Source organism: Streptomyces sp. NPDC005266 (assembly GCF_040607655.1).
Lineage (GTDB): Bacteria > Actinomycetota > Actinomycetes > Streptomycetales > Streptomycetaceae > Streptomyces.
Map to the genome: position 1 here is coordinate 2267 of NZ_JBEXHC010000020.1, position 56125 is coordinate 58391.

At 70.8% G+C, this 56125-nt stretch carries 64 protein-coding genes and 3 pseudogenes (1 of these 67 only partly in view); 45 read left to right on the forward strand and 22 right to left on the reverse strand.

Going from position 1 to position 56125, the window contains the following annotated elements; all coding sequences use genetic code 11:
- From ABZU99_RS27435 to ABZU99_RS27465, 7 genes and pseudogenes are all read left to right on the forward strand, one after another.
- Window positions 1–498: pseudogene (locus ABZU99_RS27435) on the forward strand (hypothetical protein); the annotation flags it as partial.
- The gene (locus ABZU99_RS27440) at window positions 495–686 is read left to right on the forward strand and encodes a hypothetical protein (RefSeq protein ID WP_205033462.1); all 192 of its coding nucleotides are present in this window, start codon (window positions 495–497) and stop codon (window positions 684–686) included. The pseudogene ABZU99_RS27435 and the gene ABZU99_RS27440, both read left to right, overlap by 4 nt.
- 88 nt (window positions 687–774) lie before the next feature.
- Window positions 775–1008, forward strand: a complete 234-nt coding sequence (locus ABZU99_RS27445) for a hypothetical protein (RefSeq protein ID WP_356047149.1) — start codon at window positions 775–777, stop codon at window positions 1006–1008.
- The gene (locus ABZU99_RS27450) at window positions 1008–1634 is read left to right on the forward strand and encodes a hypothetical protein (protein ID WP_356047151.1); all 627 of its coding nucleotides are present in this window, start codon (window positions 1008–1010) and stop codon (window positions 1632–1634) included. Before ABZU99_RS27445 ends, ABZU99_RS27450 begins: the two co-directional genes overlap by 1 nt.
- Window positions 1631–3349: a relaxase/mobilization nuclease domain-containing protein gene (locus ABZU99_RS27455; protein ID WP_356047153.1), complete on the forward strand. Its 1719-nt coding sequence runs from the start codon at window positions 1631–1633 to the stop codon at window positions 3347–3349. Before ABZU99_RS27450 ends, ABZU99_RS27455 begins: the two co-directional genes overlap by 4 nt.
- Before the next feature lie 39 nt (window positions 3350–3388).
- Complete coding sequence (locus ABZU99_RS27460; protein WP_356228024.1) at window positions 3389–3868, forward strand: hypothetical protein; 480 nt, start codon at window positions 3389–3391, stop codon at window positions 3866–3868.
- Window positions 3869–3947: 79 nt separating this feature from the next.
- The gene (locus ABZU99_RS27465) at window positions 3948–4637 is read left to right on the forward strand and encodes a hypothetical protein (RefSeq protein WP_356047157.1); all 690 of its coding nucleotides are present in this window, start codon (window positions 3948–3950) and stop codon (window positions 4635–4637) included.
- A 153-nt stretch (window positions 4638–4790) separates the two neighbouring features.
- Here ABZU99_RS27465 and ABZU99_RS27470 read toward each other — a convergent pair whose 3' ends face one another.
- The 3 genes from ABZU99_RS27470 to ABZU99_RS27480 form a co-directional block, all read right to left on the reverse strand.
- Window positions 4791–5612 carry a DUF317 domain-containing protein gene (locus tag ABZU99_RS27470; protein WP_356047159.1) on the reverse strand — a complete coding sequence of 274 codons (822 nt, stop codon included), beginning with the start codon at window positions 5610–5612 and terminating at the stop codon, window positions 4791–4793.
- A 15-nt stretch (window positions 5613–5627) separates the two neighbouring features.
- Entirely contained in the window at window positions 5628–5918 is a 291-nt protein-coding gene (locus ABZU99_RS27475) for a hypothetical protein (RefSeq protein ID WP_356047161.1), read from the reverse strand.
- Window positions 5919–6021: 103 nt separating this feature from the next.
- Window positions 6022–6375, reverse strand: a complete 354-nt coding sequence (locus ABZU99_RS27480; protein ID WP_356047163.1) for a DUF317 domain-containing protein — start codon at window positions 6373–6375, stop codon at window positions 6022–6024.
- A gap of 498 nt (window positions 6376–6873) precedes the next feature.
- Between ABZU99_RS27480 and ABZU99_RS27485 the strand changes: the two genes are divergently transcribed.
- The 3 genes from ABZU99_RS27485 to ABZU99_RS27495 all read left to right on the forward strand — a co-directional run bounded on the left by ABZU99_RS27485 (window position 6874) and on the right by ABZU99_RS27495 (window position 12724).
- Window positions 6874–9444: a GIY-YIG nuclease family protein gene (locus ABZU99_RS27485; RefSeq protein ID WP_356228026.1), complete on the forward strand. Its 2571-nt coding sequence runs from the start codon at window positions 6874–6876 to the stop codon at window positions 9442–9444.
- 279 nt (window positions 9445–9723) lie between these two features.
- Window positions 9724–11037, forward strand: coding sequence for a hypothetical protein (locus ABZU99_RS27490; RefSeq protein ID WP_356047167.1), 1314 nt, complete (start codon window positions 9724–9726; stop codon window positions 11035–11037).
- Window positions 11038–11188: 151 nt separating this feature from the next.
- The gene (locus ABZU99_RS27495; protein ID WP_356047169.1) at window positions 11189–12724 is read left to right on the forward strand and encodes a gamma-glutamyltransferase; all 1536 of its coding nucleotides are present in this window, start codon (window positions 11189–11191) and stop codon (window positions 12722–12724) included.
- Window positions 12725–13469: 745 nt separating this feature from the next.
- Here the strand turns inward: ABZU99_RS27495 and ABZU99_RS27500 are convergent.
- Entirely contained in the window at window positions 13470–14321 is an 852-nt protein-coding gene (locus tag ABZU99_RS27500; RefSeq protein ID WP_356228028.1) for a helix-turn-helix domain-containing protein, read from the reverse strand.
- Window positions 14322–14353: 32 nt separating this feature from the next.
- The gene (locus ABZU99_RS27505; protein WP_356047173.1) at window positions 14354–14662 is read right to left on the reverse strand and encodes a hypothetical protein; all 309 of its coding nucleotides are present in this window, start codon (window positions 14660–14662) and stop codon (window positions 14354–14356) included.
- A gap of 475 nt (window positions 14663–15137) precedes the next feature.
- Between ABZU99_RS27505 and ABZU99_RS27510 the strand changes: the two genes are divergently transcribed.
- Window positions 15138–15437, forward strand: a complete 300-nt coding sequence (locus tag ABZU99_RS27510) for a hypothetical protein (protein WP_356047175.1) — start codon at window positions 15138–15140, stop codon at window positions 15435–15437.
- Between the two features lie 287 nt (window positions 15438–15724).
- Here ABZU99_RS27510 and ABZU99_RS27515 read toward each other — a convergent pair whose 3' ends face one another.
- The 14 genes and pseudogenes from ABZU99_RS27515 to ABZU99_RS27580 form a co-directional block, all read right to left on the reverse strand.
- Window positions 15725–16771, reverse strand: a complete 1047-nt coding sequence (locus tag ABZU99_RS27515; protein WP_356047177.1) for a SpaA isopeptide-forming pilin-related protein — start codon at window positions 16769–16771, stop codon at window positions 15725–15727.
- A gap of 96 nt (window positions 16772–16867) precedes the next feature.
- Entirely contained in the window at window positions 16868–17356 is a 489-nt protein-coding gene (locus tag ABZU99_RS27520) for a hypothetical protein (protein WP_356047179.1), read from the reverse strand.
- Window positions 17357–17386: 30 nt separating this feature from the next.
- Complete coding sequence (locus tag ABZU99_RS27525; RefSeq protein ID WP_356047181.1) at window positions 17387–18259, reverse strand: DUF317 domain-containing protein; 873 nt, start codon at window positions 18257–18259, stop codon at window positions 17387–17389.
- Window positions 18256–19485 (reverse strand): ATP-grasp domain-containing protein, encoded by a 1230-nt coding sequence (locus ABZU99_RS27530; RefSeq protein WP_356047183.1) that lies wholly within the window; start codon window positions 19483–19485, stop codon window positions 18256–18258. Before ABZU99_RS27530 ends, ABZU99_RS27525 begins: the two co-directional genes overlap by 4 nt.
- Before the next feature lie 47 nt (window positions 19486–19532).
- Window positions 19533–19835: a hypothetical protein gene (locus ABZU99_RS27535; protein WP_356047184.1), complete on the reverse strand. Its 303-nt coding sequence runs from the start codon at window positions 19833–19835 to the stop codon at window positions 19533–19535.
- A 36-nt stretch (window positions 19836–19871) separates the two neighbouring features.
- Window positions 19872–21107, reverse strand: coding sequence for an MFS transporter (locus tag ABZU99_RS27540; RefSeq protein ID WP_356047186.1), 1236 nt, complete (start codon window positions 21105–21107; stop codon window positions 19872–19874).
- The gene (locus tag ABZU99_RS27545; protein WP_356047188.1) at window positions 21104–21622 is read right to left on the reverse strand and encodes a regulator; all 519 of its coding nucleotides are present in this window, start codon (window positions 21620–21622) and stop codon (window positions 21104–21106) included. The genes ABZU99_RS27540 and ABZU99_RS27545 overlap by 4 nt, the downstream gene beginning before the upstream one ends.
- Window positions 21619–22464, reverse strand: coding sequence for a winged helix-turn-helix transcriptional regulator (locus ABZU99_RS27550; protein WP_356047190.1), 846 nt, complete (start codon window positions 22462–22464; stop codon window positions 21619–21621). Before ABZU99_RS27550 ends, ABZU99_RS27545 begins: the two co-directional genes overlap by 4 nt.
- A 41-nt stretch (window positions 22465–22505) precedes the next feature.
- A complete protein-coding gene (locus ABZU99_RS27555; protein WP_356047192.1) occupies window positions 22506–22919 on the reverse strand; it encodes a hypothetical protein in 414 nt (137 codons plus the stop codon).
- A gap of 16 nt (window positions 22920–22935) precedes the next feature.
- Window positions 22936–23379, reverse strand: coding sequence for a hypothetical protein (locus ABZU99_RS27560; RefSeq protein WP_356047194.1), 444 nt, complete (start codon window positions 23377–23379; stop codon window positions 22936–22938).
- Entirely contained in the window at window positions 23376–23858 is a 483-nt protein-coding gene (locus ABZU99_RS27565; RefSeq protein WP_356047196.1) for a hypothetical protein, read from the reverse strand. The genes ABZU99_RS27560 and ABZU99_RS27565 overlap by 4 nt, the downstream gene beginning before the upstream one ends.
- Before the next feature lie 105 nt (window positions 23859–23963).
- Window positions 23964–24317, reverse strand: a complete 354-nt coding sequence (locus ABZU99_RS27570; RefSeq protein WP_356047198.1) for an SH3 domain-containing protein — start codon at window positions 24315–24317, stop codon at window positions 23964–23966.
- 145 nt (window positions 24318–24462) lie between these two features.
- Window positions 24463–25212: a hypothetical protein gene (locus ABZU99_RS27575; protein WP_356047200.1), complete on the reverse strand. Its 750-nt coding sequence runs from the start codon at window positions 25210–25212 to the stop codon at window positions 24463–24465.
- 15 nt (window positions 25213–25227) lie between these two features.
- Window positions 25228–25835: pseudogene (locus ABZU99_RS27580) on the reverse strand (hypothetical protein).
- Between ABZU99_RS27580 and ABZU99_RS27585 the strand changes: the two are divergent.
- Complete coding sequence (locus tag ABZU99_RS27585) at window positions 25719–25958, forward strand: hypothetical protein (protein ID WP_356047364.1); 240 nt, start codon at window positions 25719–25721, stop codon at window positions 25956–25958. The pseudogene ABZU99_RS27580 and the gene ABZU99_RS27585 sit on opposite strands and share 117 nt — an antisense overlap.
- Here ABZU99_RS27585 and ABZU99_RS27590 read toward each other — a convergent pair.
- From ABZU99_RS27590 to ABZU99_RS27600, 3 genes are all read right to left on the reverse strand, one after another.
- Window positions 25946–26428, reverse strand: coding sequence for a hypothetical protein (locus tag ABZU99_RS27590; RefSeq protein WP_356047202.1), 483 nt, complete (start codon window positions 26426–26428; stop codon window positions 25946–25948). The two genes, ABZU99_RS27585 and ABZU99_RS27590, sit on opposite strands and share 13 nt — an antisense overlap.
- Window positions 26425–26982 (reverse strand): DUF4913 domain-containing protein, encoded by a 558-nt coding sequence (locus ABZU99_RS27595; RefSeq protein WP_185923689.1) that lies wholly within the window; start codon window positions 26980–26982, stop codon window positions 26425–26427. The genes ABZU99_RS27590 and ABZU99_RS27595 overlap by 4 nt, the downstream gene beginning before the upstream one ends.
- Before the next feature lie 243 nt (window positions 26983–27225).
- Window positions 27226–27981 carry a site-specific DNA-methyltransferase gene (locus ABZU99_RS27600; protein WP_126887818.1) on the reverse strand — a complete coding sequence of 252 codons (756 nt, stop codon included), beginning with the start codon at window positions 27979–27981 and terminating at the stop codon, window positions 27226–27228.
- A 510-nt stretch (window positions 27982–28491) separates the two neighbouring features.
- Here ABZU99_RS27600 and ABZU99_RS27605 point away from each other — a divergent pair.
- From ABZU99_RS27605 to ABZU99_RS27765, 33 genes and pseudogenes are all read left to right on the forward strand, one after another.
- On the forward strand, window positions 28492–29625 hold the full coding sequence (locus tag ABZU99_RS27605; RefSeq protein ID WP_356047204.1) for an NlpC/P60 family protein: 1134 nt from the start codon (window positions 28492–28494) through the stop codon (window positions 29623–29625).
- Between the two features lie 144 nt (window positions 29626–29769).
- A complete protein-coding gene (locus ABZU99_RS27610; protein ID WP_030958031.1) occupies window positions 29770–30084 on the forward strand; it encodes a DUF6112 family protein in 315 nt (104 codons plus the stop codon).
- A complete protein-coding gene (locus ABZU99_RS27615; RefSeq protein WP_356047207.1) occupies window positions 30084–30776 on the forward strand; it encodes a hypothetical protein in 693 nt (230 codons plus the stop codon). The genes ABZU99_RS27610 and ABZU99_RS27615 overlap by 1 nt, the downstream gene beginning before the upstream one ends.
- 36 nt (window positions 30777–30812) lie before the next feature.
- A complete protein-coding gene (locus ABZU99_RS27620) occupies window positions 30813–32189 on the forward strand; it encodes a type IV secretion system protein (protein ID WP_215176156.1) in 1377 nt (458 codons plus the stop codon).
- An 80-nt stretch (window positions 32190–32269) separates the two neighbouring features.
- On the forward strand, window positions 32270–33742 hold the full coding sequence (locus ABZU99_RS27625) for an SCO6880 family protein (protein WP_356047209.1): 1473 nt from the start codon (window positions 32270–32272) through the stop codon (window positions 33740–33742).
- An 84-nt stretch (window positions 33743–33826) separates the two neighbouring features.
- Window positions 33827–34284 (forward strand): annotated as a pseudogene (locus ABZU99_RS27630) (DUF6238 family protein).
- 28 nt (window positions 34285–34312) lie between these two features.
- Complete coding sequence (locus tag ABZU99_RS27635; RefSeq protein ID WP_356047211.1) at window positions 34313–35827, forward strand: ATP-binding protein; 1515 nt, start codon at window positions 34313–34315, stop codon at window positions 35825–35827.
- A 338-nt stretch (window positions 35828–36165) separates the two neighbouring features.
- Window positions 36166–36507 carry a hypothetical protein gene (locus ABZU99_RS27640; RefSeq protein WP_356047213.1) on the forward strand — a complete coding sequence of 114 codons (342 nt, stop codon included), beginning with the start codon at window positions 36166–36168 and terminating at the stop codon, window positions 36505–36507.
- A 26-nt stretch (window positions 36508–36533) separates the two neighbouring features.
- A complete protein-coding gene (locus tag ABZU99_RS27645; protein WP_356047215.1) occupies window positions 36534–37313 on the forward strand; it encodes a hypothetical protein in 780 nt (259 codons plus the stop codon).
- 93 nt (window positions 37314–37406) lie between these two features.
- Window positions 37407–38426, forward strand: coding sequence for a hypothetical protein (locus tag ABZU99_RS27650; RefSeq protein WP_356047217.1), 1020 nt, complete (start codon window positions 37407–37409; stop codon window positions 38424–38426).
- 303 nt (window positions 38427–38729) lie between these two features.
- Window positions 38730–39119 carry a hypothetical protein gene (locus ABZU99_RS27655; protein ID WP_356047219.1) on the forward strand — a complete coding sequence of 130 codons (390 nt, stop codon included), beginning with the start codon at window positions 38730–38732 and terminating at the stop codon, window positions 39117–39119.
- A 52-nt stretch (window positions 39120–39171) separates the two neighbouring features.
- Window positions 39172–39978, forward strand: coding sequence for a glycosyltransferase (locus tag ABZU99_RS27660; protein ID WP_356047354.1), 807 nt, complete (start codon window positions 39172–39174; stop codon window positions 39976–39978).
- Window positions 39888–40820 (forward strand): hypothetical protein, encoded by a 933-nt coding sequence (locus ABZU99_RS27665; protein WP_356047221.1) that lies wholly within the window; start codon window positions 39888–39890, stop codon window positions 40818–40820. The genes ABZU99_RS27660 and ABZU99_RS27665 overlap by 91 nt, the downstream gene beginning before the upstream one ends.
- A gap of 123 nt (window positions 40821–40943) precedes the next feature.
- Window positions 40944–41402 carry a hypothetical protein gene (locus ABZU99_RS27670; RefSeq protein ID WP_356047223.1) on the forward strand — a complete coding sequence of 153 codons (459 nt, stop codon included), beginning with the start codon at window positions 40944–40946 and terminating at the stop codon, window positions 41400–41402.
- Window positions 41399–42586 (forward strand): hypothetical protein, encoded by a 1188-nt coding sequence (locus ABZU99_RS27675; protein ID WP_356047225.1) that lies wholly within the window; start codon window positions 41399–41401, stop codon window positions 42584–42586. Before ABZU99_RS27670 ends, ABZU99_RS27675 begins: the two co-directional genes overlap by 4 nt.
- Window positions 42587–42614: 28 nt before the next feature.
- The gene (locus ABZU99_RS27680) at window positions 42615–43886 is read left to right on the forward strand and encodes an MFS transporter (RefSeq protein WP_356047226.1); all 1272 of its coding nucleotides are present in this window, start codon (window positions 42615–42617) and stop codon (window positions 43884–43886) included.
- 38 nt (window positions 43887–43924) lie between these two features.
- A complete protein-coding gene (locus tag ABZU99_RS27685; RefSeq protein WP_356047228.1) occupies window positions 43925–44422 on the forward strand; it encodes a hypothetical protein in 498 nt (165 codons plus the stop codon).
- 100 nt (window positions 44423–44522) lie between these two features.
- Complete coding sequence (locus tag ABZU99_RS27690) at window positions 44523–44948, forward strand: hypothetical protein (RefSeq protein WP_356047230.1); 426 nt, start codon at window positions 44523–44525, stop codon at window positions 44946–44948.
- Complete coding sequence (locus ABZU99_RS27695) at window positions 44945–45721, forward strand: hypothetical protein (RefSeq protein WP_356047232.1); 777 nt, start codon at window positions 44945–44947, stop codon at window positions 45719–45721. Before ABZU99_RS27690 ends, ABZU99_RS27695 begins: the two co-directional genes overlap by 4 nt.
- A complete protein-coding gene (locus ABZU99_RS27700) occupies window positions 45718–46575 on the forward strand; it encodes a relaxase/mobilization nuclease (protein WP_356047234.1) in 858 nt (285 codons plus the stop codon). Before ABZU99_RS27695 ends, ABZU99_RS27700 begins: the two co-directional genes overlap by 4 nt.
- Before the next feature lie 12 nt (window positions 46576–46587).
- Window positions 46588–47286 carry a hypothetical protein gene (locus tag ABZU99_RS27705; RefSeq protein ID WP_356047236.1) on the forward strand — a complete coding sequence of 233 codons (699 nt, stop codon included), beginning with the start codon at window positions 46588–46590 and terminating at the stop codon, window positions 47284–47286.
- A 22-nt stretch (window positions 47287–47308) separates the two neighbouring features.
- Entirely contained in the window at window positions 47309–48058 is a 750-nt protein-coding gene (locus tag ABZU99_RS27710) for a hypothetical protein (RefSeq protein ID WP_356047238.1), read from the forward strand.
- Window positions 48055–48711, forward strand: coding sequence for a hypothetical protein (locus ABZU99_RS27715; RefSeq protein ID WP_356047240.1), 657 nt, complete (start codon window positions 48055–48057; stop codon window positions 48709–48711). The genes ABZU99_RS27710 and ABZU99_RS27715 overlap by 4 nt, the downstream gene beginning before the upstream one ends.
- A 15-nt stretch (window positions 48712–48726) precedes the next feature.
- On the forward strand, window positions 48727–49134 hold the full coding sequence (locus ABZU99_RS27720) for a hypothetical protein (RefSeq protein WP_356047242.1): 408 nt from the start codon (window positions 48727–48729) through the stop codon (window positions 49132–49134).
- A 283-nt stretch (window positions 49135–49417) separates the two neighbouring features.
- Entirely contained in the window at window positions 49418–49801 is a 384-nt protein-coding gene (locus ABZU99_RS27725; RefSeq protein WP_356047244.1) for a hypothetical protein, read from the forward strand.
- The gene (locus ABZU99_RS27730) at window positions 49798–50601 is read left to right on the forward strand and encodes a DUF317 domain-containing protein (protein ID WP_356047246.1); all 804 of its coding nucleotides are present in this window, start codon (window positions 49798–49800) and stop codon (window positions 50599–50601) included. Before ABZU99_RS27725 ends, ABZU99_RS27730 begins: the two co-directional genes overlap by 4 nt.
- Window positions 50602–50631: 30 nt before the next feature.
- A complete protein-coding gene (locus tag ABZU99_RS27735) occupies window positions 50632–50988 on the forward strand; it encodes a hypothetical protein (RefSeq protein ID WP_356047248.1) in 357 nt (118 codons plus the stop codon).
- Window positions 50979–51818, forward strand: a complete 840-nt coding sequence (locus ABZU99_RS27740; RefSeq protein ID WP_356047250.1) for a DUF317 domain-containing protein — start codon at window positions 50979–50981, stop codon at window positions 51816–51818. The genes ABZU99_RS27735 and ABZU99_RS27740 overlap by 10 nt, the downstream gene beginning before the upstream one ends.
- A gap of 50 nt (window positions 51819–51868) precedes the next feature.
- Window positions 51869–52417, forward strand: a complete 549-nt coding sequence (locus ABZU99_RS27745; protein ID WP_356047252.1) for a hypothetical protein — start codon at window positions 51869–51871, stop codon at window positions 52415–52417.
- 2 nt (window positions 52418–52419) lie between these two features.
- Entirely contained in the window at window positions 52420–53193 is a 774-nt protein-coding gene (locus ABZU99_RS27750; RefSeq protein WP_356047253.1) for a DUF317 domain-containing protein, read from the forward strand.
- A 33-nt stretch (window positions 53194–53226) separates the two neighbouring features.
- A complete protein-coding gene (locus ABZU99_RS27755) occupies window positions 53227–55014 on the forward strand; it encodes a TraM recognition domain-containing protein (RefSeq protein WP_356047255.1) in 1788 nt (595 codons plus the stop codon).
- Window positions 55011–55940, forward strand: a complete 930-nt coding sequence (locus tag ABZU99_RS27760; protein WP_356047257.1) for an alpha/beta hydrolase — start codon at window positions 55011–55013, stop codon at window positions 55938–55940. The genes ABZU99_RS27755 and ABZU99_RS27760 overlap by 4 nt, the downstream gene beginning before the upstream one ends.
- On the forward strand, window positions 55897–56125 hold the beginning of the coding sequence (locus ABZU99_RS27765; protein WP_356047259.1) for a hypothetical protein. 344 nt of this gene lie beyond the right edge of the window; only the first 229 of its 573 coding nucleotides appear in the window; it begins with the start codon at window positions 55897–55899; its stop codon lies off the right edge, out of view. Before ABZU99_RS27760 ends, ABZU99_RS27765 begins: the two co-directional genes overlap by 44 nt.

The following is a 56125-nucleotide window of genomic DNA, read 5'->3' on the forward strand; positions in this document are numbered from 1 at the left end:
GGACCGAGCACCCCCGACGCGAGGACCGAGCCCACCGGGGACCGGGGACCGAGCACCCCCGACGCGAGGACCGAGCCCACCGGGGACCGGGGACCGAGCACCCCCGACGCGAGGACCGAGCCCACCGGGGACCGGGGACCGAGCGACACCGACACGGGGACCGAGCCCACTGGGGACCGGGGACACAAGGTTCCCCTCCGCCGGAAGCCGACTACGAAGGCCAAGGGCAAGGGGAAGCGAAGTGGCCGGTCTGGAGGCCCACAAACGCAGCGTCCGCCGCGCGAGCCGGAGCAGTCGGTGGACCAGCTCGTCCAGCAGGTCCGCCCTCACGTCCCCGAGCTGCTCGCACGGGACGGCAACGAGTCCGTCACCCGGGTTCAGCTGCGGGAGATCCTGCGGCGCGAGGGCCTCCGCGGCGGCCGGAACGACCGGCTGAGCCTCGTCCTCCAGCAGCTGCGGAGCGACGACACCACGAAGACAAGGAGCACCGCCCGATGAAGACCTGCCACCAGTTCAACACCGTCCGTGCGGAGTACCAGCGGGAGATCGGCTACATGATCGCCCACTCCGAACGGCACGAGGGCAGGCCGGCGGCAAAGTCCAGCGCTAAGCAGGCTGCATCGACGAAGCAGCGGATGGCCCGGGCGCTCAACAGCCACGTCGCGCGCTGCCCCGAGTGCGGCTGAACCGGCAAAACCCCAGCTCAACGCCCTACCCGCAAACAGGTGGTCCGGCTCCCTCGCCGGGCCACCGCCCCGCTCCAGGAGACAGACCGTGATACCGCGTCCCCCTCGCTCGTCGAAGCCCACGATCGCCGAGGCCGGCGCCTGGGCGGACGTCCTGGTCCGCCGGCGCCTCCTGCACGCCGCGGTCCTCGGCCCGACCGGCCAGTGGCTCGTCCAGTTCCAGCCCGACGAGCCCGTCCACGTCCTCAACGGGCCGGCCGACATCGTCGAGCTGGCCGCCACCATCCAGCACGGCATCCGCTCCACGAGGTCCGAATCCTGATGACGAACCCGACCCAGAACGGCAACACCCCGGAACCTGCTCTTGACCCGAACTCGGTCTCGGAGCGAGCAAGTTGGGGCGGAAGCGTAGCTTCCGCCAAACCCGCCCCCGAGGGGGCGGGAAAGGACCTGCACCGGGGGGCGCAGGTCCTTCGGGCTTCGACCGAGGGCGGGTCGAAGCCGGGGCAGGAGGAAGATCAGACCGATGGCCGCGCCCGCCGAGAGCGCGCCGTTCGCGCCCGCCAGCGTCCGCGCCAGCCGCCCGAGAAGAAGCGTCTGCACCAGCCCAACACACGTTTCAATGAAGAAGAGTTCGCTCTGATCAAGTCCGCCGCCGCCCGGTGCAGCCTGTCCGTCGCCGGATTCCTCGCCCGTTCCGCGCTCGCCGCCGCCCGCGACCTCGACCGCTCCAGCGCCGAGATCGCCGACGAGCGCGAAGTGATCACAGCCCTATTCGAGAGCCGGCGGCGGCTCGGCTGGGCCGGCAGCAACCTCAACCAGGCAGTCAAGGCGCTCAACTCCGGTGCGGACGCTCCCCAGCTCGAGGCGGCCGTCGCCGCTGTACGGCGGGCCGCCGACACCGCGCACAATGCCGCCGCGCGACTGATCGAGCGCCGCGGCTCATGATCCCCAGCGTCAACTCCTCGGGCTCCCGGACCATCGGGCTCCTGGCCTACCTCTACGGCCCAGGCAAGCACGAAGAACATACCGACCCTCACCTCGTGGCCTCCTTCGACGGCATGTCCCCCGACCCCGGCCGCGACCCGAACGCCACCCTCAAGGACCTCCAGCAGCTCCTCGACCAGCCCGTGATGGCCCTCGCCGAGCACGCCCGACCGGCCAAGCACGTGTGGCACACCTCCGTCCGCGCCGACCCGCGCGACCGGATCCTGTCCGACGAGGAGTGGGCCGACATCGCCCGCCGCATCGTCGCCGCCACCGGCATCGACCCCGGCGACGGACAGTCCGGCTGCCGCTGGGCCGCCGTACGGCACGCGGACAACCACATCCACATCGTCGCCACCCTCGTGACCGAGGACGGCCATCGCCCAGACGACTACCGCTCCGGCGCCCGCGCCCAGGCCGAAGCCCGGCTCATCGAGCAGGAACTCGGACTCCACGAGGTCGCGCCCGGGGACGGCACAGCTGCTCAACGGCCCACGAGCGCCGAACGCCACAAGGCCGAACGGCAGGGCCGCGAGCGCACTGCCCGCGAAGAACTGCGCGAGACGGTACGGCGCGCGGTGGCCGGCGCGACCAGTGAGGAGGAGTTCTTCAACCGGCTCGCCGGTGACGGCCTACTGATCCGTAAGCGCGTCGCGCCGTCCGGGGACCTCCTCGGATACAAGGTCGCCCTGCCCGACGACCGGAACAAGGACGGCGAGCCGGTGTTCTACCCCGGCGCGCGACTCGCCCCCGACCTCTCGCTGCCCCGCATCCGGGAGCGCTGGTCCGGCGACGCCCAGAACAACCCCGCTCCTCGACAGGAGGATGCGGTCCCGGCGGGTCCCGACACTCCGGCCGCTGCCCGCCGCATGACGGCTTCGGTCGCGTGGCAGGCTGTGCTCGTGGTCGAGCAGGGCGACGACGCGGTCGCCGCCGCTCACATCGCCGCGGCCGGCGAGGTCCTGGACGCCCTCGCGAAGACGTCCGCCGCCCACACTCGCCGCGAACTGCGAGACGCGGCAACGGCCTTCGAACGGGCCTCGCGCTCCCACGTCCGCGCCGTACGCGGACACGACCGGGCACTGCGGCAGGCGGCCCGCGACCTCGTCCACGGCGGCCCGGCCCTCGGCCGCGGCGAGGACGGCGCGACCACCGCGATGGCGATCGACATGCTGTTCTTCCTGATCACCGCCGCCGTGCACTGGCACGCGAGGAAGGGTCACGCGCAGCAGGCCGCCGCCGCCCGCCAGGCCGCCGAGCATCTGCGCTCCGCCTACCAGCAGGCCGCGGCCCAGCCTCTCGGCGTGCTCTACCAGCGAGGCCGGCGCCTGAACCGGGCGCTGCTCCAGCGGCAGACGGTGGTGCTGCGCGAGGCGCTGCCCGGGCTGGCCGAGCAAATCCTCGCCGAGCCCGGCTGGTACGCCTTGGCCGCGACGATCGCGGACGCCGAAGCCGCCGGTCACGACCCGGCCACCCTCCTGACCGACGCGGTCGAACGTCGCGAACTCGGCACCGCGGACTCGGTGAGCGATGTGCTGGTGTGGCGGATGCGGCGGATGGCCGACCTGCCCGCCGACGCATCGGAGGTGCCCGCGAACGGCACGACGGGTGGCCAGTCCGCATCACGCAGGGCGGCATTCCGGCCCTCTGCACATGGCCGCCGTCGCGGCTGTTGACTTTGTGAATTGAGGCCGCCCCGGCCATAAGGCACGATCATGACGCGAGCAGGAGAGGCAAGGGAGGACGTCAGGGTGTTTCACCGGATACGCCGCCGGGCGGCGGAGCCCAGCGAGGCGCAGCGCCGATTCTTCGAGCTGTCGGCGCGGCTGCAGGACCAGGTCCCACCAGGGATCGGGGGGCCGCCGACCGAACCGGATCGCAGCGAGCCGGCCGCCGTGGTGGACGACTTCCTTCCGCCGGAACTACGGGTGCCCAGCCACGACCAGCTCGACGGCCGCATGATGCCCTGGGCGCAGCCGCTCGTCCTCGACGGCGAGATGGTCGCCTGCGCCGCGTGCGGCGCGTACCGGGACTGGCTCATCCTCTCTGCCCACGACCAGATCTGGCTGCGCTGCCGGGCCGGCCACCAGCAGCAGGAGATGCGCCTCGACACCGCCTGGTACAACCGGAGCGCCGGGCCGGCGGATGCGACGCACGCCACGTTCGAGGACTGCCTGCGCCACCTCGGGCGCTGACCCCCACACCTACAACCCCACCGGGCCCGCGGGTCCGCACTGACCACCCGTCGCCTAGCACCAAGGGGTCAGTTCCGTCATGCGCGTTCGCGTCACCACCACCGCCCTCGGTATCACCGCCGCTCTCCTCGCCGTGCCCGCCTGCTCCACCGGCACGAAGCCCGACACCGCGCCCTCCGCCCGTACCGGGACGCCGGCCGCCGCCGCCCAGAGGGCTGCCATGCTCTCTTCGGCCGCGCTGGAGACGCGCCTGCTCGACGAGAGCGACCTCGGCAGCGGCTACCTGCGCAAGCCGTCGCGTCCCGCCCAGCACGACGACGTCACCGTCATCGGCTGCCCGGCCCTGAGCGAGCTGGGCGGCGGCGCGGCCACCGGCGGCGCGCTCACCTTCCCGCGCAAGGCGAAGGCCAGCTTCACCTACGCCGGCAGCAGCAGCTCCGAGATCTCCGAGGAGCTGTACAGCGACAGCGCGAACAAGCTGTCCGACGGCATCGGCCGGATCTTCGACGCCATGACCGGCTGCCCCACCTATCAGGTCGTCACGGGCGGCACCGCGATCGACATGGCCTCGCAGAAGCTGCCCGCGCCTCACCAGCTCGGGGACGAGCAGTGGAGTCAACTCCTGACGTTCTCCGCTGGAGGGCGAAGCACCGTGGTGAAGCAGACCGCGATCCGCGACGGCAGTCTGCTGCTGATCGTCTCGGGCTCCCCGGCCCTCGTCGATCGGCACCTTGAGAGGGCTCTCGCCAAGGCGGAACGAGTCGGCTGACCGGCCTGGACATCCTGCTGTCCCCGACCGCGCCGGTCGGGGACAGCAGCGCGTTGCGCGTACGAGCGTTCCCTACCCGAGAAGCAAGAAGCCCGGCCTCCTATTCGGGAGAGGCCGGGCTGGTGCACGTCGGGGGAAGGGGACCGCAGAGCGCTAGATGGCCGGCGCGCGCAGGAGCCGCTCTCGAGTGGCCTCGGGCAGCACCCGGCGCAGGACCGGCGCGGTCGAGCTGAGGGAGGCAGCGAAGGCCGCGACGAGATCGTGCGGGACGCTGGCGCCGAAGGACACCGCCCACAGGCACGGTGCGCCGAGCGCGGGCTCGGCCCACGCCTGCCACCCAGCCGGTCCCACTTCGTCGGCCTCGGTGGTCAGGGCGCGCGGATCGGCGTCCTGGATGAGGGGCGGCACCTCGCCGAGGCTGATGTGCGAGGTGAACGTCGGGTCCGTCGCCGCCGCCTGGGGCTGGTCGATGTCGCGGAGCCAGCCGTGCGCGGCGACGGCGTCGAGGACCAGCTCGGGGCCAGCGATCGGCACGGCGGGCTGGTCGCGAGCATCCAGCGCGACGAGGAAGTCGGCCACGGCCTCGCCGGGGACGTCGGGCGTGAAGTACGCCGACCACTGAGCGAGCGGGCTGCTTGTGTCCGCGCGGGCAGAGATCTGCCAGGCGATCGGCAGATCCCCCAGGTGGAACGGCTCGTCCGCCAGGCTCCACTGGGCCCACCGGAGAGTGTCGGGGCTGATGTGCAGGACGGTGCTGCGCAGGACCTGGCGGTCCTCGTCCGCTTCGTCCGGCTCGTGGCGACCGCGGACGATCGTCAGACTCGTCCAGCCCAGGCCGGCGAGCGTGTCGGCGACGGTGTCGTAGAGGCGCTTGTCGTCGCCGGCCAGGTGTCGGGGACCGACCCAGAACGCGGGCTGGCCGCCGGGCGGGGTGGACGGGTCGAGCGGGAAGTCGGGGTACAGGGGCGCCTCCAAAGGCTCGGTGCGGTTCTACTTGCCGCCAGCAGTTCGGCGGGGGCGGCGCGGTGGTGCCTGGACGGGGCCCTGCCAGGAAAGGGCGACGGCGACCTCGGGCGGCAGATGGCCGAGCTGTGTGTCCTGGTCCCGCCCCTCTGCGAGGTAGACAACGGTCCGGCCGGTTTCGTCCACGGACTGCACGACCTGCGCGAGGCGATGCGCCATGGCGAAGAACGGGTTCATGGCCTGGCGGACCGGAGCGCTCCGGTCACAGGCGGACAGCAGGTCGATGAGCTCGTCAACGGTCATCTCGGGATGCGTCACGAACAGCCTCCTTGTGTGGGGAAAAGGTGAGTGGTGGTTACGGCCTGCCATCGGGAGTCGGCGAGCCGCCCTCGGGTGAGGTCTTCGGCCGCCCCCTGCGGTGTCACACCCGCCGTGAGGTCTCCAGGACGCGTGCCACTGCAGCGGCGACGATGTCGGCCGGCGTCTCCGTGTCGAAGGACACGTGGTAGCCGCGCACCTTGGCTGTGCCGGTGACGGCGATCTTCCATCCTTCGCCGTCGGTGCCGGGGCGACCGAGCGGGAACCAGCCGAGGTAGAAGCGGCCGTCCTTACTGCTGACGTGCACGTCCGCTCGGTCGTCCACGATGAGGTTGAAGTCCTCCGCGGAGAACTGGTCCATGACGAGCGTGGGCTGGCCAGGACCGAGCTGCCACGCGCGTAGCCGCAGGGCTTCGATGGTGGTGGAGAAACCGGGTCCAACGGGAGCCATGGTCACGGGCAATCACCTCTTTGACCTGGGGTTTCTTGCAAGGTCATCTACGTTGACATGGTCTCCCACGCGTTGGCCAGTCTTTCCGTGCGCTTTCCCGTCTGCCCCCGGCGAACTTGTCCTTGGACAGTGAAGCCAGTCGCCCTGTCATCCGATCCAGGCGTTTGACAGCGAACCCAGTCGTGCGGGCTTCCCACACCGCCCCGCCCCCGGAGGTCAGCGGGAATGTCGCGATGTCCTGCCGGAGCGGGGCACTTGTCAGTGGCGCCTCATACACTCCGCAGATGCGACAGGCCAGGATGATGAACTGCCTGGCCGTGGCCCTCCAGGCCACCAGGGCTCATGGGCATGGCGTCTGCCAGGCGCCTGCGTGTCCCGCAGGTCGCCGACACCACGCGGCAGAGCTTCCACGAGGTGTGACGGTCTCCGTGCGGATGTCGGGAGAGGGTTCCATTGCCGTCCTTGTCCAACAGGGGGATTAGAGCTGTGCCTTCCGCTACTGGCTTGACCGATCTGCGCGAGCAGTGGATCCAGAAGATCTGCGCGGGGATTGCCACCTCTGTCGGTCGCCACCACCCCTTGCTGGATCCGGCGCGGATCGTCGGTAACCCGAGTGATCTGGATCTATTGCGTGCCCTCCTGATCCTGCGGATCGCCGTCTTGGACGCGCGTGGCCGGCCCACCGCGCACATCACTGGACTGCTGGCAAAGCACCCGGTCTTCGCCGATCCCAAGCCTGACACGGACCAACTCACCAGCCTGGTCGAGCATGTCCGCCGGCACGTAGAGCGCGACGGCCTTGTCGGTTCCGTCCTGCTGTTCGGCCTCGGACTGCGTGCTGAGGATCCAGAGAGCACGTATGCCCTGCTCCTGGACCACTGGTCACGTCGGTTGGCCCGCGCCGCGACCGCCGCCCAGGTGGCCAGGGAACTGGCCCGGCACTGGGGCGTGGAGGCTCGCACCGGAGAGGCTCCGGTGCCTCTCTCAGCCATATCTCTTGATGCGTACTCCGACACCATCTGGTCCAGAATGGAAGCGGAACGCGACGCTCGTGTACGGCATGCCGCCTCAGTTGCCTTAATCAGGAAGGGCAACGAAGCTCAACGTCTGTGGCTGGCGCAGTTTCCCGCCGACGAGGCCAGGCATCTATGGAAGTTGGGCGCAGATGTGGCCTACTGCACCGCGGCCAAGGGGCACCTTCGAGAGGTAAGCCAACAGCTCCGGAAGAATCACGCTCTGCGGCCAGTGATCGCCCAAGCCTTGGAGCTGGTCAACGAGCAGCTAGAAACACTCGGCGAGGCGATCGGGTGTCTGAGCGACACTGAGCGCGACATGCTGCGGGCGCGCACCCATCAGGAGCGCTTCCAGGACGCCTGCATTCTGACCTTCCTGAACCACTCCCTCGACTTCCGGCAGTCGTACCCAGGCAGTTCCTGTGTTCCCGATGCCGAGGCGGTACACGGCACCTTCGGCCCTCTGCCCTGGTGGAACATCATCGTCCGAACCGCAGCAGAGGCGGAGGCTGCCCTCGCCGCATTCACAGAGGGGGTGCTGCCCCTCGGTTTCGAGCGGGATCCCGAACATCGGAACCGCCTTCTACTCATCTGCCGTAAGCCCAGGACGGAGTCCCTGGGCATGCACGCCCACTTCGTCTTCGACCTGGACAACCCAGGCCACGCCTGCGAGCTGCTCCTCATCGCGAAGCGTGCCGGCGTCCCTATCGACCTCTACGCCCAAGCACACAACGAGTACGACGAAATCGAGTCCACCCACCTGGGCACTGTGTACGCACACATCGGCCCGGAGCTCGCCAGTCTGATCACGGAAGCCGCCACCAATGCACTGGCCCGATCCCTGCCAGACTTCCGTAGTCGCGACCACGACGAACATGAGGGTATCGAACCGCTCGAAGAAGCGTTGCGCTGTCTGTCCCGCGCTCAGGTGGAGCACTTCTCCTCGGGACGCCGCATCACCGCCTCATCCCACCACAACCTCGAAGGTGGGATCGAAGTACTGTCGTCCGACCCGCCAGTCACGCTCTCCGGCTTCTCCAGGGGCATCAAGAGGCACCAGAAATCCGGCAGCTCCCAGAAGACAGGCACCGGGACTCCTCTGCCTCCTCCTCGGACCACTGGGTTCGTGTACGTCCAGCGGAACCCTGCCTTCCGGGACATGCTCAAGATCGGCTACACAGACCTGCTCGCGGAGGACCGAGCTAAAGACCTGTCAGGGACATCGGTCCCCTTCCCCTTCGACGTGCTCTTCAGCGCCCACACGTCCCGGCCAAAAGACGTGGAACAGGCTGTCCACCGCCTCCTCACCACCCAACGCGTCAACGCAAGCAAGGAGTTTTTTCGCGTCTCCCTGGACACGGCCATCGAGGCGATCCGCCGATGCCAGAGGGAGGTAACCGGTATCAACAGCTGGGAGCCGATCCCTGCAATTCATCGCCTGCCCGCGAATGACCGAGTCGTCCTGCCCCTAAGGGCAGGGCAGCTGTTCGCGCTCACCGCGTACCCACATCTGCTCAGCTCGTCCGCTGAGGTTCTCGACATCTGGATGGCCCACGCGGACGGCGACCTCCTGGAGATCCACTCCACTCATGATCCTGGGCACGTGGCCGGAATTAGCGACAACGATCCCGGCGCATACGAGGACCCCGTTCCCTTCCTGGACAGAGACGGAACCGTGCGGAACGACATGCTCCATGGCAGGGAGCGCCTGGTAGCTGGCGACCGGCTGATCTGGTTCTCGGACGAGGAGGGGCCGGCCCACGCCCGCGGCGTCGTCTTTGAAGCGAACGCCTCCTGCCAGGTCACCTACCGGACATCAGCCCCCCGACGGGGCCCGCTGGGTATTCCTCTCCTGCTGAACGACCCTGACCGGGACCTTCCTGATGCTATGGGGGCACTCGTCAAGGATGTCCTCGCACTGCGCCCACCGCGCACCTGGGCTCCCCGGAACCCTCAAGAAGAGGACGGCTGGGCGGTAGCAGCCACCGATCCCCAGCCGCCCGAGCACTGGCTCCCTCAACTCGAACGACGTCGCAAGGACGTGCGCCGGGACCGACCCTGAGTATCGTGCGGTATAGGGGCCAGCTCGACGAGTCCATGTCCAGCGCCAGGACTGAACCACCAGTCAGATCGCAAGCGGGCCCAGAAAGATCCTTCGTCAACCGACCCCAGTCGGTGCAGGCCAACGCGACTTCAGCGACCAACTTCGCTGTCCAAGGACAGAGCTGTTGCCTTCCGCTCCCATTTCACGTCGATCTCACGAAGTCACCTGAAGGAAAGGGGTGGCCAACCAGGGGCCCGGGGTGCATGCTGGCCCGTTTCCCATCGTGAGGAGAAGTACATGGAGATCCGGCCGCTTGAGGAGTTGCGCGCCGCGGACGATCTGGCACTGGCGTTCAACCCCCACGGACTTGGCGGCCGTATGAGGCCCGAGGACGCCGCAGAGTTCCAGCAGCGGCAGATCGCCGACTGCGACCTGGCGGAGGGTGTCGCGGCAGGAACGCGCGACTCCTTCGAGCGGCTGCGCACCGTCTTCGCCTACGGCGTGCTGTGCTACGACGTGTACACCATGGTCGGCGACCAGGCGCTCCTCATCTACGAGCAGGCGTTGCGCGACCGCTTCATGGAGTGGTGCGCCGGCACCGTCACCTTCCGTCTCCCCCAAGCCCCGGACGTCTCCTACACCGTCACGTCGTACGACGACGTCAAGAAGCGCGCGGACAGAATGACGCGGCAACGTGCGAAGCTGGTCGTCGCCACCCACGCCATCGAGTTCAACGGGATGCTGCACGGGCTCCGCCTGTGGGCGCGTACGGCGGGTCTGCTCCGCGGGCGGCGCAGCCGCGCGGTCGAAGACGCGCTGGCCAAGCTGCGTAACTACGTTGCCCATCCCTCCGGCCATCATGTCGATACCCCCGTCGGGGCGGCCCGAACGGTGCGGGACCTGGCGGAGCTGATCAACCAGTTGTGGGGGCAGGCCACTCCCGACGGGCGCCTGTACCCGGCACCTCTCCACCGGGAGATCGCCGTACTGAGCTGGAACGGTTCCGGGCGGGCGCGGATGGAGCCCGCCGACGCGCTCACCGCCCCCGACCCCACGGAAGATCAGGAGAGCGACGAGTATCAGCACGTCGTGGTACGGGCCATCCCCTTCATTCCACAGAGCCGCTGGAACGACGATCACTGGGCGGAGTTCGACACCCGCTACGAAACCACACGGTTCCCCACGGAATACCTGTGGGGACCGGGCACCCGAGAGGAGGCCCGGGCGTGGCTGGAGCAGGGGCGCCCCGAGGGGGACAGCGTCGACTTCACCGACCGGGTGTTCCTCGTCCAGGACCACGAACGCCTGCTGCCGCCGATGCGGCCGGCGGTAGCGGCCGGGCTGCCCGACGACGAACGCGCCGGGGTCTGGCATGCCGTGCGGGCCGACTTCCCCGACGACGCCTTCGCGCACGTCCGAGGCTCCAGGGATAGCAGCGCTGGTCACGCCCGACGCCCCGGAGACTGTCCTGCCTGTTCCGCCGAAGTCCTTGGCTTCGGCTCCTACAACGAAGCCCTTCGCGCCGCGGCAGCCGTTCTCGGACCGATCGAGGCGGTACAGCTGCGCTCCATCCGACTCCCCTTGTCGATCTTCTGGCCCGACCGACCGTGAGTGGTACAACACGAGGAGACGGGTGGCAGGCCAACAACACCAGTCGCCATCGGACATGGCCGCGACTGCGCCCTGACGACAGGAGCCATGCAAGATCGGCAGCCCGCCGCCCGGCCCCGGGAGGGCCCAGGCCCGTGCCAGGGTAATCCCCATGAACCCCATGATCCCCGCACACGTCCCCGACGAGCCGCCGCTCACCTTCGCCGACAGCTTCGACATACCGGTCCTGTTCCGTAATGGACCCGCGGACAAGCCCAAGAGGCAGTGGCGGACCCACAAGCACAAGGCGTGGACCGGGTCGGACGGGTTCCCGGCAGCGGACGGCTGGTACGCCCCGACCACCACGTGGCGCGAGATCATCAAGGCCGCCACCGAGGTCGGCCGCGATATCACCCCGCACCTGCAGAACCAGCCGCGGTACGCGCACGGGGAACTCGTCGCCCGGGTTTCCCCGCTGTACGCCTACCTCGGCGCTCACCCCGTTAAGCCGCGGCACCCCGTGCCGGGCGCCAAGGGCCGGCGCCTGACCCTGAACCCGGTCTACGCGCACGGGACAGAGCGCACGGCGAAGAACGCCGCCGCCTACCGGCTGGGCATGACGATGACCGAGTGGGCCTGCCGTTCGCTGCTGGGCCTCGGGCAGACCGAACATCTCGAACTCGGCGGTCCCATCCCCGCCCTGAGCGAAACGTTCAAGGACCCGAAGAAGAAGCTGCCCGACCTGTGGGGACGGCACGAGGCGGAGGAGATGTACTGGCTGATCGAGGCCAAGGGCGGCAACGTCGGCGTCAGCACGCTCCGCAAGGGGTGGGCACAACTGGAGGCTGGCAGCAAGATACTCGGCTCGTACGCGCACCGCGCCGTCCTGGTCGGAGCGTCCGTGCGGCCCGGAGACGACCTCTTCCTCACCATCGACCACGACCTGCACCCCGGCCAGCCGCCGCTCCACCCGGACGGATCCGGCACCGACGACGAGGCAGCGGCGAGCCCGGGCAACCTCGAAGATCACCTCGGCGACAGCGACGACGCGCTCATCGGCGCGGCCCGCGCCCAGATGCTCGCCTACCTGGCGCTGCGCTCGGCTCCCGCCTCTCATCTGCGCACGGTACCGGTGCCGGCCGACCGCGCTTCCCGTCGCCGGCGCTCCGGGCTGACCACCCCCCTGGAGGACGACGGCCTCACCCTCGCCTTGCGGGCCGACGCCCGCGGAGCAGCGCCACACGTCGAGCAGCACACCCTGCGCGCCGGCATCCGCACCATGGGGCTCGACGACTTCCTCACCTGTCGAATCCCAGGAACCGAGGTCCACCTCGGCATGTCCCGGAAGCTGTTCGCCGCCTGCGAGCGCCTCCACGAGGAAGATCTCGCCATCGCCCGGCGCACCCCGGGGCTGCGCGCCGAGGACCAGCTGGCCGTCGACCAGGGGCTCAGCGAGGATGCTCAGGAAGAACAGCGCCTCACCCAGCGGCGGATCTTCCGCGAGCAGCAGGAGGAAGCCCGTCCACGGCTGCGCCCCCTTCTCCGTGACGCCTACGAGCGGGGTGCGACAAGCGACTGGAGCGACCTGCTGCGCCGTCCCCAGGAGCCGGAGCTCGACCTGGAGGGCGACGAGGGTCTTCTCGAAGCGGCGACCCCGGAGACGTACCTGGCCGTCAGCCGCTACGACCTGCCCCCGATCCACGCCTAGCCAGCGGCGATGTGACTGAGCCGCGCATCACGAGTCACAGCCGATCCCTGCGCCTGCTACCTGCACAGATGCGACGGAAATCGAACACGTGATGCAATATCGGTATGCGATGCTCTGCTTTCCCCGAGGACCTGATCGCCGCGCAGTCTGCCTGGGAGCGGACCTATCGGAGCCTCGCCGACCCGGTCCACCCTGGGCGGACGACGGTACTGCGTCGGCGCCTGTTGGAACTGTCGGTGCAGGTGTGGTGGCACGCCTCCTGGCATGAAGCCGGCACCGGGCAGCGGGTGGCGCTGCGCACGGCGGCGCGGGAACTGGGATCCGGGGCAGGATTGGTGGACGGCCCGAGCGGTGGCCAGCGGACGGCCGGATCCCTTCCGGCCCAGATAGCGCTGACCTTGCCCGAGGAGAAGCCGAAGCTCGCCAGGCGAACGCCCGGACGCGCCAACTGGAGGCGCAGGCGCGGCAGATGGAAGCACACGCTGACCTTGTGCAGTGGGCCGTTGACCAGACTCGCGGTGGACCCGTTTCTCCCGGGGACCTATTCGCTGTCATCACCTCGGAGCAGCTCCAGACACTCAGCCGTCTGGCCGAGACACCGACGGAGCTACACCTTCCGCCGGAGGTCTCTCGCGGAGAGTAGGGATGCCGTTAACGAGCGGCCCCCTTGTGCCATGGCTCACCGTGATGTCCGGGGCGGATTGGAAGGCGTCCTTGGAGGTGCGCCTCATCTCCGGCGGCAGGCTCAGCCAGCTCGCGCCATTTGCTCCGCGCGGGTCCGATGCCAGGCATCCAGCCACCGGGTGCGCGCCTCGGGCTTCACCCTGCATGCGTCCAGGAAGGCCGTGAACGCCCTGATATCGGGTGGCATGTGACCGGCCAGAATACGCCGGGCCGTTCTGGGGTCCAGCCTGCTCCCTGTGCGCATCTTCATCTCCAGCGAAGCCGGTGAGCCGACTGACTCGTACAGCCTGATCAGGAAGTTCGGTATCTGGCTCGCGGTGAAGATCGAATTAGGCGACCAGGAGCGCGGGTCCGGCAGCGGAGCCGGCCCACTGTTTTGTACCCGGTGCCAGGCTTGCACCCAGAGGCCCCGTCGAGCGGGCTTCCGTACTTCGACCGCGTCGAGGTACGCCACGAACTGGGCCAGGGTGGCCGGCACGGTCTCCCCGTTGGCGATGCGGTGCGCCGTGGAGGGCGGGAGCTTGCCATGACGTCCCCCCGCACGTTCATGCATCTCCGCCATGGTGGGCGCGCCATCCAACTCGTACAGCTCGACCAGCGCGGCTCTCATGCCGAACTTATCGCGCACCAGATCGGCCCGGCGGGGCCCCGGCTTGCGTGGCTTATCCACCAAGCGTTGGTGGTACCGGGCGTGCTTCCACAAGTAGATGGCGCGCTCGGTCGGCCCGCCGCACCCGGTGATCGCGGCGAGCAACACCTTCCGGGGAGGTACGCATGTGCCCGAGGCAGCCCTGCGCAGCGTGGCTGCCGACTCGCCGGTGGCCTTGGCGAGTCGGTCATACGACAGCCCCGCCTTGTGCTTCCACTCTCGCTGGAAGTCGGCCAGCGTGCCGACCTCCGCGATGTCCCACACGACCGGGTTCTCTCGCCGTCCCACGGCCGTGCTCACTCGTCCTCGACCAGCTTGCTGACCTTCTTGGCCAGCCTGCCCGCGGAAACCCTTCCGGTGTCCACCGCCACCACGAATGAGGCGATCAGCCCCGTGACGGCCAGCAGTACGAGCTCCTCGTCCAGGGGCGTGCCGGCAAGGCGCAGAAGTACCGCCGCGGCGAAGACGACCGTGACGATGGCCACGGGCCCCCGGCCGGACACCTTCGGGACGGAGGACGGCAGCGTGGCACAGGCCGGGGAGGTGGTGTGGGGTGGCTGCGTATCGCGCGGGTACGACAAGGCATTCTGACGATGCTGACTCATGGTCACCTCGATGAGTGCGCGGTCGGCCAGGAAGGTGCCGACCGGCCGGTGTTCTGGCTCCAACCAGTTCCGAGCACAGGCGCTTGGCGTCGCCCTGACGTGTCCGGAGGCTGTCGCCATCTTGTCAGCTATCTGGCCCATCGCCCCCGCTGGCGGACGCCGCAGACGCCGATTCCGCTATGGGTGTCCAAGGTTCCGGGTTGACAACTTGCGCTGGGACCGGCGGCTGTTGGTCACCTCGGCCCGTCACGCCACGAGAGATGATCGTGCCGTTCAGCCGACCGGTGTCCGCGATCATGGAGCTGATTCCGCCACGCTTCACCCAATTTCGTGCGACCACCCCGGCCTGCCTTGCTACTCACCTGCGCGGGCGGTAATCCTGGGCATGAATGCAAAGAGGCACCGCCACGGTGTCCCTCGGCGTCACCCTGACTGCTGGCTCCAACCACAGGACTGGGACGCACCATGCAGGCCCGTGTTGGCGCACGGCCTGCGGAACAAGCCGGTGCCGCCCTCTGCGGTCACCGGCTTTCCGCGTCTCAGGACCGCCGCACCTCACCCCGCTGTTCTGGATCCACATCCGGCCCCTTCACTCGGCCGCGAACCCCTCGACCCGATCCTCGTCATCCCCGACCTGGTCGCGGAAGTCAGCGCGGACACCGCCATCGACCGAGGCGCGTGGAGACACCCGGTGCGCTTCGTCCGGCCGCGCCTGGACGTCACCGTGGCCGACGTGCCGATGTTCGGGGAAGGCATGCAGCCCTCCAGCGGCTGACCCTGCCGTCGCCCGCGATGGCTGCGCAAAGCGGTGCAGCGGACCGTTGACTGGACACTGCTTTCAGCCGGGGACCGGGACCAGCACCGGAGGTACTGCCCCCCAATCGGCCATTCGCTCGTTTCCCCAGGTCAGCCGCAATGGGCAAGCTTCGGCGGAGTTTAGGGGCTCCGCTGGGCGGTGTGGCGGTCTTAGCGAAGGTGGACCCAGTGGGCACGCGGCGGTAGACGAGAGAAGGCCCCCGGGATGACGTCCCGGGGGCCTGCTGGTGGCGGGGTGATCTTCGGCTAGTTGGTCTGGCTGGTGTCGTCCGGCTCGGGCTCGGCCGGCGTACGACGGCGGGTGACGATCAGGGCGGCGGCGCCTGCGGCGACGAGGAGACCCGCGCCGCTGGCAATCCACGGGGTGGCGTCGGCGCCGGTGTGGGCGAGGGCGCCGGCCGGAGCCTTCGGCGTCGTGTTGTCGTTCGGCCCGGCCGCTGCGGTGGGCGAGGAGACGGCGTCCGGCGTGCTGGTGCCCGTAGGGGAAGGCTTTGTCCCGCCGGTCCCGCTGTCGCTCGGCTTGTCCGCAGGTGTGGACGGGGTGCCGGTGGGCTCGTGCGTCGGCTTATCTGACGGGTCAGGCTTCGGAGTGGTGGCGGTCTTGGCGTTGGTGACGGTCACGGTGACCGGCGCGCCGGGGCCTGCGGTGAACGTCTTCGACGGCTTGTAGAGGTCGTAGCCGGCGGGGGCTTCGATCTGCTTGACCCAGAATTCGGTCTTCCGGCTGGTCACGGGCAGTTCTCCGGTGGCTGTGCCCTGCGACCCGGTGGTGAGGGTGAGCAGGGTCTCGCTGCCCGTTCCGATGTTCACGGTGGATCCGGGGAGCAGCTTTCCGGTCTTGTCGTCCTTGGCCTGGAGGAGGACCTTGGCGGCCTTGAACGGGTCGGTGATCGTCAGCGGTGTGGTCGCGCCGGGGGTGACGATGACGTCCTGGTCGGCGACGACCTCGTGGAGCGGACTGCCGGAGGAGGTTTCCTTCAGCCGATACACACCGGGAGCGAGGTCGGGGAAGGTCAGCTTGCCCTGTGCGTCGGTCTTCCCGCGTCCGGCCTCCTTGCCGGTGGAGTCGAGCAGGAGGAACTCGGCGCCGGGAAGGACGTCCCCAGCCGCGTCCTTCTTGGTAATCGCGATGCTGCCCGCATCTGGGGCCGGTGTCTCGGCGGGAGCAGCGGAGGCCGAGGGCGTCGGCTCGGACGGCTGGGCGGTCGCGGCCGGCGCCCAGGTGAGGGTGCCGGTCACCGCGGCGGCGACGGCAGCGGTTCGGACGGCGCCACGGACGAAACGAGCATGCACGGGAAGAGGGTCTCCTTGATCAGGTGGTGGGGAGGTCACCGGGTCCGGCCAGCGACCGGAAGCGCGGGCGGCGGGGCGGGGGAGCGGACTTAAGGTTCAGCGGACGCGGCCACCACTGCGGGCGACTGGCGGGGCGGGAGCCTTGTGGGCGGTCCTGCCCGCAGCGCGGCTCGGCGCGGACGCGGTCCACGCGCCGGGGAACCAGACGGCGGTGTACTGCTCGATCGCATCGCGCAGGCCGGTGGTGACGGCGCCCTCCCACGGTGGCTGGCCGGGGCGGTGGTACTTGTCGAACGTGCCGTACTGCTTGGTGCCGCTTCGGGTGTTGTGGGCTTCGTCGCGACGGTGGAAGGTGCCGTGGTCCTCGAAGCTGAGTGCCACCGCATCGATCTCGCCCCGGTCCGCGTGGAGGACCGCCAGGCGCAGGCCGCCGTAGGTGTCCGCGTGGATGGTTCCGGTGAAGGTGATCCGCAGCCGCAGCGGTGCGCCCGGGGTGGGGGTTGCGTAGTAGGTGTTGCCCACGACGGTGCTGTCGTGGAACGGGAGGCACAGTTCGGCGAAGAACTCGGGGGCCTGCAGGGACAAGAAGGGGCTCCGCTCGAGGTCGAGCGGTTGTTATCGGCGTGGGCCGGGCAGGGCCGGGCGGCTGGTGGTGCTCCAGCGCGGGACGCTGGGAGCGGGGAGCGCGGCCGGGCGGCGTGATGCGGTAGCCCGTTGTACGTCCAGTGGGGTGGGGGCCGGTGGCTCGGGAGGGAGGATGTGGGTGAGCTGGGCCATGCCCTTGATGTAGCTGAGCGTGTCCTGACGCCAACGGGGCAGCGGGGCCGGGTCGGAGACGCACTGGGTGACGGCGGTGAGCAGGGCGACGGGGGTGTCGGTGCTGGCCGTCGCGTACCAGACGGGGCGGTCGATGGACTTGCCGGCCCACAGCTGCCAGCGGGCGTCGCGCGTGGTCAGCTCGGCTTGCGGATCGAGGTCCCCGGTGGTGAACTCCAGACCGGCGAGCCTGTCCGGGGACTGGACCGCGAAGACGCCCCAGCGCGGACGGTCGATCTCCCAGCCCTGTTTCAGGAGGGGCACGACGGCGAGGAAGGGATCGTGCTCGTCGCTCCCGGCGACCGGCCTGGTGAGGTGGGCGGCCGGCCCCTGTTCGTACGCCGTGGCGAGAGCGGTGGTGAAGGCGGCCACGAACTCGGTGGGGAAGCGGTCGTTGAAACAAACACCCCACGTCGGCGTGCCGAACGGGTCACGGTAGGCGTTGATCCGCCAGAGCCCGTCGTCCTCGCCTTCGGGAAGGTAGCCCAGGCGTACGCGCCGGTCGGGGGCGCTCACATACACGTTGCCGTCCTCGTCGCGCTGGAGTTCCCAGCCGAGTTCGAGGAGCGGGGCGAGGGCGGGGTCGCCGATCCCGGTGGTGGAGGCGAGGTAGCGCGGGGAGACGTAGACGTCTCCATCGATGTCGTGGCGCGGGTCGGGCTGGTGGCTCATCGTTCCGCCCGCGTCGTCACGGTGATCTCTTCGGCGGCCGTGTCGAGGCGTTCGTTGACCTCGGCGGTGTCGCGGCCGATGACGATGTAGAACCCGGCCCGGGCGGTGAACAGGTCACCCTCGGGCGGAAGGAGGAGCAGGTCGCCGACCTGTCGCATCCACTGCACCTGCCGCAGCCACGGGTTGTGGGCGGCGAATGGCTGGTTGACCTGCCGCTCCGTGAGCATGCCGGAGGCGGCCGGGTAAACCATGCGGATGCCTGCGGCCTGGCGGCGGGTAGGGGTGAGGTCCGGGGCTCGGCCGCAGGCGAGGTCGGCGGCGGCCTTCGGCAGGTCGATGCCGGTGGCGAGGCGGACGAGATGGCCGATCATGTCGCCGCCGATCCTGGCGTTGACCTCGATCAGCCGGGGCCGGCCAGCCACGAGGCGCATCTCGACGTGCTGCACGCCGTCGGTGATCCCCACGGCCTTGACCGCCGCCGCCACGACAGGGGCGACCTGTGCGAGGAGCGGGTCGGTGGCATCGACGGTGTGTCCGGTCTCGTAGAAGTACGGGGCGGGCCCGAGGCTCTTGCGGGTCACGGCGACGGCGGTCGTCTGCCCGCGGTGGGTGACGCATTCGACGGAGACTTCCGGGCCGTCGAGGTACTCCTCGACCAGGACACCGGTGTCCTCGCGGCTCTGGCTGGCTCCGACGGAGGCGAACTCAAATGCGACGCGCAGTTCTTCGGGGCTGTCGATGCGGATCACGCCGATGCTGCCGGCGGATGCGGCGGGCTTGATGACGGCGGGGAAGCCGATGGTCGTCGTCGCCCGTGCTGCCTCCAGCAAGGTGCGGGCCTTCTTCGAGGCGGCCGTCGGGACCCCGTGGCGGGCGAAAAGCGTACGGGCGATGGCCTTGTTGCGGCAGGCCCGCATCACCTCGACGGAGTCCGCGGGCAGACCGAGCGCGCGGGCAAGGCGGGCCGTGGAGACGAGGTGCCACTCCTCCCAGGTGACGACACCGGAGAGTTCGTGGCGTGCCGCCAGAGCCCGGCCCGCGGAGAGCAGTGCGGCGTCGTCGTGGAGGTCGACGACGGCGTGGTCGACGATGTACGGCTTCTCCCATGACGGCACGGTGCCGGTCAGCAGGACGACGTCGTACGCGGCAGCCACCTGCTCCAGGCAGTAGCCGCGATAGGTCTCATCGCCGGGAGAGACGACGAGCACGAGGGGGCGAGCGGACAAGAAGGAGTTCTCCGGATCGTTGGACGGCAGGACGAGGGAAGAGGCTGTCAGTCGGCACGGCGGCGGCGTAGCTCGAACGCGCTGGCCCAGTGGGGATGTGCGGCGATCAGCTGCCTGGCGTAGAGGGCGGTGTAGTTGTTGTTCAGACCGGGGACGCCGTACGGGAGTTGTCGGCGCAGGTCCTCGAAGAGGTCCTTGAGGCTGATGCGCGTGGCGCCGACGGCAAGGCGACGGGCGGCCATGCGCTCGAGCGCGCTGTAGACGTGCGGGTTCTGTGCGTCGAAGGCGTGGAACTGCTCGGTGATGGTGCGACCGCTCGTACGGTTCGCCCTGGAGCAGGCAGCGGGCATGGGGAAGTTCTCCACAGGCTGGGGAAGCGCACGGGGTCAGGTGCGCAGGGCTGGATCGGTGCGCAGGCGGAGGAAGGCCAGGATCAGTCCGAGGGCCTGCAGGACGGCGCACGCGGTGATGACGTGGCCGAGCGCGTCGGGCGGGGTGATCGCGGTGAGCACGCCGGCGACGGGGAAGGGCAGCAGGAGGATGAGGATGGTCGCGGACAAGGTGCTGCCGAACTTCTCCGGCGGGATCAGGCGGGAGCGCAGCGTGCGCAGGACCACCGTCATGCCGCCCTCTGCGGCCATCAGGACCGCGACCAGGACCAGGTAGGACAAGTAGTCGGGGGCTTGGGCGGCGGCGAGGGTGGCGAGCGAGGCGATGGCGGCGCAGGCGGCACCGACCGGCCACAGTCCCAGGCGGTCGATCGCGAACCGGCAGAGCGTGACGCTCAGGAGCGTCGCTCCGGCAGCGGCGGACCAGACCAGACCGACAGCGGTGGTCGACTGCCCGTAGTGGTTGACGACGATCACCGGACCGGCCGCCTGGAGGAAGCCGATGGCGAGGTTGGACAGGGTCAGGCCGGTCACGAGCCAGCCGAGCGCGGGCAGAGACCGGACGGCCCGCCACCCGGTGAGCAGTCCCGCCCCCGTGTGGCCCTTCGGCGCCCGGGGCGGGGTGACCGGCGACGGCGGTGTGCGCAGCGCGAGCAGCGCGGCGAGCAGCGAGAACGCCGTGATGACCACGAGCATCTGCCCAGGTCCGGCGAGCAGCAGCAGACCTGCCAATGCCGGGCCGGCCAGGGTCGCGGTCTGGTCGATCCCAAGCAGGACGGCTTGGACACGGTGGGCCCGCTCACCCGCGCGGCGGCCGGCGGCTGCGCCCGCGGTCTCGGCCGCGATGTAACTGAACTCCGTGAGCACCCCGGTAACCGCGGCGAGCGCCATCACCGTCACGCTCGCCACGGCGCCGGATGGGTGGAGGTAGAGAAGGACTGCGCCGACGGCGATGACCAGCGCGCGGCCGAGGGAGGCGAGGAAGAACACGACCGATGCCCCACGCCGGTCAACGATCCCGCCGGCCCACCCGAATGCTGCCAGCCGGGGAATCCACTCCAGGGCGAACGCCAGGCCCGTCAGCGCCGGGGAGCGCGTGGTGACGAGCACCAGGAGCGGGATGCCGTAGGTGGACATGGCGAACGCGAGGGCGTCCACCGTGCGCGGCAGGTAGATACTGCCCAGCAGCCCCCCGGTGTGGTGGGCGTGCCGGGGGGTGACGCCTGCGCTCACGCGACCGGCTCGGCTTCAAGGAGCACGGTGACCTGCGGGTTGGCGTCCAGCCACTGCAGCAGCAGAGCGCGAGGGTGGGCGAGATCCGTTGCGGCCCCGGCGCTAAGCGTCTCCTCGCCCGCTGGGCGTGGGGAGCCATCGGCTCGGTCGGCCACGAGCGCGGGGACCAGGAGGCTCAGAGAGTGCTGGAGGCGGGTGGTGAAGTCGCAGACCCGGGTCGGGTAGGCGTGGCTCCGGGCCCAGCGGGCGGTGGCGTCATAGACGTCGGCCAGCTCGGAACCTGCGTCGGTAAGGGAAAGGCCGGCGCCGGGTGCGACCCGGGCGAGACCGTGCGCGCGGGCAACGTGGGTGGTCCGGCGAAGGTGGTGCGAAGAGAGGTCGGGAAGGGTGGCGGCGAGCCTTCTCGGCAGGATCGGTCCGTTGTCGTCGATCTCGGTGATCAGCCGTATCAGGCCCGGCGAAGACAACAGGGCCAGTGCGTTGCGGAGTTCGGCCGCAGTGAAGGAGGCAGTCATCGGCGCGGACCTCCCGCCACAGGCGCCGCCTTCGGCAGGGCAGTCGTGATGTGCGAGAACAGGTCGCGGTTGTGCCACGTCGGGCGAGAGGCCCCTCCCACCCGGGCAGCCGACGAAGTTGCGGGAGCTGGCAGCGATTGATTGCTGACCCACTGCTTCGGCGCGGACGCGGCCCCCGGGCGCCCCCAGACCGGGTGCTGGGCAGCACGGGTGAGGGGCTGCCCGGAGGACCACGCGGACAGGGCACCGAAGACGGGCCCCAGGCCCTCGCCCGCCGCAGACAGGCGGTAGGGCTGGCCGATGCCCTCGGTGTCGACCAGACCGTCGGCCACGAGCTGCCGCAGCGGCGGGTACACGTTGGTCCAATCGCTGCTGGGCATGACGATTCTGGCCAGGGCCCGGCCGCTGACCTCGCCGCGGGACTTCAGCACCCACAGGATGGCGGCGGCATGCCGCCGGGTGAGCAGGGTGAGGCTGTCCTCGATCTGCTCGATCGCGGGCAGCGGGCGGTCCGCCTTCTCCAGATGTTCCTCGGCCCAGGTGACGATCAGCGGCAGTACCGGCAGCAGGGCTTCGCCGCGGTCGGTGTGGCCGTAGGTGACGTGCCGCGAGGTGTGTTCGGTGCGCTCGACGAGGCCGGCGTCGCACAGCGACTTGAGCTTGGGGTGGAGCTGGCCGTTCTGCAGCCAGGACACCTTGCCCGCCAGCTCGCTGTACCGCAGCGGCGGACCGGACAGGGCCAGCAGGATCCGGACGTTCCATCGCGGGGTGATCATGGCGAGGGCTTCGGTGACCCGGGCGATGTCGGCATCGGTGTCAGGGGGCAGAGCGGTGATGGCCAAGGGAGGAACTCCTGGATGAGTCAAGGGAAATCGCCTGCGTGTCAGCGCCGGTGCGCCGTGCTCTCGGCCGGACGAGGCGGGGCCGGGGGCGGCAGCGAGGGAGTCGGCGGGGGCGGTGCCGGGGCCGGGACGCGCGCCAGGCTCTGCAGAACAGCCAGCGCCGACTTGGTCTGGGCGTCGCGGACGGCGACCGCTTCGGCGAGCCGGCGGGCGCCGTCGAGAAGGTGCGAGACCTCGTGTCCGCCGATCTGCCGCTCGGGATGGAGGAGCTGGGCGAGGCGGTCGCGATGGAAGTCGATGCTGCGCTCGGCGACGGTGAGGTCGTCGTGCATACCGAGCAGGGCGGAGAGCATGCCCGGCGGCTGGTCGCGGGCGTGGGCTTCGAGGGCGGCGAGCGGTGCGCCGTACAGGTCCTCGATCCGTCCGGCTATCTCGGTGGACGTCGAGTGGGGCAAGCGGGGGCTTTCACGGTCAGCGGGCCCTTGGCGCCCCGGCACGCGCGGGGGCCGGAGCGGCAAGGGACGGGGGCAGGGCGGCGGCGACCACCGGCTGCGCCGTACGGACGGGGCGGGACTGCTGGTCGGGGGGCGGCATGGTGCGCAGCAGCTCGCCGAGCGCGGCGCGGTAGCCGTCGCGGGCATCGAGCGCCGCCTCCAGCCACTGCGCGTCGAAGCGGAGGTCACCGGCTGACAGCTCGCCCATGTCCCGGTCGGGCGCCATCGCCTCGTGCACGCGGTCGCGGACGCGGGCGACCTGCTCCTCGGCCAGGGCGAGGAAGGAGCGCAGCTCCAGGGCGCGGGTCAGCGCGGGAGGCGCATCGGGTGCGGTAGCCGTCGCGTACAGCTCGGCGACCGGGGCGCCGAAGACCTCCTGCAGCTGGCCGTCTGCGGTGCTGGACTTCAGCCGGACTCTCACAGCACGGCCCTTCCCGCTCGCGGCACCGACGCCGGCGAAACCGCGGGGCGGTGCGGCGCGCTGGTCGGCACCGCCGGGCCCTTGCGGGCTCCGCGGCTGAGACGGGCGAGGCGTTCGGCAGCGAGGCCCTTCTTCCCCGGAGCGTCCGGATCGAGAAGCCAGGCCACGACCTGAGCTCGGCCGTCGCGTGCAGTGACGGCCGCGTTGACGCGCTGGGCGAGGCCCATCGTGGGGTCGTCGATCTCACCGGGCTGCGTTTCCAGCGCGGCGAGGAGGTCGTCCTCCGCTCGGTCGAGCACAGCCTGGGAGTCGACGAGATGGCCGTGCCACGTGACGACCTCGGTGGCGTCGGGGTTCGCGGCCGGCGCGACGGCGACTGCGGCCCTCAACTGATCCATGCCCATTCCGAAGTGGGCTTCGATCCGTTCGGTGAGCACACCCAGGACATCCGCTGTGTCTTCGGGTATGTCGTCGGACAACGGGAACTCCTTTTCGGAAGACAACACCTGGACTTCAGGGGCAGGGAAATGACGGGCGGTCGAACAACCCGGCTGTGAAGTAAGCCGGTTACTGCTGTCGGCCTGTCAGCTGAGGCACATGCGGACGTCTCGGTAGACGTACGTGCCGGAGACCCAGCCCTTTACGCCGGTCGTCCTGTCCGTGATGTAGAGCCAGTTACCGCTCTTCTTGTGCACGGTGAACTTGTGACTGCGGTAGAGCAACCCGACCGCGGTGGACTTCGTGGTGGCCTTGGACCGGATGGTCACGGCCTTCGTGTGGACCTCGTACGGCAGCGGCGGCAGAGACGAGCAGCTGCTCGCCGGAAGGGCAGTTGCCGCGGTGGCGACGGGCGCCGCGCTTGCGGCCGTAGCGGACAGCACCGGCACAGCGAGCGCGCCGAGCAGCGCAGCGGATATGGCAATACGGGTTGAGCGCATGCGGAAGAAACCTCCATGAGGCATAAGGCTTGAGGGGAAGGCACCGGGGCTTTGCTCCGGCGGCTGTATAAGAGTCCGGAGAATCGCCGGTTTGGCTAACCGGCGATCGTCGGCTATGTTCCGCCGCGCCGGTCGGCCTCGGAATTCAGCGGGATCGGCCAGGCGGGCGCGGAGCGGGGGCCTTCGGCAGGGCAGCCGGGCGGGTGAATGACGCTGCCGGACGGACCGGCGGGAGAGGGCCGGCCTCGCCTCTGAGCCGGTCGTCGCACCACCGAAGGGCCTCCTCGACCGTGGCGAAGCCGCCCTCGCGCAGGGTGTGGGTCCACGCGTCCGTGTCGACCTCCTCGACCACAACGCGGAACGGGGAGGGGGCTCGCTCGTCGAGAGCGCGCAGAGCCACGACGGTGACCATGTCGTCCGGGTCGTCGCTGGTGTAGGAGTAGCCCATCGCGTAGTGGTCGCCGTCACCCGCGAGGCGTTGCTCCAGCGCCCGCGTCGCCTCGTCCGCTGGCGGGGGACCCAGTTCCGGGTCGAGGCCGATGGCACCGGAGGGGCAGCCGCGGTGGATCAGCCAGGACTGCGCCATCGCGGGCAGCGGCAGCGGAGCCTTCTCGAAGGCGAACGTCCGCTCCTGCTGGTTCCGCTGCAGGTGCACGGCGACGTACTGGGGTGTGCCGGGGTGGCCCCACGTGGCGGTGCGGTCGAACAGGACGTAGTAGCTATGCACACCGTTGGCGGTGTGGTGTTCCGCCAGGGGGACGAGCATGTCGGACCGCACTTCGACCTGACGGTAGAAGTCGAGGTGAACCTGCTCGTCGGCGTCGAGGTCGTCCACGTCGAACTCGACTGCGGGAAGGGGCTTCCGGGCGGGTGCCGGTTCGCTGGGGGACAACAAGGGCCTTTCAGGAGTTCAGCGGTGCCGTGCTGGGGTGGACGGCCAGGCCCCGGGGCGAGCCGGGGGCTTCGGCACGTGGGTGGTGGGCGGCCGGCGCGCGGCGAACAGCGCGGCGCGGCCGGCATCGGTCAGTGCGACGGGTTGGCCGGCGTGCACGGCGTGGTCGGTATCACGGGAGTCCAGGCCGGCACCCTCCAGCTGCTGTAGCTCGGCGTAGGGGATGCGGGTGCCGGAGGCAGTGGTCACCGACATCCGGCCGGTCAGGAGATGCTCGTAGAGCTTGGCCCCGCCGGCGATGGCCAGCAGCGCCGCCTGGTCGGCAGTCGACAGCGGCGTTTCGCTGGGCGCCGAGGACGCTGCGGCGGCGGCCTCGATGGGCTCCAGGGCTGTGATCACCTTCAGGGCGGCAGCGTCGCGTACGGTGGCGGCCTCCTCCAACTGGTCCACGGTCCGGTCGATGCGCGCGAACAGGGCGCCGTCGACGGGGAACTCGCCGTGGACAGACGGTGGAGGAGAACGCGGTAGAAGGTCACGCCGGTCTCTGCCCGGGCCAGCTCGCGGTGCCGGTCGACCAGGTGGGCATGTGGCTCGTCGAGGACGCCGCGGTCGCGGTACGCCCACAGGGTGTCGACGTCATGGCCGGTGACGGCTTCGATGCGATGGTCGAGTGGGGACACCGCACGCCGGACTGCTGCCGGCGCGGGGTCAGGGGGCATAGGCGGGACTCCGTCGTTCAGCGGGCGTGATGGTGCGAGGGGTTGAGTGCGGGGCGGGGCAGGCCCGGCAGCGCGGAGGGCGGCGGAGCGGGTCGCGGTGCGGGGCCTCGGGTCGTGAGCTGCGGGGAGCGGGAGCGTGCCGCGTGGGTGCGGGCGCTCAGCGGCCGGCGGGCCATGCCCAGGCGGCGGCCGACCTCGTCGTAGACGTCGTTGCCCGCTCGCGGTCGGATCGCCACGACGTGGATCTCCCGCTGGTGCATGGACTCGGCGGGTGCCGGGCGGACGTCGTAGACGACGCGCCAGTCCTTGCGGGAGTCCACGAACAACTTGCGGTAGCCCTCCAGGTCGCCCGTGAGCCGGAGCCCGAAGCGCTGCGCGTTCACGACTTCCTGCAGGTAGGCGAGGGTGAGATCGCGGATGTCGCTGGGCGCCTGGAGGAGATCGGTCAGGGCTCGGGGGTCGAAACTCAGGCCGAAAGCCGGTTGCTGCCCCCCGTTCACGACGTCGGCTCGTCCGGCTCAGGGGGGCCGGCCGCCTCCGCCGCGCTCGCCGTCGCCTTCTCCGTACGCGCCGAGGGAGGCGGGCCCGGAAGGATCCGGTGGGCGGGACGCTCGGGTGAGGTCATGCAGGCCGACAGCGGACCGCCCGGCGCGCGGATCGCCGCGATGGCGTGGGTGAGGAAGTCCCGGTGCCACACGAACAGGCCGGAGAGGCCGGCTTCGGGGTCCTTGTGCTGCTGGTACGCAAGCCACAGGGCGTGAAGCCATGCAACGACGTCGTCGTGCTCCTGCCACTGCAGGCACCAGGGCGCCGCGGTGGTGACCTCCGCCCCGTAGACCGGGAGGAAGAAGTCGTCGACCCAGTCGGACAACGCGTCGAGCTCGTCCTCGCGCTCCTCCCCGTCCAGTTCCAGAATCGGGCGCGGCTCCGGCGGCGCAGCCGGGGGCGGTCCGCCGAGTCCCGGCATGCCGAACGCGGCGAACGGTGATCCGCCCGGAGCCGGGGCGGAGGCGAGATGGTCGAGCTGCTGGGCCTGCTGCGCCGACTGCTCCATCAGCCTGCGGACGCTCGCCTCGATTCCCTCCAGGTGGGGGTCCGGAATACGAACCGGCTCCAACTCCCCGCGGTCCGAGGGTTCTATGGATTCAGACATGGAACGTGGGGCCTCCTACGAGGTGCGGAAGAAAGGGGAAGCGGAAGCAGTGCGGGCCGGTCGACGGACTACCGGCGTCACGACGGGATACCGCTCGGGGCCAGAAGCGGCGTCGGGTTCTGCGAAGGAAAGGCGGTCGCAGCCTCAGACGGAGAGGTCCACGTCGTCCTGGGTGAGGGTTTCGCGGATCGTTTCGGTGAGTCGGTCGGCTGCGATGGACGCGTAGTGCTCGGTCTTCTCCACGCCGATGAAGTCGCGGCCTTCCAGCAGGGCGGCGACGCCCGTGGAGCCGGAGCCGGCGCAGAAGTCGAGCACCGTGCCGCCTTCGGGACTGATCTTGACCAGCTCGCGCATGACGGAGACCGGCTTCTGCGTGATGTGCTGGCGCTGCGTCCCCGAGGGCTGCGAAGCCGAGTACATGCCCGGTAGATAGACGGGGTTCCGGGAACCGTCGATCGGCCCCTTGCTCGCCCAGACGATGAATTCGCAGTTCTGGGTGAACCGGCCCTTCTGCGGCCTGGCCTGCGGCTTGTGCCAGGCCAGCACACCGCGCCACAGCCAGCCGGCCGCCTGGATCGCGTCCGTCGTGGTGGGGAGCTGCCGCCAGTCGGTGAACAGCAGCGCGGTGCCGCCGGTCTTCGTGAGGCGGTGGGCTTCGGTCATGATCTGCGTCAGCCAGAACCCGTAGCTGCGCTGGTCCATGTTCTCGCCGGTGAAGTCCGGCAGGGCGTGCTGGGCGTCGGCGGAGGTGTACTTCTGCTTCGCCGAGCGCGTGGTGCGCTCCTTCGCGGTCCGGCCGCCCGAGTTGTACGGCGGGTCGGTGATGACGGAGTCGACGCAGTCGTCCGGCAGGCCGGCGAGGACGCTGAGAGCGTCGCCCTGGTGCAGGGAAAAAGGCAAAGAGGGGCCCCAATTCGGGTGTGGAAGCGTGGAGGGAAGCTCCCGTCTCGCATACGAGTCCCCGCACAGGCCGGAATTGGGCATGAAGAAGCCCAGGCCGCAGACGGAGGAGGGCGAGGGGAGTCCAAAAACTGTAGAGGCGAATACGCCGACGACCAAGAAGTCCGCTGCTGACGTAGCGGATTCCGGCACCTCACGCCGACTTTTTGGTCAGCCGCCAATCCGGGCCTACTGTTTTTGAACCGCCCGGCGCACACCGCCGCTGGCTACTCCCCACCACGCCTCACGGAGGTACCCCCTGCCCCGGCACACCTAGACCACGACACGGCCATGCGGAGCGAGCGGCAACTCGCCCCCTGGCCATCACGATCGCCCACCCCGGCCGCCGCGCCCTTCCACCCGCCACGCGCACGCGGCACGCCGGACACCGCACCCCCAAGGACACACGTTCATGACGCCTTGCTACCCACCCATGCCCGAAATCGCTGACGCGCGAGCGGTCCGCGCCGGTTGAAGGCGGTCGCCGCCGGCATCGGCGTCGTCTTCCTCTCCCCACTGCTGCTCGCCGGGACGGCCATGATGATGGCCTCTTCCGCCGAAGCCGTGCAGACCTCCGGCTCTTTCAGCGGCTGCCTGACCGACATCGACTCCGACGAGGTCGCCAAGCACGTCACCGACATCCTCGACGGCGCGTCCGGCAAGGACGTCCACATCGAGGGCCTGGATCTGCCCGCCGAGCAGGTCCCCAACGCGCGGACCATCGTGGCCACCGGCATCAGCCTCGACGTGCCCAAGAAGGGCCAGATCATCGCGCTCGCCACCGCGATGCAGGAGTCGCGGCTGCGCAACCTCAACTACGGCGACCGGGACTCGCTCGGCTTGTTCCAGCAGCGTCCCTCACAGGGCTGGGGCACTGCCCAGCAGATCCGTGATCCTGTCTACGCCAGTGAGCGCTTCTACAAGGAGCTGCTCAAGGTCAACGGCTGGCAGCAGATGACCGTCACCCAGGCGGCACAGGCCGTGCAGAAGTCCGGCTACCCGGACGCGTACGCGCAGTGGGAGAACCTAGCCACCGCGCTCCAGACGGCCATCGCCAAAACCTTTCCCAGCACCGGCAAGGACAAGGACGACAAGGGGCCGGACAAGGGCGACGAGTCCGCGACCGGCACCACCGGCTGCGCTCCAGCCCAGGACGGATCCGGCTTCGGCCGCATCCCCGAGGGGAGCGTCCCGAAGGGATACAGGATCCCCAAGGATGCCGACCCCAGGGCCCGGAAGGCCCTGGACTGGGCGATGCACCAGCTCGGCACGCGGTACCAGTGGGGCGGCAGCTGCACCGACGCGCACGGCCCAGACCCGATGGGCCGCTGCGATTGCAGCTCGCTCATGCAGCAGGCGTACGCCCACGCCGGCATCACCCTCACCCGCACCACGTACACGCAGGTCAACGAAGGCAAGCCCGTCTCCCCCAGCCACCTCCAGCCCGGAGACCTGATCTTCAGCCGCGGCACCGCGAGCCGCCCCGAGCACGTCGGCATGTACATGGGCGAGGGCCTCGTGATCGAGGCCCCGCGCACCGGAAAGCCCGTCCGGATCACCTCGATCAAGGACTGGGACATCCTCGCCGCCCGCCGCGTCCTCTGACGCCGCTCCCGCCCGCACCCCGCTGCTGCGGGCGGGCCGCCGCCGCGGCCACTTCCCGCGCGCCGAGCGCGCCTCCCCCTCCGCTTCCCCCTTTCCCGCCGGCCCCTCGCTTGGCCTGCGTTCGCAAGGAGCCTCGCCACACCCATGTCCCTCCCTCTCGCAGACCGCGTCATCCAGCTCGCCTTCGACCCCGGCATCACCCCCGCGGGCGGCGGCCTGCCCGGCCTCGCCGTGCTGAAGAACGTCGTCAACTCGATCAACATGTTCGGGATCATCGCCGTCGTCGGCGCTCTCGCCGTCTCCCTCGGCGTGTGGGCCTGGGGCCACCACACCGGTGGCCACCAGGCCGAGGCCAACGGCAAGAAGGGCGCCGTCGTCGCCGCGGGCGCCGCTCTGGGCCTGGGCGCCGCGAACGGAATCGTCGCGTTCTTCTCGGCTCTCGGGTCTCAGGTCCACTGATGCAGAAACGATTCCCCTCCCCCTCCCTGTCCTCGTACGGCATCGGCTGGTCGGCCAACAAGCGGATCGCGATCGTCGCTCTGGTCGTCACCGTCCTGCTCGCGACCGCCGCCGCCGTCGCCTGGCTCAGCGGGAACGGCAACGGCCGCCAGGGTCCGGATCGCGCCGTCGCGGCGCCGGCGAGTAGCCCGTCCTCCTCCGAGGCCGCCCCGAAGCCCGCCGCCGGATCCGGATCGGTGCCCAAGCCCCCGCAGATCGCGGAGCCCGTCGCCTACGCCAAGGCCGTGGCCCAGATGCTGTGGTCCTACGACACCCGCAACACCAGCCGCGACCAGCAGCTCGCCAGCATGCGCGCGTGGATGACCAACGAGCCCACGTACGCCGACTGGGCATCGGTCTCCGGCCAAGTCCCGGATCCGGTGCTGTGGTCGCGCATGGCCGACCAGGACCAGCACGCCACCGCCAGTGTCACCGAGGGCCACTACCCCTCCGCGTTCAAGCAGGCCCTGGCCGACGACCCGTCCGCGATCACCAAGGCGTACATCTACGTCGTCACCGTCAACGGCAAGCAGCAGATCGCCTGGAAGAAGGGCGGCAGTGGAGCTGAGGAACGCGCCGTGACCCTGGCCGTGCAGTGCCGGCCCAACCACGATTGCGCCCTGGCCGCCATCGCTCCGAGCGTCACGCAGTGACCCGCGCCTGACACAAGAAAGGAGGGGCAACTCTCCGTGGGTTTCTGTGATTTCCCCCTGGCGGACAAGCTGTGCGCCGTCGGCGACGCGGTCGACTTCGCCTCGGATCCCGGCAAGGCCATCGGTGACTGGATGGCGAAGTCGGCAGGCGAACTCGCTGCCGCCGCTGCCGACCTGGCGGCCAAGGCCGTCAACACCACCACGAAGGTCGACCTGAACGCCGGCTGGTTCCGCGACAACTACGAGATGCTGCTGCCGCTGGGCCTGGTCCTGCTGGTCGCAACCTTCTGCGCACAGCTCGTCCGGGCCGCCGTCAGACGCGACGGACAAGCCCTCACACAGGCATTCACCGGCACCATGTCGGGCGTCCTGTTCGCCTTCTGCGCCATCGCCTTCACCACGGTCGCCGTCGAGGTGGTCGACGCGATCTCCGACGGCCTGTTCAAGGCCGCGAGCCTGGACATCGAGTCGGCCGTGCGCCGCATCGTGAAGGTGAGCCAGATCGGCGCCCTGGCCGGGCTCGGCTGGCTCGTCCCGGTCGTGGCCGGCCTCGGCGCCGCCATCGGCGCCTTCCTCTACTGGTGCGTGATGATGGTCCGCAAGGTCGGCATCCTCGTCATGGTCACCCTGGCGATCTTCGCCAGTGCCGGCGGCGGCTGGGAGGTCGCACGCCGCTGGCGCAAGGGCTGGATCGAAGCCACCGCCACCCTCGTCGTTTCCAAGCTGTTGATGACCGTGATCTTCGTGCTCGGCATCGCCGCCATGGGCAAGACCGAGGCCAAGGACGGCATCGGTGCCCTCGCCGACGTCATGTCCGGCATCGTGATCATGGTCCTGGTACTGCTGTGCCCGTACGCGGTGTTCAAATTCGTGCACTGGGCAGCCGACGGAACCGACGGCGAGTCCATCCACCGCGCCGGCGGCGCCGGAGCCCAAGTCGCCAAGGCACACGCCGAGAACGCGACCCGCAAGGCCGCGGCGGCAGCCGCCACCGCCGGAACCGGCGGTGCGGCAGCCGGAGCAGGCGCCGCTCCGCAAGGCCCCGACGCCGCAGGCGGAGGCGGCTTCCCGGGCGACATCGCCTCCCACTCGACCGGTGGAGGCGGTGGCAAGGAAGACGCGCAAGGCGGTGGCACGGGCGTCTCGCCCGGTGGTGATGCCATCAAGTCCGGCCTGGAGAAGGCCGTCCAGCCCCCGCCGACGAGCGTCTCCGACGACACCAGCAGCCAGGTGGGAGGCAGCCCAGGCCCGGGTGGGTCCGGACCGAGCGCCGCGTCCAGCCAGGGCGGCGGATGGCAGTCCGCTCCCCCGACCACGACCCCGCCGCCCCAGGGCGCACCGCCGTCCTCCAGCCAACAGAACGCCACGACCAGCGGACCGGCTGGGCCGCCCCCGCCCCCGACCGGCCCCTGATCCTCTGCCCGCTTCCGGGGGCGGGACGCACCGCGCGCTCCCGCCCCCGGGCCCCCACCCGCGCCTCCAGGACCCGCCCCATGACTGACCTTTCCGTCGCCCCGGTCACGGTGAAATTCCCGCACCGGTCCCGTCGCGGCATCCTCCTCGGCCTCTCCCTTCCCCAACTCGTCCTCGTGTCGTGCACACTGGCCCTGCTGCTGATGACGGTGCTCTCCACCGGGCTGCTCGGCGCCGTCGCCCTGACCCCGCTCTGGGCCGCCTCGGGCGCTCTCGTCGCGATACGCCGGCACGGCCGCTCCCTGATTGACTGGGCGCCGATCGTCACCCGCTACGCGCAGCGCCGACGCACCGGCCAGACGCTCTGGCTCGCCCGGCCCGTCACCCGGCCCCGGCAGGAAGGCGTCCTTCACCTGCCCGGCACCACCGCCTCCCTCAAGGTGGTCACCCCCGGCGACTCCGCCAACGGCGCTGCAGCGGTCCACGACCCGCACCGGCAGACCCTGACCGCCATCGCCCGCGTCACCTCTCGCGCCTTCGCCCTCCTCGACCCCGCCACCCAGAACCACAACGTGGCCAGTTGGGGACGTGCGCTCGCGGGCATCGCACGGACCGGACACATCGCTACCGTGCAGGTCCTGGAGCGCACCGTCCCCGACAGCGGCGACACCCTCACCCGCCACTGGACCCAGAACGGGCAGCCCCAGGCCCCAGTCGCCGGACAGATCTACTCGGAACTGGTCGCCTCGGCCGGCCCCGCCGCCGCCCCGCACGAGACCTACCTCGCCATCTCCCTCGACCTGAAGGCCGCCAAGCGCCTGATCAGCCAGGCCGGCGGCGGACTGCCGGGCGCGTTCACCGTCATGGAGCAGACGACCGCCTCCATCGCCCAGGCCGCCCGGAACGCCGGGCTCATGGTCACGGACTGGCTGAGCGCCCGGGAGATCGCCGCCGTCATCCGCACCGCCTACGACCCGAAGGCCCTCGCCGCGCTCCAGCAGTGGTCCGACACCGGCCGCGCCGAGGCGGACCCCGCAGCCGCCGGACCTGTCGTCCAGCTCGAGGAGTACGACCGCCTCGCCACCGACTCCGCCCGCCACGCCACGTACTGGGTGGAGAACTGGCCGCGCACCGAAATGGGAGCCGGCTTCCTGCACGGGATCATGTTCACGGCCGGAGTGCGGCGCAGCCTGTCCCTTATATACGCGCCGCAGGGGCTCGAGTCTGCGCTGCGGGACGTCCAGCGGAAGAAGGCCGCGATCATCGCCGACGCGAACGAGCGCGCCCGCCGGGGACAGGTCGACAGCGAGGAAGACTCCGTCGAGTACGCCGACGTCAAAATGCGAGAGCGCCAGCTCATCGCCGGGCACGCGGACGTGGCCCTGACCGGCCTGGTCACCGTCACGGCCGAGACCGATGCCCTCCTGGACGCGGCCTGCGCGCAGATCGAGACCAGCGCCGTCACCTCCGGCGTCGATCTGCGACGGCTCAACTACCAGCAGCCCGACGCCTTCACCCTCACCGCGCTGCCGCTCGCGCGGACCGCCCTGTGACGGACCCATCCCTTTTCGATCAAGGCGTGGCAGAGCAAACGCTGCCCGCCGCCCCCTGCCTCCCGGCAGGAAGGACCACCACCATTGACCTCTCACACTCCACAGGACGCGCACCCCTACCTTCGCGCCGCGAGCGCCGGAGTCCGCCACCACACCCGTGCACTGGCACCGTCGGACACAGGCCCTCCCGGCCGGCAGACCGACTGCACCTTGACTTGCTCCACGCCCACCTCACCACCCTGCACCAGCTCCTCGACCGGCTCGCCGAGACCACCCGGCCACCGCACCCCACCGCCGGCCGCCGCCTGGCCACCGCGCACACCCACCTGTGGCAGGCCGCCAGCGAAGTCCACGCCGCCTTCCACCTGCTGCCCAGCAACACGACGGCGGGCAGCGAAGCAAGCGCGTGCCGTCCGGAGCGGCTGCCCGAGGGACCGCCCGTGCTGACCATCTGCCAGCGCCACCTCGCCGCCGGCCACGTGGTCCGGCGCAAGACCACCCCCACCGACCTCCGCGCGCACACCACGGCCTGTGCGCAATGAGCATTACCCGCAGAATCGAGGGCCCCCGATGAGCCACCGGCCCGCCCGCCGCGCCCGCCGCGCTTCCGCGTCTCCGCTCTTCACTCCCCACAGAACGGACCGGGCCAGCCGCAAAGAGGCCCGTCGCCAGCTCGCCGAAGCCACCGCCAAGGCCCGCGCCGAAGCCAGCGCCCACCAGACAGAGACCACACGCGCCGAGCACGAGACTCCCGCCGCCCTCTACCCCTCAAGCGGACGCCCCGGACCCGCCTCCGCTCGCAGGAACCGGCTGAAGCTCCCCGCACACCGCATGACCACCGCCGTGGCCGCCGGCGCGTACCCATTCCTGGCGGAGGGCGGCCTCGGCGCGGAAGGCATTTACATCGGCCGCGATGTACACGCCGAGGCATCATTCGTCTTCGACCCCTTCGCGCTGTACGGCAAGGTCGAGGGCTTCACCAACCCGAATCTCCTCCTCGCCGGAGTCATCGGCCAGGGCAAGAGCGCGCTGGCCAAGTCCTTCGCGCTGCGCTCTGTGGCCTTCGGGTACCGCGTCTACGTCCCGTGTGACCCCAAGGGTGAGTGGACACCGGTGGCGGAAGCCCTCGGCGGCCGATCCGTAGCCCTCGGGCCCGGACTGCCCGGCAGGCTCAATCCCCTGGACGCGGCCCCGCGCCCGGAAAGCGTCTCCGAGGCCGACTGGGTCGGCGAGATCCGTAAGCGGCGCCTTCTCCTGCTCGGTTCCCTGGCCCGCACCGTCCTGGGTCGGGAGCTGATGCCCATGGAGCACACGGCCCTGGACGTCGCCCTCGACGCCGTCGTCACCCGCGCCGCCGACACCGGCAGCACCCCGCTCCTCGGTGACGTAGCCGCCACCCTCAACAACTCCGGCGCGCTCGACGAGGCCGCCGGGATGATGTCAGGCCAACTCGGCGACGCCGCCCGCGACCTGGCCCACGCCATGCGCCGCCTCGTCCACGGTGACCTGGCCGGCATGTTCGACGCCCCCTCCACGGTCGCCTTCGATCCCAGCGCACCGATGCTCACCATAGACCTGTCCCGACTCGGCGGCTCGGGGGACGACACGGCGCTGGTCCTGGCGATGACGTGCGCCTCCGCCTGGATGGAGTCCGCCCTCTCTGACCCGAACGGCGGCCGACGCTGGATTGTGTACGACGAGGCGTGGAGGTTGATGCGGCACGTCGGGCTGCTGCAGCGAATGCAGGCCCAATGGAAGCTCTCCCGCGGACTCGGCATCGCCAACCTGATGGTGATCCACCGGCTGTCCGACCTGCTCACCGCCGGCGATGCCGGATCCCAGGGCCGCGCCCTGGCCGAGGGCCTTCTCGCCGACTGCAGCACCCGCATCATCTACCGCCAGGAGACCGACCAGCTCCACGCCGCGGCCTCCCTGCTCGGCCTGACCTCCGTCGAGATGGACGCCATCGCGCACCTCAACCGAGGGCGTGGCCTGTGGAAGGTCGCCGGGCGATCGTTCATCGTTCAACATCTTTTGCATTCGTGCGAGCTGTCGCTGTTCAACACCGACGCCCGCATGCACTGAGAAGTCCCGCGAGTTCACCCCAACTGGCAGTGACCCCGCGTTCTGCCGCCGACCGCCACCAATCGATGGAGCGCGTGATCTTCGGCTGGACCGATGTCCACGCCGATCAGGCCGCCCTCTTCGGACCGTGACCGCACGACGATCCTGCTGCCACTCACCGCCAGTCAATCAGAACGGACCTCTCCCTGCCCTACCAAGATCCGGAACAGCGCGAGACCTCGCCCAACACGCTTCACCGCTACGCCCGCCGGGACGCCGAGCCCTTCCTGGCCGCGCACCTGCTCCCCGACGAGCCGCTGCCGCTTCCCGACCTGACTCCCTACCTCACCGCGCTCGCCATGTCGGAGACGCCCGCCGAGGTCAGCGCCGTCACCCGTCGGCTCGTCGAAGCCACCACGCCCGTACTCGACCACATAGCCGGCCACTTCGTGGCCATAGCCCTCTGGGCCGGCCATGAGCACCGCCACACACCACAGGCGGTGCGCCTGCTACGTGACGCCGCCCACGGTGTCCGCCTGGCGCCGGCACAGGTCACCCAGGCCGATCTGGAGAACCTGCGTGCCCACTACACCCCGCCCGCAGTAGGCCCGGACGAAGACAGGGCCGTCCAGCCAGCCGCGGCCCGTCCCCGGTCGTTGGGGCCTTCGTCTGCCTCCGGCCCTCCGCGCTCCCGCCGCTAGAGCGCCACGAATCTCCTTGGGAGCACATGCCCACACTCCGCGCTGATCTCTCCGCCTTCGCCGACGCCCTGGCCGACCGGTTGCCCGGCCAGTGGACCACCGAATACGTCCGACACGCTTCCTGCGACGAGCAGTTCGCCAGCGCCGAGGCGCTCTGGGACGTCGGCCACGTCGACTACATCGTCAGCCAGTACGTCCTCAGTCACCACGCCGTCCTGCGCGACCAGGACGGACGACAGCTCTATCTCGCCGATCGACCCTTGTACCGGCACCAGTTCGTCGTGGCACCGCTGGAGCCCGAAGGGCCCGGCATCAAGCCCCATCACTTCTCTGGAGTCGAGGAACCGAACGGCATCGCCGTTCGTGCCCAGCCAGCGCGGGCAGCCGCGCAGGTCACCCGGCGCCTGCTGCCCCGCTACCAGCGGGCCTTGGACACCGTGCTGCACAACGCAACCATTCAGCCAGAGCCGCCGCACCGCCCCGGACCGCCGCAGGTGGCCGACGTCGTGACCCTGACCTGGTACGAGGACGGCGCGCTCGGCACTCCGTACAAGGACGTCCCCGAGGAAGCCCGCACGGTGCTTTACGCCCTCGGATTCCAGTACCACCCGCACCAGGCCGCATTCCTGTTGCCCGCCGTTTACGGCGAGGACGGCCGCGCTCTCCGCCTGCAGGCCCTGGTGCACCACCTCGCCCCAAAGGGCATCGGTGTCAACCTCCGCCACACCACCACACCGACCACCCTCACCACGCGGCAGCCCGTTCCCGCCCCGACCAGCGCCGCAGCCACCTTGCGCCACCGATAGGCCGACCGCCGGACCGGCCACGCGCGCCTACCCGTTCCCCCCTCTTCCCCAGTACGAGGAGCCCCCATCCGCACCATCCGCCGCACCCTGCCCTTGATCACCGCCACACTCTGCGTCGCCCTGGCTACGACCGCCTGCACCAACGACGCCAGCAGTCCCTCGGCCAAGAAGACAGCGCCCAGCGCCACCGCCGCGCCGGTGGCGACCCCCGCGCTCACGCCGGCGCAGGCACGCGACGCCATCACCCGCTACTCGACGACCAACAACCTCGCGCACGTCAAGCAGGACCGCGCGTTCCTCGACACCGTCGAGGACGGTCCCCGTTACGCGATGTCGCTGGCCGACCTCAAGCAGGACGAGGCGCTGCCGCAGGCGGACCGCCAGCCGTACCGGCTGTGGTCGTACGACCTGTCGGCGACCGAGTTGTACATCCCGCGCCTGAACAGCGGACAGCAGCGGTGGTTCGCCGCCGTCACCAGGGGCGGCAGCCAGCAGCAGTTCGCCCGCGTCCTGGTCATGGCCGAGAACACGAAGTCGAAGCAGTGGGAGATGGTGGCCACCGTCGACGTCGACGATCCCAAGCAGCTCCCGCAGATCGTGCTCGACAAGGATGGTTACGCCACCGCCATCGACGCCTCCTCGAAGTCCCTGGCCGCACCGGTCGGCCAGCTCCGCTCGGCGGTGACCGACAACTTCGCCACCGGAGGCGAGCTGACCGGGAAGAAGGTCTTCACTTCGAACCAGACCTCCCAGCGGCAGATCAAGGTGCACGACGAGACGACCCGGAAGTTCGGCCCGCGCGGCACCACCCGCTTCACTGCCGCCGACCCGCAGTTCACCGACGCGTACGCGCTGAAGACCACCACGGGCGCGCTCGTCGTCTTCTCCCACACGCACACCCAGCACGACGCCGTCGCCGCCCCGGGTCTGCGGATCATTCCGGAGAAGGAGGACCGCGCCTGGCTCGGCACCAGCCCCAGCCCCGCCTTCACCTACACGTTCACCTGCTCGGACATCGCCGCCGTCCCGAGCGTGCCTGAGGCGTCCAGCCTCCTCGGCTACAGCTGCCGCCGCACCGACGCCAAGGCGGCCGGCCCCAGCGCCTCTGTCTAGAAGGACCCGTGGCCGAACCTCCCGCCGCCGGGCCAGGCACCGGCCTCGACAGAACTGCCCCGACCCCGCCGCACGTCCCGCCCGCCGGCCCAGCACCCACCCAGTGATCCTGCAACGCCCTGGAGGCCCCTCCTGTCGACCGGTTCCTTCATCGCTCGCTCCACCGAGACCGGCTACACCGGCATATACGTCCATCTCGACGGCCAGCCGAGCGAGAAACTGCCCATCCTCCTCACTGCCCACCGGTACCGGTTCGGCCGTGACGTCGAGGCTACGGCGCAGCATCTCGTGGATGGCGTCGCCGTGGGATGGGACGAGCTGGGCACTGATCTCCTGGACGGTGCCCCGCCCGAGATCCTCTCGTCGCTGACCGGCGGTGAACAGTGGGCCAGCAGCACCCTGGACCACCTGGTCACGCCCGACGGCTCCCCGCCGGTCCGCATGACGGTCACCGAGAAGACCGCCGCCGATCTGGACGTGCAGTGGGGGTACACCTTTCGCCCCCACGGGATCGAAGTGATCAGCGTGCTCCACGCCACCGCCGGTCCTCTCGTCGCGTGGGGCACCGACCCCCGCGCCCGGTTCAGCAACCACCCGGCGCACTGGTCTGCCCCCGCCTCGGCCGCCGCGCCACCGGCCCGTCCCGCCCCCACCTCGCCTTCGGTTGGTCCCCGCACCGCTGCCCGCCGCTGACCCTTCCCGCCCGCGCTTCCCGGAGATTTCCCTGCCCACGCCCCCGATCACAATCGTCATCGCCAGCCGCCTGCGCGAGGACCGCCTCGATTACCTGACAGCCATGCACGCCAGCCTCACCCGGCAGTCCGTGCCGTGGGAGGCAGTGATCGCCCTCGACGGCGCCGACCCGAGCCGCCTGCCCGCCCCTCTCGCGGCGGACCCGCGCATCCGCACCCTCACGCTGCCCCGCCCCGTCGGCGCCGCCTGCGCCCGCAACCTCGCCCTCACCCAGGTCCGCACCAAGTACGTGAACTGGGCAGACGATGACGACGAGTTCACCGACGACGCCATGACGGCACGGCTGTCCGCCCTCGAATCCACAGGGGTGGGCTGGTGCGCCGGCTGGAGTGAGGACCTGCACCCCGACGGCTCGACCACCCTGTGGCGCTGCCCGACGCCGCCAGGCCGACACGAGGCCGGCGACGTCATGAACTACTGGGCACGGCCGCAGGACACGATCCCGATCGGGCCGACCACGATCCTCGCCCGCACCGATCTCGTACGAGCAGCCCCGATGGGCGGCCTCGTCCAGGGCGAGGACTATATGGCGGCCGTCGGCATCACGGTCCTCGCCCCGGGAATCCTGCTGCGCCTGCCGGTCTACCGATACCGCAAGCACCCGGGGCAGATGACGCAGCAGGCGTCGTACGACCAGCTTGAGGCGGCGGCCCGCGAGCACGCGCACGGCTACGGACTCAGCCTGCGGGCCGCTCTTCGTACCCGCGAGTGGAGGAGTCCGGCTTCCGCCGTGGCGAGGCAGGCGTCTACCGCCTTCCGGCCGACCACGCGGATGCCTACCGCGCCAAGGCCGACCTGATCAGCTGCGCCGAGCCGCACCGCACCAGCGTATCCACCAGCAGCCGGCGCTTCATCGGCGACGCTGCTCGCGACCTCTCGCGCCTTCTGCCCGGCCAGTGGAGTGCGACGGTCGAGATCTACTCCCACCCGGTCTGGCAGGAAGACCTCGTGCCCTGGATATGGGACAGCGGCGAACTCGGCCGGGCCCTCCAGACCGAGCGGATTCCCTACGCCGCCACCCTCACCGACATGGTGCACGGCACCACCCTGCTGCTCACCGAGCGCCCCGGACGCCAACTCGACTATCTCATCGGGGCCTTCGCACCGAAGGGGCTGGAGGAGGGCTTCGGCGATCCGCACGCCCCGCGCAGCATCGTCCTGCCGCCATTCCCCGGACGTGCGGCCCAGGCCGTCGCCGACCGGTACCTCCCTTCCTACGAGCAGGCCGTCCATGCCCGCCGGACCGCGGCCATCTCCACCGTGCTCCAGCGCATCCGCTCCGAGCGCGACACCTGGCAGGCCATGGCCGCCTCCGCCCGCGACAGCGACGCCACCCCGTTCAGCGCCAATGCCCTCGGCGCCGCGACCGAGGAATTCCTCGACCACGCCTGGCGCAGCTTCCTCACCGTCGTGGACCACGCCCCGACTCTGCTCGACCGATGCCGGCCCCCCAGCAGCCCATGGCCACAGGACGCCGCAGCGCTCTCCCGCCTGGCCGACGCCGTGGCCGACGCCGAGGTCCTGCTGGAGGAGGCGTCCACACCGGGCCTCTCCCACCCCAGGAACGCCACGCGCGGGCGTGGCCGACCATCGAGACCTGGCTCACCGACGGAGAACCCTTCCTGCGCCAAGCCCGCGTGAGCGCACCGCACCGGCGCCCGTCCCTCGCCGTATCCGCGCCGCTGCGCCCCCTGCCTGCCACCCGTCCGGCACCCCGCCGCTGACCTGCTCCACCACCGACCTCGTGAGGAGTTGCCCGCCCTCTTGGAACCCGGCACCCACTTTGTCTTCGGCACCCACAAGGAACACGGCTTCGTCGCCTCCTTCACTTCCTCCATGCCTTCGCACCTTGCCCAGTGGTTCTTGCTGCGCGAAGAGTTCGAACCCGTCGCCAGCCAACCCGGGCTGTTCAGGCTCAGCGAACCCGCACGCGACGGCCCTCGCCGCACCCGCCAGGCCGTCCACGATCTACGGCGCCAGGGCTACGCCGTGCACGCCGACATAGCTCTCGACCCCTCCGCTTCGGCCAGCCCACCACGGCCCGCTTTGCCGAACGGGCTCCTGGAACGCCGCAGCCGTCTCGCCCAGGCCGCCGCCGGCCGCACGACACAGCGCGGCACGGCGCCCACCACCTCGCCCCCCTCGGCCCGGCCGATTCCGCCGAAGCCCACCTACGCGCCGACCGTCCACCTGACGGCCTCCGGTGGCGGGCGATCTCGATGACGCCCGGAAGCGACCCGGCCCCCGAAAGCCCGCTGCCCGTGGCAGGCGACCTCGGAACCCGAGCACGCGACTTCCGTCTCCGGATGGCCGTCATCGCCCGCGAGACCGAGATCGCGCTCGACATGACCCGCGACCGCTACGGCCGCACCGTTCACGAAGGCGCCGCAGCAGCCGCACGAGTCCACCGCGACAAGGCCGCCGTGGAGGCGTACGCCACGCACCTCGCCCCGCATGCCGATGCACTGCTCGATGCCGCCCGCCGCGCGCTCAACGAGCTGCCGCCCGCCCGGCATGTCACCGGGTGGCGGACCGTGCTGGACGGCCTCGCCGTCTCCGCCGCCGAGATCCGGCGGGCACTCGACCGGCCCGCTGCCTCCGGCTCGGCAGCCGAACGCGGGCAGCATGCGGCCTTGTGGCCCCACCTCGCCGCGTGGGCGGACCATGGCTTCGTCGCCGGCAACCTCGCCGACCAGAACCCGCACCAGCATCACAAGGCCCCGCTGACCGACGAAGAACAGCAGGCGTGGACTGAGCGGGCCCAGGCCGCGCAGCGGCGAGGCGAGCTGGAGCTGACCGAGTCGTGGTACGCCGCTGACGGGCAGCCCATCACCCTCGCCCACCTGATCGAGGACGACGACTCGACGGTGGTCGCCCTCAGAGGAGATCCGGACGCCCCCGGCTGGCAGGTGATCGGGCACTTCGCCCACGAGTACGAGGCCGGACAGGCGCTTCCCGCCGCGGTCCCGCCCGGCGTGCTGCGCGCGGACGCCTCGGGATTCAACCGCCCCGTACCCACCCCCGAGGTATCGCTGCAGGAACTCATCCGGGACGTCATCGAGGCCCAGCACGCCGGTGACGCGTCCAACGCGCTCCTCGGCGCCACCCAACGCGGCTACCACGCGGGCCCAATGGTCCGCCTTCAGGAACTCCTGGAGACCGCAGGTCAGTTCGCCAGCGCACTGGAGACCGTCCGGGGCCGGCAGATCGCCGCCCGGCTCACCGCACTCGGCCGACAGATCGACTTCCTCACCCGCGAAGTGCATGACGCGGCCGAGGACCTCGGGGCGACCGTCGCCGTTCTACCGCCGCACCGCACCCCCGTCCTACGGGTCCGCCCGCGCCCCGCCGTGGACACCACCCCACCCGCGCCGCCAGCGCGCACCACCACCGCCCGCCACCGCTAGGCACCGCTCCCCCGAGAGAAAGCACCCGTTGTCCCTGACCGCACCCCCGGCCCCGGCACCGCGCATCACCTTTGGCGCGGTGCTGGGCAGCCAGTACGTCGCCCGCCTGCTCGGCGGCACCCTCACCGGCCGCCTCCCCAACGGCATGGCGCCGGTCGCCATCCTCCTGTGGGCCACCGCGACCGGAGGCAGCATCGCCTTCGGCGGGCTGCTCAGCGCCCTGTACGGGCTGTCCTCCGCACTGTCCCAGCCGGTCAAGGGCCGCCTGATGGACCGCCGCGGACAGACCGCCGTGCACCTGCCCGCCGCCGCACTCAACTCCGTGCTGCTGGTGGCCCTGCCTGTGGTCGGACCCCAAGGAAGTCCGGCGCTCGCCACGGCGGTCGTCGTCGCAGCCGGACTGACCACGCCGCCCCTGGAGGCGGGGCTTCGGGCGCTCTGGCCGAGTGTGCTGCCCAATCCCCGGCTGCGGCACGCGGCGCTCGCCCTCGACACCGGTACGCAGGGTCTGCTGTACATCGTCGGCCCCCTGCTCGCCGCCGCGCTCGCCTCCGCACGCAGCCCGTCCCTCGCGCTCGCCGTCACCGCCGCCCTCGGTCTCGTCGGCACCGCCACCGTCGCGAGCGCGCCGCCTTCCCGGCGCTGGCGTCCCGCGCAGCCGACGAGCACGGACGGCGGGGCCGGGCGGCGGCTGGTCAGCCCCGGCCTGGTGCTGCTGTTCGTCTCTCTCACCGGCATTGGGTTCGCGATCGGATCCATGAACGTGTGGTCGATCGCCATGGCCGAGCACCACGACGAGGACATGCTGTCCGGGATCCTGCCCGCCGCCTTCTCGACCGGCAGCTTCCTGGGGGGCCTCGTCTACGGACGTGGCACCTGGACCGGCACCACGACCGGCCGGCTGATCACTGCCGGGGCCGCGTTCCTGGCCGGGTGGCTCCCACTCCTCGCCCTCCTGGGGCCGTACGCCGCCGCCTGCGCGGTCATCGTGCCCGGGGCCTTCCTCACCGTCGTGGTCGCCTGCGCCTACGTCACCACCGACGCCCTCACCCCCGCGGCCCGCACGAGCGAGGCGTACGCGTGGCTGATCCTGTCCATCGGTGCCGGCCAGGCCGCCGGCACCGCCCTCGCCGGACGCCTCGCCGAGCACCCCTTCGCCAGCGCCGCACTCCCCGCCGTCGGCGCCGCGTTCGCGCTCACCGTCCTGCTCGTCGCCCGCCCCCGCCTCGACCCCGCTGGCCGCCCCATCCGGGCCGGCCGACACCGCCGCCCGTCCCGGGGCCGGCACAAGACCCTCTGAACCCCCCGACCTTCACACCCATTTGAGGAGATCTATCTATGGCTGTCCGTACGCAGTGGACTGTCGAGCACTCGTGCTCCCACGAGGTCGTCCATGACCTGTCCAACCGTCCCGCCGACAAGCGCGCCGGATTCGCCCGCTGGCTCGCCGGGCGGGACTGCACCGACTGCTGGAAGGCAGCTCGCGATGCCGACACGGAGTCCAAGGAGGGGTGGCTCGCCGCCAAGCGCGCCGAGGAGCAGCAGGCTGCCGTCGAGTGGGCGAAGCAGTTCGACATGCCGCAGTTGGAGGGCCCGGAGAAGGCCCTGGCCTGGGGCGAGCGGTCCCGGCACCAGCTGATGACCTCCGCGCACACCTCACTGGTCGTCGAGGGCTCCTGGGACGAGGCGGACTGGGCGGAGCTGGAGGAGAAGGCGCGCTCCATCACCCGCGCCGGATGGTGGATCGACCAGCGTGATGCGGAGGGCTCCGACCTGCTCGAACTCCTGGACGCAGCCGGCGAGGACGACCGCGGGACAGAGAACCCGTTCCGCTGACGGCGGCGGAACATAGCCGAGGATCGCCGGTTAGCCAAACCGGCGATCCTCCGGACCATTGTTCCTCCCACCGCCACCCGCCTCGCGTGGAAGGAACCCCATGTCCCAGCCCCCATCCGCTCCGGTCTTCACTCCGACCCCCGACCCACTCACCCCGGACAGGGACATCACCCACGCCCACTTCCAGGCCGGCGACACGGTCGTCGTCCTGAAAGGGGCCGCCGGCGGAGAACTCTGGGGAGACGCCATGCGTATCGTCGCCCCGTCCTGGCACACCCCCACCGACGAAGACGGGTGGCGGCTACGCGACGCCACAGGTGGAGCACAGACGTACATCACCGCCCACCCCCGCTACCTCGTGCACCTCTCCCGCCGCTGCCCGGACTGCCTGATCTACCTGCGAGCCATGGAGGACTACCTCCTGCCGAAGTACACGGACGGCGAGGCCATCGTCGACTGCGGCTGGTACTCCACCACCGCCCTCGGCCAGCTCGTACACGTCGCCGACGCCCGGAGCGGCTCGTGACCCTCCCCGTCCGCGACGTCGTCCTCCGCGAAGCCAGGGCCCGTGCCACCGACCATCTGGCCGCCCCGTTCTGGCCCGTCCGGCTGGCACAGGAGCTGCGCGAACTCGGCGTGGACTGGCAGGAATCAGCGGAGGTATGTGCGGATGCGGCCTGGGCCGCCCGTGCCGCTGGGCGCAGCGTTCTCGGCCTGCTGAACCCCGGCGAGATCACCGCCCACGATCTCGATCCGGTCACCGCCCGTACGTACCGGCATCTGTATCTGAGCGCCCTGCGCTACGACTTCCGCTGTGCCACCCTTCAGGCGTTCGTCGAACAGCTTCCATCCAGCGCGATGTCGAAGCTCGACTGCTACAGCCGCGCCCTGTACGCCTTCGCACTGCTCGGTCAGTCCCGCCCCGAGGGCCTGGCCCTCATGGACGAGGTCCTCGCGGAAGCCGGCGATCACGCCAAGACACTCCACGTTCTGCTGCACGGATTGTGGCTCGGCCACGGCCTGGACCAGGGGGCGAAGCGACTCCTCGCCCTCAGCGCCCAGCCTGCCTTCGGCACCGCGGGCACGGATCCGATCGTGCTGTTCCGGGTGGCCGGCACACTGCGCAGGCTCGGCCGCTACGACGAAGGGCTAGCGGCCATCGACCGGGCCCTGGATCTTCTGCCACCGGGCGACATCACGGTGCACGCGGATCTGGTGCGCGAGCGTTCCCTGATCGCCGCCGCCCGGGACGTTCACCAGCACCTGTCTGCCCGCGCCTTCGGAGGCTCGGCGGCGTGATACCCCGCACCAACCTGCGCGCCCACGGGCCGTACGAACCGCTCGGCGAAGCGCTGGGGCGTCCGGTACCCACCGGGGGCGGGATACCGGAGGTCACCGTCGTGGCCTACTGGCCGGGGCTCGGCTCCTACACCCTGGACGACGAGCAGGCTCCGTGGACCGCCACGCAGTGGGCCGAGCACCTGGAAGACCCGCTGCTGGAGGAGCCTTTCGTCACGAGCCCGCACGGTGACCGCCGGGCGATCTTCCACCTCGACGTCCGGCTGCACCCAGACGACCGTGAGCTGTCCGGCCCCGAATGGGCCGAGGCCGCTCACCGGCTGGCCCGCGCCGCGGGAATCGAGGTCCCCGGCGAGGCGAACGGCTGCCGCTGGATCGCCGTCCAGGCCCAGCCCGGACGCCTCGACCTGATCGCCAACCTGATCCGGCTCGACGGCTCCTGGCACACGCCACCTGCCGAGGTCCTGCGGTGCCTCTCGGATGAGGCCCGCCGCATCGAGAAGGACCTGCGCCTGATCCCCGTACGCAGCACTTCCCGGCCGCAGACCATCGCCCGGCCCGCTCCGACAGCATCAGCCCAGCTCGCGGTCATCATCTCGCAGCTCGCTGACGAGCGGACCGGCCCCTTGGCCACGGTGCGCGGACTCATCGAGCACACCGCCCACCAGGCCGCCCGCCAGCCGGGAGCCGCCGGTGCCGACACGGCGCATCGCCTGGAACTGATCGCCCGCCGCCTCTACGGCATCCAGCAGGACCTCGACACCGCCGCGACCCACCTGAACGCACCCACCCGGCCGCGCACAGGCTTCCCGGCACCGCCCGCCATCACGGCACCTTCACGTCGATCACCGTAGGAGAAACGTCCCTTGCCCCCGGCCGCCCGATTCGTGACCGTCCGCCGCGACCCGCACTCCGAGGAGGTCCTCGCCCGCGGCGGAGACCCCGAGGCCCACAGCGTCCTACAGCGTACGGGCTTCGTCCCGGTGGTCCGCGTCCACGAGACCTACCACCGCGCCCCCACCAACCTCGTCGAGGGCGACCACACCCGCCTCGGGATCGAAGCCGTCGCCCGGCTTCGGGCCGTCGGATACCACGTCGACTGCGACGAGGACTTCGACACCGACCGCCGGCCGGTCCACGATCTGCCGCTGGGCGCCACCGTCGCCCATCTCGCCCAGCGCATCCGCGAAGCCACCACCACCTGGGATGCGGCCGGCGTACTCACCGAACTGACCGCCTCCCACGACGGCGTCCTCGCCGCACTCGAGGAAGTCCTCATCGCTACCGCCGAGTTCCACGACGGCCTTGGCGACGCGGCCGACCCGCACATCGCCCGCCGTCTGCGCTACCTCGCCGACGAGCGTCTTCGAGCCATCCGCAGCGACCTCTCCGACACCCGTAACGCCCTCGCCGACCGGCACGCCCCGCACCCCGGCCGCAGCATCTGCGCCGAAGAGGTCCCCGCCACCGAACGCGAGCGCTCCGCCGTCTGCGCCTGCCCGCCCCCGCCGCGCACCGCGCCGGCCCCGCCACCGCCTCCCGTGGCCGCCGGCCTGCGCCGCTGACCCCACCTCGCCCAAGGACACCATGCACGATCACGCCAACTCCGAGCGCCTCGCCTCGTACGCCGACGTCCTCGCCGGCGAACTCCCGGGCACCTGGACCAGCTCCTACCACCCTCCCGAGCACAAGGACGACCTCGCCGAACTGGCTGACCGCATCTGGGACCTGGACCTCGTCGCCGCGTCACTCGCTGAGCACCCACTCCAGCAGGCCGCCGTCCTGAGCCGCCCGGACGGAGCCCAGCTCGTCGTCCTGGAACGGCACGACGAACGCGACGGATTCCTCGTTGCCGCCGTCGCCCCGCGCGCACTGCCCAACGAGGCGTACCGCGCCGTACCCGAGCCCAACGGCATCGCGCTCGCGGACGATCCGTTCCTGGGCGCCGAGCAGGTCGCCGGCGACCTGCTCGCCCGCTACGAAGCCGCACTCGCCCAGGTCCGGCACAACGCCCTGGGCGGCATCCAGCCGTCCCAGCCTGATCGGGTCGTCCTGACCTGGCAGCAGGACGGCAGCGTCGCCGCCGCGCCCGTCGGTGACGCAGCCGGCGCCGTCCTGGTGGCTCACGGCTTCATCCAAGATCCGCAGACCGGTATCTACCGCCTCGGCGCAGACGACACCAGGGCCCAGGCCCGCGCCCTGCGCGCGCTCGGCCCGCAGCTCGACGCGCTCGGCATCGGCACGGCGCTCCAGCACCCCGCAGCTCGGACCGCCCCCAGCGCCGTCCTGCCGCCGGCTCCGGCCGCCACACGAACGCCGACCACCAGGGCTCGATGAAGCCAGGGGAGCCCGACTTCCTGGTGCTGGAGTACGTCACCATCACCAAGGATTCACGCACCGGGCTGGTCGTCGCCATCGGCGGGACCGAGCGGGCGGCGGACATCCTCCAGCGCACCGGTGGCTTCCTGACCGCTCCCGGCCCCCGCGGGGACTACCACCGTCTTCCCCACGGCCTCCCGATCGAGCAGCAGCGGCTGAAGGCCACCGCGGCATCGCACGCCCTGCTCTGCGCCGGTCACAGCGTCCACCTCGACCCCGCCCTGAACGCGCTGACCGCGCCGAACGGCGAACGCGACGCGGCTCTGCGCTACCTCGCCCAGCTCGCCGAGCGGGCCTCCCGCGCTGAGAGCAGCACCGAGGTCGCCGAGGTCCTGACCGAGATCGCCGGGCCAGCCGGCGGCCTGCTGCCGCTCACCCGGGACGTTTTGGTCAGGGCCTGGATCGCCTTGTCCCCTGCCCCAGATTCCGAGAGCGCAGACCCCGACCCCGTCGCCGACCTCGGCACCACGGCCAACGCGCTCTCGCACGCCGCCCACCGGATCCTCGCCGCCCGCAATCACGCCGCGCGGGCTCCCGAGCGGTCGACAGCCACAACACCGCCGCCGAGCCCCGCGAGGCAACCGTCCGCCCCCGCACCCCGACGCCGATGAACTGGAGAACCGCCCATGGGTAATCGTGCCGATGATTACGGCACCGACGTCGAGATATACGTCAAAGCGTTGACCACCACCATCCACGCCGCCACTCCCACCGGCGCCCCGGCCAAGCTCCACGACCTGCTGGAACAGCTCGGGATGGAACGCCACGAGTACCCCGTCGGCACCCCCCTGTACATCTGGCACACCGTGCCCGAGCACCTCGATGCCGAGGAGCAGAAGCGCCTGGCGAACCGGGCGATTCCGACGCTGCTGATGGCCGGATACAAGGTCAACATCGACCCCGACCTGCTCGATGAACCGGCCCTCCAGCAGGCCGCGCGCGAGATCGGCGCCAACAGGCCACGCAGTGTCAGACGGCAGCCGCCGCCGACTGCCTCCTCCTCGCGCCCCACACCGTCCCGGCGTACCCCGTAACGCCCGTCGGGCGGCCCCGGCTCCCTGCTCGGGGCCGCCCGCCCCGCACCGACAGCCTCACCGGAGAACCCCGTAGCACCCCGCAAGCCCCCGCCGATCAGCCACCGCCTCACACCCCGCCTCGCCACCGCCCTGTTCCGCCGCTACCTACGCGCCTGCATCACCACCAGCCCCCACCGCCCCTCCCCGCCAGCACCTGGCCGCCCCGAAGCCGTCCTCGGCGAAGCCCGGCGTATCGGCCACCGCCACCACCACTGATACCGACCCCCCGCCCTGGAGGAGCATGCCCCACTCCAACCCGTCCCCGGTGCGGCTGGCCGACGAGATCGCCCGCCAGCTCGGCCATCTCGGCGACCACCTCGCGACACTCCCCCCGCATGAAGCAACGCAGGTCATCGCACGCGTTGTCGACCCTGCGGACGGTGTCCTCGCCGGCGTCACCCACCTCGTCTCCGTCAGCAGCATGTTCGCCAAGGTCCAGGCCGAACGCGGCGCCCTGCCCGCCGAGGTGTGGCTCGCCCTGGGGCGGGCCACGAACGAGCTCGACGCCATCGGCGGGGACCTGGACGAACACCGAGAGATCCTCCAGCACGCCAGCAACCGGCCCGAGACCGCACCGGCGAAGCCGCCGGCCCCTGCTCCACTCGTCGTCCGGCGGCGCCGGTGAAGAGGAAGCAGTGGCAGGGCTGGGGGGCGGGCGAGCAGGCTCAGCAGCACTACCTCGTCGAGCCCCGCGTCCTCGCCGGCGGCGGTGACCTCCGGCACGTCTCCGAGTACCTGCGCGCTTCGGGTTGGCGGGACAAGTCCAAGGTCGGCGGTCGTCTCGCCATGGAAAGCCCGGACCGCGCGGTCCGTATCACCTACGACCCCTTCGTACTGCCCGGAGGGTGGACCATCCACGGTGCCGCGAGCGGTCACCAAGAGCAGTGGTGGGCAGTCCTCGGGCGGCAAACACCGGTGGAGATCGTCGCCGGTCTCACCGACGCCCTCACCCGCCCCCGCTCCGCGCACGCCCCCAACGTGTGGGCACCTTTGCGCGAGCAGGGGTGGGACCGTCCGCCCAACGCCGAGCACGTGACCGCGACCAGCCCCGACGGCAGCGCCTGGATGCAGTTCCACCAGGGCCCCGACGGCGAGGCGATGTGGTGGTCCGGGGCGAAGGACAAACAAGGCAACGGCTGGACAGCCCAGTTCGCCCCCAGCACCCCGATGCACCTGGTGGAAGCCTTCTCGACCGCGCTCGCCAGCCCCGAACCCGTGATGCGCCCGCTGGGACGGGTTCCACACAGCGCCCAGATCCGCACCACGTCCGTGTCCGTCCTGCCCTCCCAGCTCAGCGCCTGGCAGCAGGCCCGGATCACCGCCGCCCGCGCCGCCACCTGGGCTCGCAACACCGCCCGCAGCAGCCGGCCCCGCACCACGGCCCGCCCCCACGCCAACACTGGTGGCGCCCGCACCTACCGCTGATCACCCACACCCCACGAACCGAGGAGCTTGATGCCCGCACTCACCCCGGACACGATCCGCACGGCGACCGAGACCCTGTCCCTTCTTACCGACTACCTGCGTGAGAGCCCCGACCCCGAAGAGGCGCTCGCCCTCGTCGAGCCTCTGCTCGATGAGTACACGGGCCTGCCCGTCCAGCTCGCCGACACCTTGCGCGCCCTCGCCCGCGCCGTGCAGGACCATCCGGACACCCCGCGCACCGTTGAGGTCGGCCTCCTGATCACGGACCTGCGAACCGCCGCATGGGAGCAGGCAGACCAGCACACCCTCCACTACGTCCTGGACGGCCTCCGGGGCCTGTACGGCAGCGCCGTCGCCACCGAGCCGGAGTGCGGCTCGTGCCGCTGAGCGAACGGCAGCTCGCCGCCTTCGCCGACAAGCACGCCTGGCGGATCCCGTTCGACACCAGCCCCCGCCACCTCGCCGGCCCCGGAGACGCCCGCCACGTCACCCACGGCCTGGCCGCCGCCGGATGGAGACCCACCTCCGACCCGCTCAGCGCCGAGATCGTCCTGCGCAGCCCCGATCACCGTCACAGCCTGCAGTTCGACCCGCAGTCCGCCACCTCCGCGTGGTGGCGGCTGCGGGCCGAGCCCACCGGCAGCGAGCCGGGCTGGTACGCCGAGTTCGGCGAACTCGTCCCCGCCGAGGTCCTCGCCGGCCTCACCGACGCCCTCGTCGCACCTGCACCCGCCGAGCCGGGCAACCCCCTGCCGTCGCTGGAAGCTGCCGGCTGGCTCATCGACGGCCGCGGGGCCGCCGTCTCCGATCCACCGGGGTGCAGGGTGGAGCGCCGGCCGGAGAAGGATGACGGCACCGTGCCGTGGCGCGAACCAGACCGTACGTCCTGGCACATCGAGGTCCGGGACCACCCCGGATCCTCCGCTGCGGGCCCCCGGATCTGGCACGCCTGGTTCGACGGCAACACACCGGAGCACCTCGTGACCGCCTTCATCACCACGCTCGCTGACCGCGCCCCGCTCCAGCGCGGCATGTACGACCGCACCGCCCACGGCGCCGTTCAGAAGCCGAGCCCGCTCACCCCGGAGCAGGTCGTCGAGGCCCACGCCGCCCGCCTCGCCGGCATCCGCAGGCAGGCCCGCGGCGTGCGGCGCCGGCCAGAGGCCGTGACGCCCCCGGCGAAGGAAAACAGCACCCGTTCCACCGCTCGCCGCTGATCCCGATAGGACACCCCACCATTCCCCTCGACCCCGCCGCACATCGCGAGGTGCTGCGTCACCTCGACGCCTTCATCCGCGACAGCAAGAAGATCCTCGACGCCTGGGACGCGTACTCCGACGAGCACACCGGCCTCGACGGCTGGCCGTACGACGACCACGCCTACGGCCTGCGCCAGAGCCAGCGCGACGCCGATACGGCCGCTGCGTTCGAAGCCGTCCACGCCGGCGCCCGCCACCTGCTGGCCACCGCCGAGACGCAGCTCGCCCAACTCCCCTCCCACGCGGTACAGAGCCGCTGGGTATGGCAGCTGGGCGTCCTGCAGGATGCGCTCGATCGCCTGGATGTACTGCATGAGGAATGGCGGCAGACGCGCGACAGCCTCGCTGCCGACGCCTGCCCCGGAATCCCGGCGTACGACGACGCCCTCGCCGAGTACCACGCCGAAGCCTGGAGCTACCGCAACGACTGGGCCTCCCACGGCCAGGCCGTCCTCGACATCAACACAGCTGCCCGCCACGCTCCCTCGACTCTGGCCCCGCCACCGACGGCGACCACGGTCCCCGCGTCCGGCCAGGCCAGCACGGTGCGGAGGTGACCATGCCGAAGCCCCCCGAGATCGTCGATGTCAACTTCGTCGCCCCGCGCCACCTGGCCGGAGGCGGAGATCCCTCCTGGGTCACCGTCCCTCTCCATCGGGCCTGCGGCTGGAGCTACGGCCACGACCCACTGATGCCGCGCGTCATCCTCTCCAGCCCCGACCAGAGGGCCCTCCTCCGGCTCGAGCCCGACCCGGACGGCCAGTGGTGGACGCTCCATCATGCCCAGCAGCCGGACCGGCCCGCCTGGTACGCGAGCTTCGGTGCCCGCACCCCGGTCGAACTCATCGCCGCTTTCACCGACACCCTCACCAGTCCCGCCGCCGATCCTGCAGACGACTGGGACCCGCTGGAACCGCTCCAGAAATCCGGCTGGTCACCGGCCTACAGCCACAACCGGCTCGCCTCGGCCGACGGCACGGTCCGCGTCGAGGTCAACGAGACCACCGGCTGCTGGTGGGTCGGTGCCGCCCTCGATCGCACCGGCCCTCCTCTGTGGCAGGCCCGATTCGGCGAGCACACGCCGCCCCACCTGATCACCGCGTTCACCGCAGCACTGACCGACCCCAGCCCGGTGCTGCGTACGGCCACCGTCGTCAACCTCCCCACCCGGGACCCGGATCTCATCACCGTCACGCGGCGGGAAGTCCCCGCCGCGCAGGTCGCCTCCGCCCTGGAAGAACGCGTCCACGCCCTCGCCGCGCGCCGCGCCAGCACGCCGGCGAATCCGAGTCCCCTTCGACGGTCACCGGCCAAGAACACCCGCAGCCGCTAACCCCTTCGTCCCCGCCCGGAAGCACGTAGCCCTTTGCCACCCTCCTCCAACCGTTCCTCCGACGGGTACGACATCGTCCTGCGCCTCCTCCTCGGAGTGCTCGGCGTCGTCGTCCCGCTGTCCCATCTCGCCTGGCTGTCTGGCAACATCACCGCATGGCTGACCGCCGACCACTGGGCGCCCTACCAGCCGACCGCCGCCCTGCTCCATCCTGACCAGCTCTGGCCCCAGTTCGGAGAAACGTCCCTGCTTGTCGGCGCTCGGATCGTCCCGGTCGCGGCCCTGCTCGCGCTCGGTGCCGTGACCGGCGTCCTGTGGGCGCGGCACAAGAGCCGCGGCGGCGGCCGGAAGAAGATCACCGGCATGGCCAAGGCCCGGGACATCGAACCGCTGATGGCCAAGGCGATCACCGCCAAGGCCCGCTCCCTGCGCCCGAGCCTGAAGGACGCCAAGCACATCGAGGCCCGCGACACCGGCATCCTGCTCGGCAACCTGCAGGGCACCAAGCACGAGGTGCGCATGGGCTACGAGGATGTGGCCGTCGCCATCATGGCGCCGCGCTCGGGCAAGACCACCTCGCTCGCCATCCCCTCCGTACTCGCCGCGCCCGGCCCGGTTCTGCTGACCTCGAACAAGGCTGCGGGTGATGCGTTCACCGCCACCTACGACGCCTGCGCACGCGTCGGTCAGGTGTGGTCGATGGATCCGCAGCAGATCGCGCACGCAGCACGCGAGATGTGGTGGAACCCGTTGGCGGACGCCAAAACCCTGGACGGCGCCGGGCGGTTGGCCGGCCACTTCCTCGCCGCCTCGGTGGACGCGAGCCAGCAGGGGGACTTCTGGTCCAAGGCCGGATCCAACATCCTGTCCCAGTTGTTCCTGGCCGCAGCCCTCGACGAGCGGCCGATCACCGACGTCATGCAGTGGCTCGCCTTCCCCGCCGACCGCACTCCGCTCGACATCCTCCGCGACCACGACTTCGCCGCCGTCGCCGCCCAGCTCAAGGGCACGGTCGAGGGACCGCCGGAGACGCGCGATGGCATCTACGAGACCGCCCGCCAGTACGCCGCCGCGCTGCTGAACAGCGAGATCGCCGCCTGGGTCACCCCGCAGAAGGACGTGCCCGAGTTCCGTCCGGCCGAGTTCGTCACCTCCACCGACACGCTCTTCCTCTTGAGCAAGGACGGCGGAGGCGGCGCCAGCGCGCTGATCGCCGCGTGCGCGGACTCGGTGATGCGCGCCGCGACCGCGCAGGCCGAGCGAGCCGGCGGGCGGCTCGACCCGCCGATGCTCGCGATCCTCGACGAGGCCGCCAACGTCTGCAAAATTTCGGACCTTCCGGACCTGTACTCGCATCTCGGGTCACGCGGGATCATCCCGATCACGATCCTGCAGTCCTACCGCCAGGGCCAGAAGGTCTGGGGGGACGCGGGCATGGACGCCATGTGGTCAGCGTCCACGGTGAAGGTGATCGGCTCCGGCATCGACGACCCGGACTTCGCCGACAAGCTGTCCCGGCTGATCGGCGACCATGACGTCGAGACGACGTCCACCTCACATTCCGAGTCCGGCAAGTCGACCTCCGTGTCGATGCGGCAGGAGCGGATCCTGCCGGCCGACGCGATCCGCGCCCTGCCCAAGGGCACCGCTCTCTGCTTCGCCACCGGCATGCGCGCCGCGATGCTCGACCTGCGCCCGTGGTACCTGGAGCCCGGCGCCGACGAACTCTCCGCCGCATCCAAGCGGGCCTCCGACGGCATCACCAAGCGGGCGGTCGCCAAGCACACGCCGCGGCAGACCGACTTCGGGACCGCAGCATGAGATCGATACGACTCCCCGATGGTGCCCGGCTCGCCACCTACATCGACGGTCCCGCCCAAGCACCCGTCACGGCAGTCCTCGTGCACGGGCTCTCGGTCACCGCTGCCCTGTGGCGCGCGCACGTACCGCTCCTGCTCCGTGAGGGGATGCGCGTCGTGCGCTACGACCAGCGCGCGCACGGCTACTCCACCCGCGGCACCGCCGCCCTGAGCCTCAACCAACTGGCCGACGACCTCGCCCAGGTGCTTGAGACGACAGCGCCACGGGGACCGCTCGTGCTCGCCGGCCACTCCCTGGGGGCGATGACGCTCATGCGCCTGGTCGCGCGCCACCCCCACCTCGCGCCCCGCATCCGCGGGCTGGTGCTGATCTCGCCCCCGTACGCCGGCATCAGCACCCGCACGGGCACCGGCCCGGCCCAGTCCATCCTCACGCTGGGCCGCAACCTTCTCGCGTCCGCGTGCACGCACGCGCCGTACCTGCTCGACGCGGTCCGGCGGTGCCTTCCCACCACCAGCCGGTGGGCCCTGCACTCCCCCGCACAGCTGGCGTCCGGTGCATTGCCGTTGCCGTGCCGGCAGGGCCTGCACACCATGGCGACCGGAGACCTCGCTGCCCTGTGGCACGACCTCGCCAATCAGCAGCCCGACCCTGGTCCGCTGCAGCAGCTCGGCGGGCGGGTCCACCTTCTGGCCGGAAGCCTCGACGCCCACATCCCGCCCGAGCGGACCGGTCGTCTCGCCGCCTGTCTGCCCAGCGCCCAGCTGGAGATCGTCCCGGACGCCACCCACGCATTGCCCCTGCGTCACGCCCAGCTGGTCACCGACCGAATCTCCCGCTTCGCCTCCATCTCAAACCCGATCGCCCGGAGCACACCACCCCTTGCCTTCGCTCAACCTTGCAGAACAGGCAGAACAACTCCGTGACCTGGCAGGCGAGTTCGAGGCCCTGCACGCACGCGTCCGGGACCTCTCCTACACCTCCGGCACCGACGCGCTGCGCCGGATCAGCCCGCTCCTGCTCAAGGTCCAGGACCTGATGGCCACCGCCCTCGTACGCCTGGGCGCGCTCGACGGCGGCGCGTACGCCCACATCGCCGGCAGCCGCGCCA

Coding starts and splice junctions, on each gene's coding strand:
- ABZU99_RS27440 (WP_205033462.1), top strand. CDS start 495: ATGAAGACCTGCCACCAGTTCAACACCGTCCGTGCGGAGTACCAGCGG.
- ABZU99_RS27450 (WP_356047151.1), top strand. CDS start 1,008: ATGACGAACCCGACCCAGAACGGCAACACCCCGGAACCTGCTCTTGAC.
- ABZU99_RS27455 (WP_356047153.1), top strand. CDS start 1,631: ATGATCCCCAGCGTCAACTCCTCGGGCTCCCGGACCATCGGGCTCCTG.
- ABZU99_RS27460 (WP_356228024.1), top strand. CDS start 3,389: ATGACGCGAGCAGGAGAGGCAAGGGAGGACGTCAGGGTGTTTCACCGG.
- ABZU99_RS27465 (WP_356047157.1), top strand. CDS start 3,948: ATGCGCGTTCGCGTCACCACCACCGCCCTCGGTATCACCGCCGCTCTC.
- ABZU99_RS27490 (WP_356047167.1), top strand. CDS start 9,724: ATGGAGATCCGGCCGCTTGAGGAGTTGCGCGCCGCGGACGATCTGGCA.
- ABZU99_RS27495 (WP_356047169.1), top strand. CDS start 11,189: ATGAACCCCATGATCCCCGCACACGTCCCCGACGAGCCGCCGCTCACC.
- ABZU99_RS27505 (WP_356047173.1), bottom strand. CDS start 14,662: ATGAGTCAGCATCGTCAGAATGCCTTGTCGTACCCGCGCGATACGCAG.
- ABZU99_RS27525 (WP_356047181.1), bottom strand. CDS start 18,259: ATGAGCCACCAGCCCGACCCGCGCCACGACATCGATGGAGACGTCTAC.
- ABZU99_RS27535 (WP_356047184.1), bottom strand. CDS start 19,835: ATGCCCGCTGCCTGCTCCAGGGCGAACCGTACGAGCGGTCGCACCATC.
- ABZU99_RS27545 (WP_356047188.1), bottom strand. CDS start 21,622: ATGACTGCCTCCTTCACTGCGGCCGAACTCCGCAACGCACTGGCCCTG.
- ABZU99_RS27570 (WP_356047198.1), bottom strand. CDS start 24,317: ATGCGCTCAACCCGTATTGCCATATCCGCTGCGCTGCTCGGCGCGCTC.
- ABZU99_RS27595 (WP_185923689.1), bottom strand. CDS start 26,982: ATGGAGCAGTCGGCGCAGCAGGCCCAGCAGCTCGACCATCTCGCCTCC.
- ABZU99_RS27610 (WP_030958031.1), top strand. CDS start 29,770: ATGTCCCTCCCTCTCGCAGACCGCGTCATCCAGCTCGCCTTCGACCCC.
- ABZU99_RS27615 (WP_356047207.1), top strand. CDS start 30,084: ATGCAGAAACGATTCCCCTCCCCCTCCCTGTCCTCGTACGGCATCGGC.
- ABZU99_RS27625 (WP_356047209.1), top strand. CDS start 32,270: ATGACTGACCTTTCCGTCGCCCCGGTCACGGTGAAATTCCCGCACCGG.
- ABZU99_RS27635 (WP_356047211.1), top strand. CDS start 34,313: ATGAGCCACCGGCCCGCCCGCCGCGCCCGCCGCGCTTCCGCGTCTCCG.
- ABZU99_RS27640 (WP_356047213.1), top strand. CDS start 36,166: ATGTCGGAGACGCCCGCCGAGGTCAGCGCCGTCACCCGTCGGCTCGTC.
- ABZU99_RS27645 (WP_356047215.1), top strand. CDS start 36,534: ATGCCCACACTCCGCGCTGATCTCTCCGCCTTCGCCGACGCCCTGGCC.
- ABZU99_RS27675 (WP_356047225.1), top strand. CDS start 41,399: ATGACGCCCGGAAGCGACCCGGCCCCCGAAAGCCCGCTGCCCGTGGCA.
- ABZU99_RS27685 (WP_356047228.1), top strand. CDS start 43,925: ATGGCTGTCCGTACGCAGTGGACTGTCGAGCACTCGTGCTCCCACGAG.
- ABZU99_RS27690 (WP_356047230.1), top strand. CDS start 44,523: ATGTCCCAGCCCCCATCCGCTCCGGTCTTCACTCCGACCCCCGACCCA.
- ABZU99_RS27710 (WP_356047238.1), top strand. CDS start 47,309: ATGCACGATCACGCCAACTCCGAGCGCCTCGCCTCGTACGCCGACGTC.
- ABZU99_RS27715 (WP_356047240.1), top strand. CDS start 48,055: ATGAAGCCAGGGGAGCCCGACTTCCTGGTGCTGGAGTACGTCACCATC.
- ABZU99_RS27720 (WP_356047242.1), top strand. CDS start 48,727: ATGGGTAATCGTGCCGATGATTACGGCACCGACGTCGAGATATACGTC.
- ABZU99_RS27725 (WP_356047244.1), top strand. CDS start 49,418: ATGCCCCACTCCAACCCGTCCCCGGTGCGGCTGGCCGACGAGATCGCC.
- ABZU99_RS27735 (WP_356047248.1), top strand. CDS start 50,632: ATGCCCGCACTCACCCCGGACACGATCCGCACGGCGACCGAGACCCTG.
- ABZU99_RS27750 (WP_356047253.1), top strand. CDS start 52,420: ATGCCGAAGCCCCCCGAGATCGTCGATGTCAACTTCGTCGCCCCGCGC.
- ABZU99_RS27760 (WP_356047257.1), top strand. CDS start 55,011: ATGAGATCGATACGACTCCCCGATGGTGCCCGGCTCGCCACCTACATC.